Origin of the sequence: Streptomyces sp. NPDC005805 (assembly GCF_040630445.1) — a bacterium.
In the GTDB taxonomy this organism is placed as follows: domain Bacteria; phylum Actinomycetota; class Actinomycetes; order Streptomycetales; family Streptomycetaceae; genus Streptomyces.
Genome location: NZ_JBEXXN010000011.1, coordinates 57,672 through 114,646, shown reverse-complemented (window position 1 = coordinate 114,646; position 56,975 = coordinate 57,672). Strand labels below are relative to the sequence as shown.

At 71.7% G+C, this 56,975-nt stretch carries 51 protein-coding genes, 1 pseudogene and 1 riboswitch (2 of these 53 cut by a window edge); of the genes and pseudogenes, 21 read left to right on the top strand and 31 right to left on the bottom strand.

Going from position 1 to position 56,975, the window contains the following annotated elements:
* On the bottom strand, positions 1-613 hold the 5' portion of the coding sequence (locus ABZ457_RS09160; protein ID WP_359155566.1) for a hypothetical protein. The gene continues 137 nt to the left of window position 1, outside the view; the window shows 613 of its 750 coding nt (coding positions 1-613); it begins with the start codon at positions 611-613; its stop codon lies beyond the left edge, outside the window.
* A gap of 224 nt (positions 614-837) precedes the next feature.
* On the opposite strand from ABZ457_RS09160, the gene ABZ457_RS09155 reads away from it, so the two are divergent.
* The 5 genes from ABZ457_RS09155 to ABZ457_RS09135 all read left to right on the top strand — a co-directional run bounded on the left by ABZ457_RS09155 (position 838) and on the right by ABZ457_RS09135 (position 7,952).
* A complete protein-coding gene (locus ABZ457_RS09155) occupies positions 838-2,193 on the top strand; it encodes a helix-turn-helix transcriptional regulator (protein ID WP_359155564.1) in 1,356 nt (451 codons plus the stop codon).
* 1 nt (position 2,194) lies between these two features.
* The gene (locus tag ABZ457_RS09150; RefSeq protein ID WP_359155562.1) at positions 2,195-2,725 is read left to right on the top strand and encodes an NUDIX domain-containing protein; all 531 of its coding nucleotides are present in this window, start codon (positions 2,195-2,197) and stop codon (positions 2,723-2,725) included.
* Positions 2,726-2,926: 201 nt separating this feature from the next.
* Complete coding sequence (locus ABZ457_RS09145) at positions 2,927-3,904, top strand: hypothetical protein (RefSeq protein ID WP_359155560.1); 978 nt, start codon at positions 2,927-2,929, stop codon at positions 3,902-3,904.
* 105 nt (positions 3,905-4,009) lie between these two features.
* The gene (locus ABZ457_RS09140; RefSeq protein ID WP_359155558.1) at positions 4,010-4,225 is read left to right on the top strand and encodes an ASCH domain-containing protein; all 216 of its coding nucleotides are present in this window, start codon (positions 4,010-4,012) and stop codon (positions 4,223-4,225) included.
* Positions 4,226-4,292: 67 nt separating this feature from the next.
* On the top strand, positions 4,293-7,952 hold the full coding sequence (locus ABZ457_RS09135; protein WP_359155556.1) for a hypothetical protein: 3,660 nt from the start codon (positions 4,293-4,295) through the stop codon (positions 7,950-7,952).
* 321 nt (positions 7,953-8,273) lie between these two features.
* On the opposite strand, the gene ABZ457_RS09130 is transcribed toward ABZ457_RS09135, so the two are convergent.
* Both ABZ457_RS09130 and ABZ457_RS09125 read right to left on the bottom strand, forming a co-directional pair.
* Positions 8,274-8,756, bottom strand: a complete 483-nt coding sequence (locus ABZ457_RS09130) for a hypothetical protein (RefSeq protein ID WP_359155554.1) — start codon at positions 8,754-8,756, stop codon at positions 8,274-8,276.
* A gap of 83 nt (positions 8,757-8,839) precedes the next feature.
* On the bottom strand, positions 8,840-9,838 hold the full coding sequence (locus ABZ457_RS09125; protein ID WP_359155552.1) for a LysR family transcriptional regulator: 999 nt from the start codon (positions 9,836-9,838) through the stop codon (positions 8,840-8,842).
* 226 nt (positions 9,839-10,064) lie between these two features.
* On the opposite strand from ABZ457_RS09125, the gene snpA reads away from it, so the two are divergent.
* The gene (gene snpA, locus ABZ457_RS09120) at positions 10,065-10,739 is read left to right on the top strand and encodes a snapalysin (RefSeq protein ID WP_359155550.1); all 675 of its coding nucleotides are present in this window, start codon (positions 10,065-10,067) and stop codon (positions 10,737-10,739) included.
* 133 nt (positions 10,740-10,872) lie between these two features.
* Here the strand turns inward: snpA and ABZ457_RS09115 are convergent, their stop codons facing one another.
* The 3 genes from ABZ457_RS09115 to ABZ457_RS09105 form a co-directional block, all read right to left on the bottom strand.
* Positions 10,873-11,334, bottom strand: coding sequence for a DUF6304 family protein (locus tag ABZ457_RS09115; protein ID WP_359155548.1), 462 nt, complete (start codon positions 11,332-11,334; stop codon positions 10,873-10,875).
* Between the two features lie 123 nt (positions 11,335-11,457).
* The gene (locus ABZ457_RS09110; RefSeq protein WP_359155546.1) at positions 11,458-12,495 is read right to left on the bottom strand and encodes a family 2 encapsulin nanocompartment cargo protein polyprenyl transferase; all 1,038 of its coding nucleotides are present in this window, start codon (positions 12,493-12,495) and stop codon (positions 11,458-11,460) included.
* Positions 12,496-12,666: 171 nt separating this feature from the next.
* Complete coding sequence (locus tag ABZ457_RS09105) at positions 12,667-14,088, bottom strand: family 2B encapsulin nanocompartment shell protein (protein WP_359155544.1); 1,422 nt, start codon at positions 14,086-14,088, stop codon at positions 12,667-12,669.
* A 150-nt stretch (positions 14,089-14,238) separates the two neighbouring features.
* Here ABZ457_RS09105 and ABZ457_RS09100 point away from each other — a divergent pair, with 150 nt between their 5' ends.
* The 3 genes from ABZ457_RS09100 (at position 14,239) to ABZ457_RS09090 (ending at position 16,932) form a co-directional block, all read left to right on the top strand.
* Positions 14,239-15,195, top strand: a complete 957-nt coding sequence (locus ABZ457_RS09100) for a pyridoxal-phosphate dependent enzyme (protein ID WP_359155542.1) — start codon at positions 14,239-14,241, stop codon at positions 15,193-15,195.
* Between the two features lie 310 nt (positions 15,196-15,505).
* Positions 15,506-15,919 carry an anti-sigma regulatory factor gene (locus ABZ457_RS09095; RefSeq protein WP_018845530.1) on the top strand — a complete coding sequence of 138 codons (414 nt, stop codon included), beginning with the start codon at positions 15,506-15,508 and terminating at the stop codon, positions 15,917-15,919.
* Between the two features lie 23 nt (positions 15,920-15,942).
* Positions 15,943-16,932 (top strand): RNA polymerase sigma factor SigF, encoded by a 990-nt coding sequence (locus ABZ457_RS09090; protein ID WP_359155540.1) that lies wholly within the window; start codon positions 15,943-15,945, stop codon positions 16,930-16,932.
* 65 nt (positions 16,933-16,997) lie between these two features.
* On the opposite strand, the gene ABZ457_RS09085 is transcribed toward ABZ457_RS09090, so the two are convergent.
* Complete coding sequence (locus tag ABZ457_RS09085; RefSeq protein ID WP_359155538.1) at positions 16,998-17,414, bottom strand: hypothetical protein; 417 nt, start codon at positions 17,412-17,414, stop codon at positions 16,998-17,000.
* A 72-nt stretch (positions 17,415-17,486) separates the two neighbouring features.
* Between ABZ457_RS09085 and ABZ457_RS09080 the strand changes: the two genes are divergently transcribed.
* Both ABZ457_RS09080 and ABZ457_RS09075 read left to right on the top strand, forming a co-directional pair.
* Complete coding sequence (locus tag ABZ457_RS09080; RefSeq protein ID WP_359155535.1) at positions 17,487-18,455, top strand: diacylglycerol kinase family protein; 969 nt, start codon at positions 17,487-17,489, stop codon at positions 18,453-18,455.
* Between the two features lie 319 nt (positions 18,456-18,774).
* Entirely contained in the window at positions 18,775-19,032 is a 258-nt protein-coding gene (locus ABZ457_RS09075; protein WP_003953983.1) for a WhiB family transcriptional regulator, read from the top strand.
* 201 nt (positions 19,033-19,233) lie between these two features.
* Here ABZ457_RS09075 and ABZ457_RS09070 read toward each other — a convergent pair whose 3' ends face one another.
* From ABZ457_RS09070 to ABZ457_RS09045, 6 genes are all read right to left on the bottom strand, one after another.
* Complete coding sequence (locus tag ABZ457_RS09070) at positions 19,234-20,709, bottom strand: PAS domain-containing sensor histidine kinase (protein ID WP_359155616.1); 1,476 nt, start codon at positions 20,707-20,709, stop codon at positions 19,234-19,236.
* Positions 20,710-21,074: 365 nt separating this feature from the next.
* Entirely contained in the window at positions 21,075-22,172 is a 1,098-nt protein-coding gene (locus tag ABZ457_RS09065; protein ID WP_359155533.1) for an SIS domain-containing protein, read from the bottom strand.
* 82 nt (positions 22,173-22,254) lie between these two features.
* Positions 22,255-23,796 carry a glycoside hydrolase family 3 protein gene (locus ABZ457_RS09060; RefSeq protein WP_359155530.1) on the bottom strand — a complete coding sequence of 514 codons (1,542 nt, stop codon included), beginning with the start codon at positions 23,794-23,796 and terminating at the stop codon, positions 22,255-22,257.
* 8 nt (positions 23,797-23,804) lie between these two features.
* Positions 23,805-24,641, bottom strand: a complete 837-nt coding sequence (locus ABZ457_RS09055; protein ID WP_359155614.1) for a carbohydrate ABC transporter permease — start codon at positions 24,639-24,641, stop codon at positions 23,805-23,807.
* Positions 24,642-24,664: 23 nt separating this feature from the next.
* Positions 24,665-25,681, bottom strand: coding sequence for a sugar ABC transporter permease (locus ABZ457_RS09050; protein WP_359155528.1), 1,017 nt, complete (start codon positions 25,679-25,681; stop codon positions 24,665-24,667).
* A gap of 155 nt (positions 25,682-25,836) precedes the next feature.
* Complete coding sequence (locus ABZ457_RS09045) at positions 25,837-27,120, bottom strand: extracellular solute-binding protein (RefSeq protein ID WP_359155526.1); 1,284 nt, start codon at positions 27,118-27,120, stop codon at positions 25,837-25,839.
* A gap of 286 nt (positions 27,121-27,406) precedes the next feature.
* Between ABZ457_RS09045 and ABZ457_RS09040 the strand changes: the two genes are divergently transcribed.
* The 4 genes from ABZ457_RS09040 (at position 27,407) to ABZ457_RS09025 (ending at position 29,916) form a co-directional block, all read left to right on the top strand.
* Positions 27,407-28,171 (top strand): GntR family transcriptional regulator, encoded by a 765-nt coding sequence (locus ABZ457_RS09040; protein ID WP_359155523.1) that lies wholly within the window; start codon positions 27,407-27,409, stop codon positions 28,169-28,171.
* Positions 28,172-28,528: 357 nt separating this feature from the next.
* Positions 28,529-28,729, top strand: coding sequence for a hypothetical protein (locus ABZ457_RS09035; protein WP_359155521.1), 201 nt, complete (start codon positions 28,529-28,531; stop codon positions 28,727-28,729).
* A gap of 100 nt (positions 28,730-28,829) precedes the next feature.
* Positions 28,830-29,042 carry a hypothetical protein gene (locus tag ABZ457_RS09030; RefSeq protein ID WP_359155519.1) on the top strand — a complete coding sequence of 71 codons (213 nt, stop codon included), beginning with the start codon at positions 28,830-28,832 and terminating at the stop codon, positions 29,040-29,042.
* Between the two features lie 70 nt (positions 29,043-29,112).
* Positions 29,113-29,916: an AfsR/SARP family transcriptional regulator gene (locus ABZ457_RS09025; RefSeq protein WP_359155518.1), complete on the top strand. Its 804-nt coding sequence runs from the start codon at positions 29,113-29,115 to the stop codon at positions 29,914-29,916.
* A 90-nt stretch (positions 29,917-30,006) separates the two neighbouring features.
* On the opposite strand, the gene ABZ457_RS09020 is transcribed toward ABZ457_RS09025, so the two are convergent.
* The 7 genes from ABZ457_RS09020 to ABZ457_RS08990 are packed head-to-tail and all read right to left on the bottom strand — an operon-like array spanning position 30,007 to position 37,959.
* On the bottom strand, positions 30,007-31,323 hold the full coding sequence (locus tag ABZ457_RS09020; protein ID WP_359155516.1) for an endonuclease/exonuclease/phosphatase family protein: 1,317 nt from the start codon (positions 31,321-31,323) through the stop codon (positions 30,007-30,009).
* Positions 31,320-32,327, bottom strand: a complete 1,008-nt coding sequence (locus ABZ457_RS09015; RefSeq protein WP_359155514.1) for a glycosyltransferase family A protein — start codon at positions 32,325-32,327, stop codon at positions 31,320-31,322. The genes ABZ457_RS09020 and ABZ457_RS09015 overlap by 4 nt, the downstream gene beginning before the upstream one ends.
* A 38-nt stretch (positions 32,328-32,365) precedes the next feature.
* Positions 32,366-33,307 carry a UbiA prenyltransferase family protein gene (locus ABZ457_RS09010; RefSeq protein WP_359155512.1) on the bottom strand — a complete coding sequence of 314 codons (942 nt, stop codon included), beginning with the start codon at positions 33,305-33,307 and terminating at the stop codon, positions 32,366-32,368.
* 9 nt (positions 33,308-33,316) lie between these two features.
* Positions 33,317-34,354 (bottom strand): NAD-dependent epimerase/dehydratase family protein, encoded by a 1,038-nt coding sequence (locus ABZ457_RS09005; protein WP_359155510.1) that lies wholly within the window; start codon positions 34,352-34,354, stop codon positions 33,317-33,319.
* Positions 34,348-35,748, bottom strand: coding sequence for an aminotransferase class III-fold pyridoxal phosphate-dependent enzyme (locus ABZ457_RS09000; protein WP_359155508.1), 1,401 nt, complete (start codon positions 35,746-35,748; stop codon positions 34,348-34,350). The genes ABZ457_RS09005 and ABZ457_RS09000 overlap by 7 nt, the downstream gene beginning before the upstream one ends.
* Positions 35,735-36,778 (bottom strand): lysylphosphatidylglycerol synthase domain-containing protein, encoded by a 1,044-nt coding sequence (locus ABZ457_RS08995; protein ID WP_359155506.1) that lies wholly within the window; start codon positions 36,776-36,778, stop codon positions 35,735-35,737. The genes ABZ457_RS09000 and ABZ457_RS08995 overlap by 14 nt, the downstream gene beginning before the upstream one ends.
* Positions 36,775-37,959 carry a glycosyltransferase family A protein gene (locus ABZ457_RS08990; protein WP_359155504.1) on the bottom strand — a complete coding sequence of 395 codons (1,185 nt, stop codon included), beginning with the start codon at positions 37,957-37,959 and terminating at the stop codon, positions 36,775-36,777. The genes ABZ457_RS08995 and ABZ457_RS08990 overlap by 4 nt, the downstream gene beginning before the upstream one ends.
* A gap of 168 nt (positions 37,960-38,127) precedes the next feature.
* Here ABZ457_RS08990 and ABZ457_RS08985 point away from each other — a divergent pair, with 168 nt between their 5' ends.
* Positions 38,128-39,321, top strand: coding sequence for an endonuclease/exonuclease/phosphatase family protein (locus ABZ457_RS08985; RefSeq protein ID WP_359155502.1), 1,194 nt, complete (start codon positions 38,128-38,130; stop codon positions 39,319-39,321).
* A 118-nt stretch (positions 39,322-39,439) separates the two neighbouring features.
* Here ABZ457_RS08985 and ABZ457_RS08980 read toward each other — a convergent pair whose 3' ends face one another.
* Complete coding sequence (locus ABZ457_RS08980) at positions 39,440-40,378, bottom strand: aldo/keto reductase (protein WP_359155500.1); 939 nt, start codon at positions 40,376-40,378, stop codon at positions 39,440-39,442.
* Between the two features lie 221 nt (positions 40,379-40,599).
* Here ABZ457_RS08980 and ABZ457_RS08975 point away from each other — a divergent pair, with 221 nt between their 5' ends.
* The 3 genes from ABZ457_RS08975 (at position 40,600) to ABZ457_RS08965 (ending at position 44,205) form a co-directional block, all read left to right on the top strand.
* Positions 40,600-41,583, top strand: a complete 984-nt coding sequence (locus ABZ457_RS08975) for a helix-turn-helix transcriptional regulator (RefSeq protein ID WP_359155498.1) — start codon at positions 40,600-40,602, stop codon at positions 41,581-41,583.
* A 181-nt stretch (positions 41,584-41,764) separates the two neighbouring features.
* A complete protein-coding gene (locus tag ABZ457_RS08970; RefSeq protein WP_359155496.1) occupies positions 41,765-43,978 on the top strand; it encodes a carbon starvation CstA family protein in 2,214 nt (737 codons plus the stop codon).
* A 38-nt stretch (positions 43,979-44,016) separates the two neighbouring features.
* Positions 44,017-44,205: a YbdD/YjiX family protein gene (locus ABZ457_RS08965; RefSeq protein WP_359155612.1), complete on the top strand. Its 189-nt coding sequence runs from the start codon at positions 44,017-44,019 to the stop codon at positions 44,203-44,205.
* Positions 44,206-44,278: 73 nt separating this feature from the next.
* Here ABZ457_RS08965 and ABZ457_RS08960 read toward each other — a convergent pair.
* Positions 44,279-44,602 (bottom strand): annotated as a pseudogene (locus ABZ457_RS08960) (Uma2 family endonuclease); the annotation flags it as partial.
* 157 nt (positions 44,603-44,759) lie between these two features.
* Positions 44,760-44,898: riboswitch (cobalamin riboswitch) on the top strand.
* A 135-nt stretch (positions 44,899-45,033) separates the two neighbouring features.
* Here ABZ457_RS08960 and ABZ457_RS08955 point away from each other — a divergent pair.
* Positions 45,034-47,403 (top strand): ribonucleoside-diphosphate reductase subunit alpha, encoded by a 2,370-nt coding sequence (locus tag ABZ457_RS08955; protein WP_359155494.1) that lies wholly within the window; start codon positions 45,034-45,036, stop codon positions 47,401-47,403.
* Between the two features lie 98 nt (positions 47,404-47,501).
* On the top strand, positions 47,502-48,512 hold the full coding sequence (locus tag ABZ457_RS08950; RefSeq protein ID WP_359155491.1) for a ribonucleotide-diphosphate reductase subunit beta: 1,011 nt from the start codon (positions 47,502-47,504) through the stop codon (positions 48,510-48,512).
* 101 nt (positions 48,513-48,613) lie between these two features.
* Here ABZ457_RS08950 and ABZ457_RS08945 read toward each other — a convergent pair whose 3' ends face one another.
* The 9 genes from ABZ457_RS08945 to ABZ457_RS08905 all read right to left on the bottom strand — a co-directional run.
* A complete protein-coding gene (locus tag ABZ457_RS08945) occupies positions 48,614-49,351 on the bottom strand; it encodes a D-Ala-D-Ala carboxypeptidase family metallohydrolase (protein WP_359155489.1) in 738 nt (245 codons plus the stop codon).
* 186 nt (positions 49,352-49,537) lie between these two features.
* On the bottom strand, positions 49,538-50,173 hold the full coding sequence (gene def / locus ABZ457_RS08940) for a peptide deformylase (protein WP_359155487.1): 636 nt from the start codon (positions 50,171-50,173) through the stop codon (positions 49,538-49,540).
* 119 nt (positions 50,174-50,292) lie between these two features.
* Complete coding sequence (locus tag ABZ457_RS08935; RefSeq protein WP_359155485.1) at positions 50,293-51,294, bottom strand: hypothetical protein; 1,002 nt, start codon at positions 51,292-51,294, stop codon at positions 50,293-50,295.
* A 116-nt stretch (positions 51,295-51,410) separates the two neighbouring features.
* Positions 51,411-52,844 (bottom strand): metal-dependent phosphohydrolase, encoded by a 1,434-nt coding sequence (locus tag ABZ457_RS08930; protein ID WP_359155483.1) that lies wholly within the window; start codon positions 52,842-52,844, stop codon positions 51,411-51,413.
* Entirely contained in the window at positions 52,841-54,145 is a 1,305-nt protein-coding gene (locus tag ABZ457_RS08925; RefSeq protein ID WP_359155610.1) for an HD-GYP domain-containing protein, read from the bottom strand. The genes ABZ457_RS08930 and ABZ457_RS08925 overlap by 4 nt, the downstream gene beginning before the upstream one ends.
* Before the next feature lie 294 nt (positions 54,146-54,439).
* Positions 54,440-54,736 carry a mycothiol system anti-sigma-R factor gene (rsrA, locus tag ABZ457_RS08920; protein ID WP_359155480.1) on the bottom strand — a complete coding sequence of 99 codons (297 nt, stop codon included), beginning with the start codon at positions 54,734-54,736 and terminating at the stop codon, positions 54,440-54,442.
* Positions 54,733-55,398 (bottom strand): sigma-70 family RNA polymerase sigma factor, encoded by a 666-nt coding sequence (locus ABZ457_RS08915; protein WP_359155608.1) that lies wholly within the window; start codon positions 55,396-55,398, stop codon positions 54,733-54,735. The genes rsrA and ABZ457_RS08915 overlap by 4 nt, the downstream gene beginning before the upstream one ends.
* Positions 55,399-55,680: 282 nt before the next feature.
* A complete protein-coding gene (locus ABZ457_RS08910) occupies positions 55,681-56,322 on the bottom strand; it encodes an alpha/beta family hydrolase (protein ID WP_359155478.1) in 642 nt (213 codons plus the stop codon).
* Between the two features lie 183 nt (positions 56,323-56,505).
* On the bottom strand, positions 56,506-56,975 hold the 3' portion of the coding sequence (locus tag ABZ457_RS08905) for an SOS response-associated peptidase (RefSeq protein WP_359155476.1). 346 nt of this gene lie beyond the right edge of the window; the window shows 470 of its 816 coding nt (coding positions 347-816); its start codon lies beyond the right edge, outside the window; it ends in the stop codon at positions 56,506-56,508.

Here is a 56,975-nt window from a genome sequence, read left to right as displayed (position 1 = left end):
GGCAGCCGTGCACGAGCCGGCCGCCGAGCGCGGCGTGGGCCTTGATGGACTCGATGCGGCGGTGCTCGTTGAACCAGCCACCGTGGTAGACCTCGTCGAGCATCCCGCCCATCTCGTCGTCCAGGTCGAAGACGACGGAGGTGGCGGCGGGGAAGAACCAGCACGGGCCGACGTTGGAGATGTGCCCGTCCAGCTCGACCTTGTTGAGCGCCATGAGCGTGGCGGCCTCGCGGAGCATCCGCAGGTGGTCGGCGGTGATCTGCGGGATGCCGAGGCCGGCCAGGTGCTCGTCGCGGAAGAGGTAGGCGTACACCTCGTACGCGGTGGCCAGGACGCGGGCCACATCGGACGTGGACTCGCTGTGCTGCTTGATGAAGTCGAGCGCGAGCTGCTCGACCGCGCTCTCGGTCGTCTCGTCCACGTCCAGGAGCTGGGACTTGACCAGCTCCCAGTCGGCGACGAGCCAGGTGCTCGACTCGAAGCGGAAGAAGTACGCGGCCGGGTCGATGGTGATGCGCCGGCCGTCGACGTGGATGCCGGGCAGGCGGCTCCAGCGCGGGTCGAACGCCTCGGGCAGCTCGACCGTGATGGCCGTGGTGTCGATGGTGGTCACCGTGTCTCCGTCTCTGATTGGCCGGGTTCGGGCACAGGAATGCCCGAGCCCGGTGTGGGCGTACGGAACTTCGGGGTGCCGCCCGGACCAAGGGGGGAGCCTGGATCACGGTTGCGCCGTTCCGGGCGGCTGCTGATAAGTGAACCGGTGGTCACGCTCAGTGGGTACGGTGGTGGGCAGTTGAAGCGGTATACGCGGTTTACAGCTCCGGGGTGGAGGCGATCGTGGCGGCGCAGCGAGAACCCAACTCCCGTCTGCGCGACGCCATCGACGCGGCTGGCGGCACTTACGAGGCCCTCGCCAGAGACGTGCGGCGCATCGCGGCCGAGAACGGCGAGATCCTCCAGACCAACAAGTCGGCCATCTCGCACTGGGTGAACGGCACCCGTGCCCCTTCGGGTCGGGTGGGCCAGTACCTGGCCGAGGCGCTGTCCCGCCGAGCGGGGCGCACGATCACCCGTACCGAGATCGGCCTCCACTCCGGCGGTGACGAAGAGCCGACGGAAGCTGACCCCGTCCTCGCCGTCACCGACCTGGGCCGCGCCGACGTCGAGCGCCGCCGCTTCCTCGCCATCGCGGCCTTCACCACCGCCGGCGTCGCCATGCCGCTCGGATACGACCACGAAGCCACCACCCGCATGCTCCGCGCCCGCACGGGCACGTCCCTGGTCGGCGCGGAGGACGTGGACGTCGTACGCCAGATCACCGCGGCCTTCAGCGCCGCCGACGAGCGCCTCGGCGGCGGGCACGGCCTGACCACCGTCACCGCGTACCTCGCCGACACCGCCGCCCCCATACTGCGCGGACGCTTCCCCAGCGAAGCCTTACGCCGGGCCGCCTTCGGCGCGGTCGCCGAACTTGCCTACCTCGCAGGGTGGAAGCACCACGACCTCGGCCAGGAAGGCGCCGCCCAGCGCTACTACCAGGTCGGCTACCAACTCGCCTGCGAAGCCGACCCCCACGGCCACGCCGCCTGGATGATGCGCGCCCTCGCCCATCAGGCCCTGAGCCTCAAGCAGCCGCACCACTGCGTCGACCTCGTCGAGGGTGCTCTCCGCCGGGGCCTCGGCCACGTCGACGGCCAGACGGAAGCCCTCCTCCACATCACCCACGCCCGCGCCTACGCAGCCACAGGGGAGAGTTCGTCAGCAGCACGCGCCCTGCTCGCCGCCGAGGACGCACTCCGTCGCGACGACGTCCCCCAGCCCAGCTACTCCCGCGTGAGCGGTCCCGCCGCCGGCACCGTCGCCAGCCACACCGCACGCACCCTGACCGACCTCGCCGACCACATCGGCACCGAGCAGCAGCACCGCGACGCCCTCACCCGCTGGGACCCCCAGAAGTACAAGCGCGTCCACGCCCTCACCCACGCCGACCTCGGCGACAGCCTCGCCGCCCAAGCCCGCGCCGACGAAGCCGTCGCCGCCTGGACCCAGGCCCTGGTCCTCATGGAGGGCATGACCTCCGACCGGACCCGCAAGGCCATCTCCTCGATCCGCTCCACCCTCGCGGTCTATCAACGCCGCCGCGTCCCCGGCGCGGCCGATCTCGCACGCCGAGCCCGCGAAGCGCTCGCCTAGCATGCCCAACAACCCGCCCGACGAAGGGAACCCCGTGGCCCAGCAGACCGACGCCCAACTGAAGGCACTCAAGCCGGCCCTCGAATCCATGACCCTGCTGGTCGCCGCCGTCATCGTCCACGACAAGGCCACCAATCGTGTCGTCCTCCTCCAACGCAGCGAAAACGCCAAGTTCGCCCAGGGCATGTGGGACCTCCCCGTCGGCAAGAGCGAACCGGGCGAACCCATCACAGAGACCGCGGTCCGCGAGCTCTACGAGGAGACGGGCCTCACGGTGAAGCCCGAGTCCCTCAAAGTCGCCCACGTCATCCACGGCGCCTGGGGTGTCGAGGCCCCCAACGGCTTCCTCACGGTCGTCTTCGCCGCCCACGAATGGACCGGCGAACCCGAAAACCGCGAACCCCGCAAGCACTCCCAGGTCCGCTGGGTCGACGCCGACGCCATCCCGGAGCCCTTCGTGGACACCACTTCAAGCGCCCTCCACCGGTACCTCGCGGGAGGCCCGGAGGTTTCCCTCAACGGCTGGAGGTAGAGGAGGGCCCATACCCCGTAGGGACTGAAGGGAGCGGTGTTGAATCTCCTCATTCATTTCTATGCAGCCGTGTCGGCTCTAACCACTCTCGTGACCCCCACCGCGGTTCTGTCCGGTTTCGTATTTGTCGCCCGCCCCGTCAGAAAGCCAGGACGCGTACTCAACCGAGCTTCCTTCCTGCGGAACCGGACGCATACACGGGTGCGGACTCTGATTCACGAAGCCGAAGGCGCGCTGAACGGACTGGGGATCCAACATCCAGAGCAGTGGGGGGAGGCCGAGCTGAAGACCTGGGACCTGGCTGGGCGAGGGCGTCGAGTGGTTTCCCTCTCTCTTCTCCTCCTGTGCCTCATCGCTATCGGCACGGGCGCGTTGCTCACCATGCTCACGGAGCACCGGTGGGCCATGGCCATGGAGATGTGGCTGCCGTCGTATGCGTTCCTCCTGCTCACGGCGCTTTACGTCCAACTAGACCTGATAGCCGTCAAACGAGGACGATCCCCTGCCTACGCCCAGTGGGCTGCCGTGAGCACTCTCGTGGCCTGCCAGACCCAGGCAGACGAGAACCAAGCCACCTCCGTGACCACGGCACAGCTCAGTAGGAACGTAGACAGACTTAGCGACGCACTCCTCATGTACGCCCAGTTCGGTGTCTCCCGCAAGCCAGGAACGCGCGCAGCCTTGCTGACGCAGTGCGCCGCCATGTCCCAGCAGCTGGAGAGCGCATTCGAGACCAGCCTTCGTGATCGTTCCCAGGTCAGGGTGCTCGCGGAGCACATCGTGCACTTGATCGACGCCCTTGGGCGTCAGGAGCCCCTGAATATGGTCCCTGCGGCAGAATCCGCTCCCACAGAGTCCGTGCCCGTAGGAGGATCACTCTCGTGGCGTATGGTTCTGGGCCACCTCCTGGCCTTCCTGACCGGAGTCGGGCTAATTGCGGGGTTCAAGGCCCTTGGGGTCAGCGCCGAGTACCTGCTTCTCCTCGCTCCGCTGATCTACCTCGTAGTGCAGATTCCCTACTTGGCAACAGGCAGAATCCCCATCGCCTTGCGGCACCTTCCACGCCTCGAAGCACCCATGCCCGAGCCCGCGCCGGACAGTGAAGTCCGCACGTCCGATTCCGACGCTTCAGCCGATGTTCCACGCCTGCTCGTGCCGACGCCTCAGAGGCACAACTGAGCCAGCGGATCGCCTCCCAAGAAAGCCTGATTCGGATCAACCACCTCTCGAGTTCATAGGCGACTGCCTGATAGCCGCACCGTCCTCCAGGAGCGTTTCCTCCCGATGACCGAGCCCACCTCCCGCGTCCGCGAGCTCAACCTCCACCGCCAGTACTTCGAGCTCGTCGCCGCAGGCACCAAAACCATCGAGGTGCGGGTCAAGTACCCACCTCGCCGGCCTCACCGCCGGCGACCAAGACGCACCGAGCGGGAGGGCGCAGGAGATTCTTCGCCAGCCAGCCGTAGTGCCCTCCTTTCGTCTGACGGGCTCTGTCAGTGAAGGCCGGTAACGTCACCCGTGTGGCCTCGGCAACAGGAGCGTGCCGGGTACTGGAAGAGGAGCGGCCGTGACAAAGTTTGTTTCTGACGCAAAGCCGTGGAATACGGTGGACGGTCCTTCTCTGGTGCGATCGGCCGCCGCATTGCAGCTGATTTCCGAGAACATCCCTTGCCTGGTCAGGCTGCAGAGGCTTGCTGCTGTCGGCGCCTGCCTGCCAAGCCGTCCTGAAGCCCCTCGCCTGTCACCGAGCAGGATCCGGTCACTGCTGAAGGATCCGGTGATCGGCAGTGCGGCGGTCCGATCTCAGGAAGATCCATACAACGACCTGTACACAGCAGAAGTGCCGTTTCACGGCGGTCCCTACCTAGTCGCCCAGGGGCTGACGGAAAGGTCGGCGTACACACTCGGCCTGATCCTGCGCAGCGTCTTCGGACCGGAGGGCAAGACGCTTCCCGCCACCTTCCGGCGCGAGGCAAGCCAACTGGTCCAGGTAGTACTGCGCATGAGCCACACGGCGCTTCTCCGCGCAGGGCTCGCTCGTGGTGTCATCCCGCCTACAGCGACCAGGGAGGAGGTATTCGTACCAGGAGAGCATGCGCTGAGCGCACTATGCGAAGCCGTCACCTTCGACGAGGCCGCCTTGTCCCGGATCGCGCCGCCGCAGGCGTTGCAGGTTTTGGACAGCCTGAGTATCCGACCAGGCACGCACACTTTCACAGCGGAGCTCGGCCCTGACGACGGAATGATTCTCACGCCGCTGCTGACCGTCGGTCCGACCGTGGTCATCGCGAATCCAGGTGAACTGTCCGCAACCCTGCGTCATCGTCTCCTCGTCCTCGCCACAGAACATGGCTGCGACCCTCAGCTCATCCAGCTCGTACGCGCATGCGTCCTGAACGAAGCCACCGAAATCCTGATCGGCTGCGGGGCAACGCCGCTACCCTCGGCGGCACAAGTCGATGATGATCCGCAGATCAGCCGCCGCCAGTTCACCTTCGCCGATGACAAGCACCTCGACCTGGCAGTCGTGACCGATGACCTGTCTGACTACGATGCCCAGACCCCCTACGGGCACTGGGATGCTGCCAGAGTCATGCAACAGCTGCATGAACTGCACGAAACACCAGTCCATCCTCTACAGGGTGACGCGCATTGCCTGCGGCTCATCATCAATCAAGGTCTGGGCCGCTCCTCGTTCTTCGGCCTGCGCAAGTCGTCACGAGTCGGCCCTCGTCTCGCCACCACCGTCGATGACCTCCGCGTTATGGCGGAGCTCGACGGCACGGACCCACTGTTTCTGTGGCGCTTCGCTCAAGCGGACGAAAAGCTGCACACCGACGCCATGGTCCACTCCTTCGGCACGCTCGACAACTACGGCATGTACCGTGACAACGAGTACAGCTACTACCTGTCGGATCAGCGCAGGCCGAACGTCGTTATGGTCAACTCCGACTTCAGCCAGGCGTTGCGAGTCGAGGCCCACCAGCGGTACGACCATCACGTGGTTGCCAGCCCTCACCGCCCTGCTCTCGTTCCAGTTCTCGCCCTATACGGCGTGGACACCGCACCGATCTACCGGACACATCCCACTGTCCCGGAAGACGAACTGCTTGTGGAAACCGCAGGCCTTCAGGTCTGGATCGGACCTAGTCAGGACACAGCAGGTGCCCTGGAATCCTTCCAAGAGATGGTCATTGAAGCTGTCGCCTACTGGGCCTGGCAGGTCTCGCTCGCGGCGCCCAACGAACTACTCGCAATGGCCGACGACCTGGGGCGTGTGCGGATCACGGTGTCCTTCGACAACGCGGACGCCTGGTTGAAGGCTCTGGCAGGACATGTCACCCAGCCCGGTGATAAGGCCCCGGCCCCCTGGATCGCGCGGCAAGCGCGTAGCGCAGGGCTCATTCACCTTGAGCTGCTGGCCGCAGGCGTAGCTTCCCTCCTGGTGGAGGACAACAGCGCCGACCGCGTGATCGTCCAGGTCCTGGCTGAAGCCATGGTTGGCAACGACAGCGACCTCGTGGTCAGCGACCTTGTCGAACGTCTCGCTCCTGTCGGTCACAAGAAGATGCTGCACGCACAAGCCCGACCGATGCTGTTGCGCCCAGGGCGGCTACCTGCCGCCCGACTTGTGCAGCCAGCTGCCTCCGCAGTCGTGTTGGACAAACTGGGTGAATGGCTCGCCGCTAAGGGAATCCCGCAGGGGATCGTCTCGGAGGAGAAACGCCTTGATGTGCTCAACAAGACAGTCCAGCACTACTTCCAGCGCATTCAGGACCTGATCGCCAGCTTGGCCCCCGAGGGCCTGATGAACCAGCTCATGGCGCGGCACGAGGCGCTCATCCGCGCAGAGGCTCACGATGATCAGGTCCTGCGGTCCAGACTCGCCTGCTTCGGAACATCCAGCCAGCCCGCCACACAGATCGCCAAGGACAGCAGAAAACGAGTGGCCGCCGCACAGGCAAGCCGTTTCCTCATCGAGTACGCGGCCGCTACCCCACCTTCAGGTGATCAGCCCCTGACCCTAGACACCTACGACACACTCTTGGCGATCGCAGCTGACCTGATCTCTCGAGCCACGCTGTCCGATGCCATCCGGCACGACTTCTCCACCGCACAGCTGTCCCTACTGGAGTCGGGCCGACTCGGCGTCTCTCGCGGTGATCAGTACGAAACGGGAACCGATGCCTTGGCATTGGACCGAGCCCGCGCAGCCATGGCAACAGCTGACCAGATTTCCGCCCCCTCGGCGCCCCGCACGGCCGCAGCCCCTTCTACGAAGGTTGAAGAAGCCATGCTCGCCGAATTCGGGTTCACCCTAACCGAACTCGCACACGGCATGGGCGAAATCATCGCTTTGGGCGATGAAGCGTGCGATGACGAACCATTCACCCTCCCTGCCACCCGCGTCCAACAGCACCTTGGTTCTACCCTGGGTTGGGCCGACGACAAAGCACATGCCTTCCTCGATCGCCTTAGCCTGCGCCCACGCGCCAAGTTCCTGTCCGTGGGCGCCGACGCGTGGCCCTGGCGCTATAACCGTGAGTGGTCCTACACACGACGTCCGCTGGTCCGCTTGACTGGCGTGGACGGCGATGTGCTGACATGGGCGCCCAGGCACGTATGGAGCACGGGCCCCTACTGGGTCGACCTCGTGTATTCCGGCAGGCTCAAAGCCACCTCGGCGACGATGAAGAAGCTCATGGGGTCCATCCGGCAGGACCACAACAAGGAGTTTGAGAAGGAATCAGAAAGAGCCCTGGCTGACGCAGGCTGTTCCATCACGGCCCACAGCGTAGGCAAGGTCGCAGGGCGACGCCTCATGTCGCCCCAGGGGGACGACCTCGGCGACATCGACGCCCTGGGAATCAACCTTGATCAAAGGATCATCTTCATCGTGGAATCCAAGGACTTCGAGATGGCCCGGAACCCCTCTGAGCTGGCCAACGAAGCTGATGCACTCTTGCGAGGAGACAAGAGCGCCGTCTTCAAGATCGCAAGACGAGCTCAATGGATCCGCACCCACCTGGCCCCCACACTGAACCACTTCACCAACAGCGCCGACACCCGAGGTTGGACTGTCGCCCCCGTCGTGGTCACCAGCCGCGACCTGATTTCGTCACGCGTCCTGACATCGGACGTACCAGTCATGGCCATCCACCAGCTGACGGCATGGGCTGCAGCACAGACTCGGCACGGCAAAAGATCCAAGCGCCGCGCTCGCTAGTGCTCCAGCAGGATCTCGCTTTCTGGCCCCTCAGCGTCTAGCGACAGGAAGCCTCATCCGGAGCGGGTCTTCGACTGTCCGAGCAGTCCGCACACAGTCCGCAGGACACCCGATCAGGACCGTCGTACCCCATCGCCAGCCAACAGCAAAAGGCCAGGTCAGCGACCCGCAGCATCCATCACCGCAGGTCACCGACCCACCCCATTACTAGGAGACGAAGAAGGCCTGATCTCCCGTCCCTGCTCCGAAGGGGCACGACCGTTCGCCGGTCGTGCCCCTTCGGGCGTTCCGGGAGACGGATGGGAGATCGTCCGTGCGGGCTCACGCCCGGTCGCCGGCCTCCGGGCGGGCGCGGACGCGGGTGCCGGACGCCGCGAAGGCCGCGCCCGTCGTCAGGGCGGTGCAGGCCGCGGAGACCGCCGCCGTCACCCTGACCGGACGCGGGACGTCCGGGACCTCGCGCAGGGAGCCGTCCGGCATCACGCAGTGGGTGCTCAGGGTGACGAAGCCGATCTCGTAGTCCACCGCGCCCGTCTGGTGCAGCCGGCAGGGGTGGTTGTACGGGAACGGGGCCGAGTCCGCGCCGCCGTCCTGGGCCGAGGCGACCGTCATCATCAGGTTGAGCGCGCCGAGCGACCAGGACCCCTCGGTCACCGCCGCGCAGAGATAGGCGAGGGACACGGCCGCGCGCCTCGGGCCGGGCACGGCGAGGTCGTCCGGCAGGGCCGCCCGCAGGGACCGCACCAGCAGGAACAGCACGGCCACGACGGCGGCGGCGAACACCGCCGGGACGAACAGGATCACGACGGCCCCTCCCCCGCCCGGCCGTTCCGGGCTCCCCGCTGCGGGGCCACCCTAATCCAGGGTGTGGGCGGCTCGGTCCGGTCCTATGCGGGGAGCGGGGCCGACGGGGGCTCGTGCACGGTCGGGGACTCGCGTAACAGCGGGCTCCCGTGGTGCAGCAGCCACTGCCGGTACGGCACCGCGCGCAGCGCGGCCTCGCGGTAGGCCGCGGCCAGGGTCTCGTACGCGGCGGTGAACAGCTCCGGGCTGCGCGGCAGGGCGCAGAGCAGCAGCCGTACCGCCAGCGGGTCGCCCTTCAGCGGGCGGATCGCCATGTCCTCGCGCGGCACCGAGGTCGGCTGGCAGGGGGCGACCGCCTCGCCGACCGCGATCAGGGAGGAGGCCGTGTGGTAATCCCCGTGCAGGACCGTGGGGTTGACCCCGGCCGCGGCCAGGACCCGGCGCAGGCCGTCCCATTCGCCGTCCACCGTCGGGTCGACCATCCAGCGGTCGCGGGCCAGGTCCGCGAGGTCCACCACCGGCGCGGCGGCCGCGGGGTGGTCGTAGGCCATCGACACGAACTGCGGTTCCCGGTCCACCAGGACGCGTACTTCGAGACCGGACGGGACCTGGAGCGGGCAGCCCTCCACCTCGTGGACGAAGGCGACGTCGATCTGGCCCGCCGCGACCATGCGCAGCAGGGCGTTGGCGGAGACGTCCATATGGAGCGAGAGGTCCCGGCCGGGGAAGCGGCCGCGCAGCCGGCGCAGCCAGCCGGCGAGGGCCCGGCTCGCGGTGGAGCCGATCCGCAGCACGGGCCCGTCCTGGCGGGCCGCCGCGGCCGCCGCCTGGGTCTCGGCGACCAGCGAGTTCATCTCGGAGACCAGCGGGCGGGCCCGGGCCAGCACGGTGCGGCCGAGCGGGGTCGGCCGGCAGCCGGTGCGCTCGCGTGAGAAGAGAGGGGCGCCGAGGTAGGTCTCGATCCTGCGGAGCTGGGTGGTCAGTGACGGCTGGCTGACACCGAGCCGCCGGGCCGCTTTGTGCAGGCTGCCGGTGTCGGCGATGGCGCACAGCGCACGCAGGTGCCTCACCTCGAGCTCCATGACACCGAGAGTAGAGCCGCCCCAACCGTCCCACCAGACTCCCTAGTCGGGGCAGTACGGGCACGAGGGGCAGGGCGGGCACCAAGGGCACGGCGGGCACGAGGGGCAGGGCGGACGGATCGGGTGATGCGCTCGTGCTATCGGCCGCCGGAATCATTCCGGCACGGCCGGGGGCTCCCCGAGACTCGGGCTACCGCAACGTCAACCCGACGAGCAGGAGCCCCCCATGCGTCACCCCAGAGCGTTACTGTCCGCCCTTCTCGGCGTCGGCCTCGCCGCCGTCCTCGGTGCCGTCCCCGCCGGTGCCGCCACCGCCCTTCCGGCCAACTCCCCTGCGGCCGGCGCGGAGACGGCGGCCACGGCCGCGTACGCCGCCTACGAAGGGTCCAAGGAGGACGAGAAGGCGACCCGGGCCTTCTACGAGGCGGTCATGGAGTCCGTCGCCGAGAAGCGCGCCGCCAACCCGGGCGCGCAGGCCGTGACGGTCGTCTACAACGCCTCCCGCGCCCCGAGCTTCCGCAGCCAGATAGCCAGCAGCACCAGCATCTGGAACAGCTCGGTCTCCAATGTGCGCCTGGTGGAGGGCTCCAACGCGGACTTCTCCTACTACGAGGGCAATGACTCGCGCGGCTCGTACGCGAGCACCGACGGCCACGGCCGGGGGTACATCTTCCTCGACTACCGCCAGAACCAGATCTACAACTCGACCCGGGTGACGGCCCATGAGACGGGCCATGTCCTCGGACTGCCGGACCGCTACTCCGGCCCGTGCAGCGAGCTGATGTCGGGCGGCGGCCCCGGCCCCTCGTGCACCAACGCGTACCCGAACGCGCAGGAGCGGGCCCGGGTCAACCAGTTGTGGGCGAACGGGCTGGCCGCCGCGATCGCCCGCGTCTCCTGAGACCGGCCCTCGCACGACGGGCCGGCACCGCACGAGCGACCCGGCCCCCGCACGACGACCGGCCCCGCACCACCGCACCGCAACCGACGGCGTTCCGCCGGGCTTTGGGGCCCGGCGGAACGCCGTCGTGTGTTCACGCCCGTGCCGCTGGCTCCCGGTGCCCCGGCGCCGCCGCCGCGAGTTCCACGGTGGGCGGGAGCTGCCGGCGGATACGGGCCAGCGCCTCGTCGAAGTCGCCGTCGGCGACGTTCACCTCGTAGGCCGTGCCCCCGCAGTGGAGGATCAGGCTGAGGTCCGTCCGGGAGGGGCCGCTCCCCTCGGGCCCGGGGTCGCCCAGTGTCAGCAGACAGCTCAGGGTGGCCCGTTGCACGGTCCCGTCCGTCCGCACGGGAAGCGGCATGTCCCATTCCAGAACGCAGGCGGAGAGGGCGGCTCCCGTCCCCTCGGCCCGCAGCGCGGCGAAGGTCCCGCCGCCGTACTCGACACCTCTGATGCGCGTGCTCACACGGCCGTCGGCAGCGGTTATCGCGACCGCCTCGGCCCCTGCCCGGTCGCGGTACCAGCCCGCCCAGACCTCAGTCGACTCCGATGACATGCGCGGACTGTAGCGGTAGACGGGCCGCTTCCGCTTCCCGGTGCGGCGGTGGGTCGGAACCCCGCCGCAGAACCGGGCCGGCAGGGGCACCGGGCCGGGGCAGGGCGCCGTCACCGGCCCGGTTCAGCAGGTGCGCCGGGTGACGAACTCGGCGAGGGCCAGCAGGTCTCCGGCCGCGTCGAGATCGGGCACCGCGCGGGCCAGTTCACCGACCGCGCGCGACATCCGGTCCGCGGCCTGGAGTTGGGCCCAGTCGCGGCCGCCGGCCCGTTCCACCGCCTCGGCCGCCCGGGCGACGGCCGCCGCGCCCATGGGCCCGTGGTACAGAGCGGCGAGCTCCGCCCCGGCGGGCGTGCCGGAGGCGAGGGCGGCGACCACCGGCAGGGACTTCTTGCGCGCCGCGAGGTCCGCCCCGGCGGGCTTGCCGGTGTGGGCCGGGTCGCCCCAGATGCCGATCAGGTCGTCGATGAGCTGGAAGGCGAGACCGGCCTCCCGCCCGAACGCGTCCAGGGCGCGGACCTCCTCGTCGCCCGCTCCCGCGTACAGCGCGCCGAGCGCGCAGGCGGCCCCGAGCAGGGCGCCGGTCTTGGCCGTGGCCATGCCGAGGCACTCCTCCAGGGTGACCTCCTCGGGCGCCCGCTCCTCGAAGGCGCAGTCGGCCTGCTGGCCGGCGCACAGTTCGATGACACAGGCGGCGAGGCGGGCGGAGGCCGCGACCGAGCAGGGCGCGCGGTCCTCGGCGAGCAGGCGCAGGGCGAGCGCGAACATCGCGTCGCCCGCGACGATCGCGTCCGCCGTACCGAACACCGTCCAGGCGGTGGGGCGGTGCCGGCGGGTGGCGTCCTCGTCGATGACGTCGTCGTGGAGGAGGGTGAAGTTGTGGGCGAGCTCCACCGCGGCGGCGGCCCGCACGGCGTGGGCCGGGTCGCCGCCGAGGGCCCGGCAGGCGGCCAGGACCAGGGCGGGCCGGACGGACTTGCCCGCCCCGGCGGCGGCCGGGCTGCCGTCGGCGTGCTCCCAGCCGAAGTGGTACATCGCCACCCGGCGCATGGAGCCGGGCAGGCTGTCGAGGGCGGCGCGCAGCTCGGGCTGGACGGCACCACGGGTGCGTTCCAGCAGACCGGCGGCCCGGCGGCCCTCGGCGGTGTCCTGAATGGTCAACGGGGCCTGTGCCTTTCGCAGGGGCGTTCGCGCACGTTCGCCGGGACGTTCGCGGAGGCGTCCGCGCCCGTCCGCAGGGACGTCCGCAGGGGATGGAAGACCTTCCGGGGGACGGCGGCGGTGCGTCCGCCGGGGCGCGGCAGGGAACGCGCCCCCGGCGGACGGCCGGTGTCAGCGCCAGCGGCTCACCTCCACGTTCTCCAGGACGCCGAGGGCGTCGGGGACGAGGACGGCGGCCGAGTAGTAGGCCGTGACGAGATAGGAGATGATCGCCTGCTCGTCGATGCCCATGAAGCGCACCGAGAGGCTGGGCTCGATCTCGTCCGGGATGCCGGTCTGGTGGAGGCCGATGACCCCCTGCTCCTCCTCGCCGGTACGCATGCAGATGATCGAGGTGGTCCGGGCCTCCGAGATCGGGATCTTGTTGCACGGGAAGATCGGGACACCGCGCCAGGACGGGACCTGGTGGCCGCCGATCTCCACGCTGCCGGGCACCAGACCGCGCTTGTTGCACTCGCGCCCGAAGGCGGCGATGGCCCTCGGGTGGGCGAGGAACATCTTCGATCCGCGGCGCCGGGAGAGCAGTTCGTCCATGTCGTCCGGGCTGGGCACGCCGTCGTGCGGCTGGAGGCGCTGCCCGTAGTCGCAGTTGTTGAGGAGGCCGAACTCGCGGTTGTTGACCAGCTCGTGCTCCTGGCGCTCGCGCAGTGCCTCGACGGTGAGCCGCAACTGCTGCTCGGTCTGGTTCATCGGCTGGTTGTAGAGGTCGGCGACCCTGCTGTGGACCTTCAGCACGGTCTGGGCGACGCTCAGCTCGTACTCGCGCGGGGCCGCGTCGTAGTCGACATAGGTGTGCGGGACGAGCGCCTCGCCGACATGGCCGGCGGAGAGGTCGATCGCCGCCTCGCCGTACTTGTTGGTGCGCTGCTGGGGCAGGGCGGCCAGGCCGGCGAGGTGGGTGCGCAGCGACTCGGCCCGGTCCGCGAGGTTGATCACGTCGTCCCGGGTGAGCACGAGGACCGTGCAGGCGGTGGCGGCGCGGGCGGTGTGCGGCCAGACCGCCTCGCGGTCGACGAGGGCGTGGTCGCCGAAGTGGGCGCCGTCGGCGAGGACCTCCACCACCGCCTCGTCGCCGTAGGGGCCCTGGCCGATCTGCTCGACCCTGCCGTGCGCCAGGAGGAAGACCCGGTCCGCCGCCTCCCCGCCGACGGCCAGCACCTCCCCCGCCGCGAACTCGCGCTGCTCGCACCGGTTCGCCAGCTCGGTGAGCGCCGCCTCGTCCTCGAAGTCGCGCAGGGCCGGCAGCTCGCCCAGCTCGGCCGGGATCACCGCCACCCGGTCGCCGGTCTGTACGAACGTCACCCGGCCGTCGCCGACCGAATAGCTCAGGCGGCGGTTCACCCGGTACGTACCGCCCTGCACCTGCACCCACGGCAGCATCCGCAGCAGCCACCGGGAGGTGATCTCCTGCATCTGCGGGGCGGACTTGGTGGTGGTCGCGAGATTCCGCGCGGCAGCAGTGCCGAGGCTCTGCTGTGACTGGGACGTCTGTTCGCGGACGTCCTCTGCGGAACCAACCGAACCAACCGTCATGTGAGTATCCCTCTCGATCATGTTTCTGACCTGCGAGGAACAGCCTTTCAGTACAATCCGTCATCGCACCATTACACAAATGAGTGGGACTGGATCACCGCGGACCGGGGAAGCGGCCGAAAGTGCTCGCACACCGGCGACAATGCGCTGGTGAACAAGGAGACGCGGGACCCCGGGGAGCCGCCGGATGCGGCCGCCGCGCTGCGCCCCCGGCTGCCGTCCCCCCTCGTGCCGGTGGCGGACGAGCGCTTCGAACGGCACGGGGTGCGGCTGCTGCTCAAGCGGGAGGACCTGATCCACCCGGACGTCCCGGGCAACAAGTGGCGCAAACTCGTCCCGAACCTGCGGGCCGCCGCCGGCCGCCCGGTGCTCACCTTCGGCGGCGCCTGGTCCAACCATCTCCGGGCCACCGCCGCGGCCGGCCGGCTGCTCGGCTTCCCGACGATCGGGGTGGTGCGCGGCCACGAGCTGGCCGACCGCCCCCTGAACCCCTCCCTCGCCCGGTGCGCCGCCGACGGTATGCGCCTCCACTTCACCGACCGCTCCTCCTACCGCGCCAAGAACGAGCCCGGGACCCTGGCGCGGCTGCTGGCCGAGGCAGGCGCCGAGGACGCCCATGTGGTCCCCGAGGGCGGCAGCAACGCCCTCGCCGCCCGGGGCTGCGCCGAGCTGGGCCGGGAGCTGCGCGAGGCGGACGAGGAGATCGCCGTCGCGGCCGTCGCCTGCGGCACCGGCGGGACCCTCGCCGGTCTGGCGGCCGGTCTCGGCCCGGGGCGGCGGGCCCTGGGCGTCCCGGTACTGCGCGGCGGCTTCCTGGGGGACGCCGTCCGGGGCCTCCAGTACGAGGCGTTCGGCGGCCCGGCCGGGAACTGGAGCCTGGCGGAACGTTTCCACTGCGGCGGCTACGCCCGCACCGGCCCCGAGGTGGAGGCGTTCGCGGCCGGTTTCGAGGACCGCCACGGCCTGCCCGTGGAGCGGGTGTACGTGGCCAAGCTGCTGTACGGGCTGAGCGTGCTGGCCGCCGAAGGGGCGTTCCCCCGGGGCTCCGCGGTGGCCGCGGTGATCACCGGCCGCCCCTGGCCCGCCCCCGCGGCCGACGGCCCGTGAACCGGCCGCCACCCGGGGGTCCCGCGGCGCAAGTCCCCAAGGCGCTTTGTCGACGGTTCGGCACCCTGACGCATGGGTACGTCAACCATCCGCCGGTTCCGCGCAATTGGGCCCTGCAGACCACTAGCCACTGTGCGTACTCGTTGGCTTACCATGAGTGACAGTCATCGGCTCAGGGGGCCACGGCGACAGGGAACCGGGGATCGCGATAGCGTCGCCGGGCCAGTACCGGCTACGTCATCACGTACCGCACGGCCGCGGGGGTGTTTCCCACGGCCCAGAGAGAGCTTGTGCCACCTTGGAGGTGAGGGTGTCCCAGATCGCAGGCGAGCCCGGGACCCAGGACTTCGTGGAAGTCCGGCTGCCGGCCGCGGGTGCCTACCTGTCCGTCTTGCGTACGGCCACCGCCGGACTCGCAGCCCGCTTGGACTTCACCCTCGACGAGATCGAGGATCTGCGGATCGCGGTCGACGAGGCGTGCGCGATCCTGTTGCAGCAGGCCGTCCCCGGATCGGTCCTGAGCTGCGTGTTCCGGCTGGTCGACGACTCCCTCGAAGTGACGGTGTCGGCGCCCACGACCGACGGCCGCGCGCCCGAGCGCGACACCTTCGCCTGGACGGTGCTCTCGGCACTGGCCGGGAAGGTCGACTCCTCGGTCGCCGATGACCGTACTGTCTCCATCAGCCTGTACAAACAGCGCGGCGCGGGACCCGGGCCGGCGTGAGCAACGGAAACGGGGATGGTCCGATGCGGGAGGACGAGGAGCGTGGCCCGAGGGTGCTGAGCGCGTCGGCCGGCATCCCGGAGCAGCAGGCCCGGCCGCACCCGATGGTGGACGATCCGGCGGAGCAGGCGCCGGTCGGGGGTGCTCCCCCGGATCCCGCCGGCACCAGCACCGCGCAGGCGAGGGCCCGGGAGAAGGCGGCGGACCGGATGAGCGAGAACGAGCAGCAGGAGCACGAGCCCCGGCACCGGCACGACGCGGGCGACCGCAGCGGGGCCCGGGCGATGTTCATAGAGCTGCGCGCGCTGCCGGAGCAGTCGCCCGAGCGCGCGGAGCTGCGCAACCAGCTGGTGCGGATGCACCTGCCGCTCGTCGAGCACCTGGCCCGCCGGTTCCGCAACCGCGGCGAGCCGCTGGACGACCTCACCCAGGTCGCCACCATCGGGCTGATCAAGTCCGTGGACCGCTTCGACCCGGACCGCGGTGTGGAGTTCTCGACCTACGCCACGCCGACGGTCGTGGGTGAGATCAAGCGCCACTTCCGCGACAAGGGCTGGGCGGTCCGGGTGCCGCGCCGGCTGCAGGAGCTGCGGCTCGCCCTGACCACGGCGACCGCCGAGCTCTCCCAGCAGCACGGCCGCTCCCCCACGGTGCACGAGCTGGCCGAGCGGCTGGGCATCTCGGAGGAGGAGGTCCTGGAGGGCCTGGAGTCGGCGAACGCCTACTCCACGCTGTCCCTGGACGTCCCCGACACGGACGACGAGTCGCCGGCGGTGGCCGACACGCTGGGCGCGGAGGACGAGGCGCTGGAGGGCGTCGAGTACCGGGAGTCGCTGAAGCCGCTGCTGGAGGATCTGCCGCCGCGGGAGAAGCGCATCCTGCTGCTCCGGTTCTTCGGGAACATGACCCAGTCCCAGATCGCCCAGGAGGTCGGCATCTCCCAGATGCACGTCTCCCGGCTGCTGGCGCGGACCCTGGCCCAGCTCCGGGAGAAGCTCCTCGTCGAGGAGTAGGAGCGGTCAACGGGGCGGGCGGGCCCCGCCGGGAAGCGGGGCCGTCGCGGGGGGGGCGCGGCCGGTCAGTCCCGCGAGACGGCGCCGATGCCCAGGGCCTGGGCGGTGGTCGGGTTCACCAGCAGCACGAGCCCCGTCACCGCCACCGCCGCCAGGGCCATGCCGAGCGGGATCAGCGAGCCCTCGGCCCGCAGCAGGGTCCAGGCCGGGATCAGCGCGATGAGCTGAGTGATGATCGCGGGCCCGCGGCTCCAGCTCCGGCGCAGCAGCAGACCGCGCGCGGCGGCGAGCGGGATGAGGCCGAGGACGATCAGGGTCACCCCGCCCGTCTCCGCCGCAGTGGGACTGTCGGGCCCGCCGACGAGGCCCATCACCAGCATCCAGACGCCGCCCGCGAACAGCGCCAGCGCCTCGGCGGCGCAGACGGCCGCGGCGGCGGTCAGGCGGGTGGGGCGGGGGGTGGTGGTCTCGTCGCTGCTCACTCCTGCAGGGTAGCGGGGCGCCCGCGGGCCCCGGACTGGGCCGGGTACCGCGCGGTAGGTACGCTGCATCGCATGCGCGCACTCCTCGTGGTCAACCCGGCAGCAACCACCACCAGTGCCCGCACCCGTGACGTCCTGATCCACGCGCTCGCCAGCGAGATGAAGCTGGAGGCGGTGTCGACCGAGTACCGGGGCCATGCCCGCGACCTCGGCAGACGGGCCGCCGACGCGGACGACATCGACCTCGTGGTGGCCCTCGGCGGCGACGGCACCGTCAACGAGGTCGTCAACGGACTGCTGCACAACGGCCCCGACCCGGAGCGGCTGCCGCGCCTCGCCGTGGTCCCGGGCGGTTCCACCAATGTCTTCGCCCGCGCGCTCGGTCTGCCGAACGACGCCGTGGAGGCGACCGGCGCCATTCTGGACGCGCTCCGTGACCGGACCGAGCGGACGGTCGGCCTGGGCCTCGCGGCGGGGACCCCGGACACCGAGGACGCGGAGGTGCCGGCCCGCTGGTTCACCTTCTGCGCGGGCCTCGGTTTCGACGCGGGGGTCGTCGGCCGGGTCGAACAGCACCGCGAACAGGGCCGGCGTTCCACGCACGCCCTCTACGTCCGCCAGGTGATGCGCCAGTTCCTCGACGACCCGCACCGGCGGCACGGGACGATCACCCTGGAGCGGCCGGGCCAGGACCCGGTCGAGGACCTGGTGCTGTCGATAGTCTGCAACACCTCCCCCTGGACCTACCTGGGCAATCGCCCGGTCTACGCGTCCCCGAAGGCGTCCTTCGACACCGCCCTCGACGTGCTGGGACTGTCGAAGCTGTCCACCCCGGCCGTGGCCCGTTACGCGACCCAGCTGCTGCGGTCGAGCCCCGATCGCGGCCCGCACGGCAAGCACGCGGTGACCCTGCACGACCAGACCGACTTCACCTTGCATTCCAAGGTCCCGCTCCCGTTCCAGATGGACGGTGACCACCTCGGGCTGCGCACGAGCGTGACGTTCACAGGCGTTCGCCGTGCACTGCGTGTGATTGTGTGAGCGGAAGGACCGAAAGTCCTTTATCTCGAACGTATGGGCGCGGCTCCACCCCATAGAAGTACGGCTGTGACCTAGTCGACACCGAGGAATCAAAAAAAACTTTCCGGAAGGGGTTGTATCCGCCGCCGAGGTTTGCGAATCTCTACATGGCGATCGGGACGGCCCGCAACAACGGCCCCACAGAACGCCGGAACCCCTTCCACGAATCCAGGACCCTACGCCGGGCAACTGGCGATCGGCCCTTCCCTTGTCAAGGGATTCGTGAAAGCGTTCACATTCACAAGCAACCTGCATGAAACACCAAGGAGAGGTAGCAGCCATGGACTGGCGTCACAACGCCGTTTGTCGCGAGGAAGACCCCGAGCTGTTCTTCCCCATCGGCAACACCGGTCCCGCGCTGCTGCAGATCGAGGAAGCCAAGGCCGTCTGCCGCCGCTGCCCCGTCATGGAGCAGTGCCTGCAGTGGGCGCTCGAGTCCGGTCAGGACTCCGGCGTCTGGGGTGGCCTCAGCGAGGACGAGCGCCGCGCAATGAAGCGCCGCGCCGCTCGCAACCGGGCGCGCAACGCCAGCGCCTGACGCCCCCGCTACCGGCCTCCGCCGGCGGTCGCGTGCACCGCGTACGCATTCACCGCCATCGAGCCGCAGCGCGCAGTACCCCGCATCGCATACGCGAGCAACGAGCTTCGAGCCCCGGACCGCCGACGGTCCGGGGCTCTTCGCTGTGCACAGCAGGTGCGGCCCGGACGCCCCGGGGCGCGGAGTTGCGGGGAGGCGCGGTCAGCGGGGGTCCGGGACGGGCACGTCGAGGACCACCCGCGTCCCCCGGCCCGGCGCGGCGACCGGCAGCATGTCGAAGGTCCCGCCCAACTCGCCCTCCACCAGGGTCCGGACGATCTGGAGCCCGAGGTTCCCCGCCTGCTGGGCGTCGAAGCCCTCCGGCAGGCCCTTGCCGTCGTCCTGGACGGTGATGAGCAGCCGGGCGCTGCCGGGGCGGCTGTCGCCCCGGACGGCGGAGACGTCCACCGAGCCCTGCTCCCCCGGTGCGAAGGCGTGCTCCAGGGCGTTCTGCAGCACCTCGGTGAGGACCATCGACAGCGGTGTGGCGATCTCCGCGTCGAGAATCCCGAAGCGACCGGTACGCCGGCAGTCGACCTTGCCCGGGGAGATCTCGGCGACCATCGCGATGACCCGGTCGGCGATCTCGTCGAACTCCACCCGCTCGTCCAGGTTCTGGGACAGCGTCTCATGGACGATGGCGATGGAACCGACCCGGCGGACCGCCTCGTTGAGGGCCTCCCGGCCGCGCACGGAGTCCATCCGCCGGGCCTGGAGGCGCAACAGGGCGGCCACGGTCTGGAGGTTGTTCTTCACCCGGTGGTGGATCTCCCGGATGGTGGCGTCCTTGGTGATCAACTCCCGTTCCCGCCGCCGGAGTTCGGTGACGTCCCGGAGGAGGACCAGGGAGCCGATGCGCACCCCCTTGGGCTTCAGCGGGATGGCGCGGAGCTGGATGACCCCGCCGTTGCCCTCCACCTCGAACTCGCGCGGGGCGTAGCCGCTGGCCAGTTTGACCAGGGCCTCGTCGACCGGGCCCCGGGAGGGCGCCAGTTCGGCGGTGATCTGGCCCAGGTGGTGGCCGACGAGGTCGGAGGCGAGGCCGAGGCGGTGGTACGCGGAGAGGCCGTTGGGACTGGCGTACTGGACCACGCCGTCGGCGTCCAGGCGGATCAGCCCGTCACCGGCGCGCGGGGATGCGTCCATCTCGACCTGCTCGCCGGGGTACGGGAAGGTGCCGGCGGCGATCATCTGGGCGAGGTCGGAGGCGGACTGGAGGTAGGTGAGCTCCAGCCGGGACGGCGTGCGGACGGTCAGCAGGTTGGTGTTGCGGGCGATGACGCCCAGCACCCGGCCCTCGCGCCGTACGGGGATGGACTCGACCCGTACGGGCACCTCCTCGCGCCACTCGGGGTCGCCCTCGCGCACGATGCGGCCCTCGTCGAGCGCCGCGTCGAGCAGGGGCCGGCGGCCGCGCGGGACGAGGTGGCCGACCATGTCGTCCTGGTAGGAGGTGGGGCCGGTGTTGGGGCGCATCTGCGCGACCGAGACATAGCGGGTGCCGTCCCGGGTCGGGACCCACAGCACCAGGTCGGCGAAGGAGAGGTCGGAGAGGAGCTGCCACTCCGAGACCAGCAGATGGAGCCAGTCGAGGTCGGACTCGCTCAGGGCGGTGTGCTGGCGGACCAGATCGTTCATGGAGGGCACAGCAGCGAGGGTACCCGCGGGCCGCGGCGCCACGACGGGACCCTCAGCCCGTCGGGCACCGCAGCCCGGAGTTGCCCGGCCCACGGGTGTGCGGTTCCCGTCGGCCGTTTCAGAGGTCTCGGCGCAGTCAGGGCAGAGAGCGTCGGGGACCTCGTTCCACCCTCCTGTGCGGGGAGGGCGGAGGCTTGTGTCTGCAATTGTGGACTAGACCATTCGGGACTGTCCATGCATCTGCCGAGTTTAGTTCCCCGGCCATACTTATGCACGGGGCAAAAGGGACCGACTGCCGGTTCGTCCCGCCGACCGGAGTTCCGTGCGTCACGGTCCGGGCCCCCGGCACTCCGCCGCGTCACGGATCAGCGCGTCTCGGTGACCTTCGCCAGCGCCCGGGGCGCGTCCGGGTCCTGCCCCCGCGCGATGGTCACCTCGTACGCCAGGAGCTGGAGCGGCAGGATCTCCAGGATCGGCTGGAGCTCTTCGGGCACCCCCTCGGCGGGCAGCACGAAGCCCGCCGACGCGGCCTCCACCTGGGCGGCGGGCCCGATCACGACGAGGTCGGCGCCGCGCCCGCGCAGCCGGTCCAGGACGGGCTGGAGTGCCTCCCCTCCCCGGCCGCCGGTGACCACGGCGATCACCGGCGAGACGTTGTCGACCATGGCGAGCGGGCCGTGCAGCAGATCGGCGCCGGAGTAGGCGAGGGCCGGGATGTAGCTGGTCTCCATCAGCTTCAGGGCCGCCTCCTTCGCCGTGGGGTAGCCGTAGCCCCGGGAGGTGATCACCATGCGCTCGGCGAAGCGGTAGCGGGCCGCCAGCGCCCGCACCTCGTCCCGGCGGGCCAGCACCCGGGCGGCCAGCTCCGGGAGGGCGTCCGCCGCCGAGGTGTCGCCGTCCCGGAGCCCTTCCACGAAGAGGTAGAGGGCGAGCAGGGAGGCGGTGTAGGTCTTGGTGGCCGGGAGGGCCTTCTCGGGCCCGGCCATGATGTCGATGTGGAACTCGGAGACCGCCGCCAGCGGGGAGTCCGGGTTGTTGGTCACCGCCAGGGTGACCGCCCCGGCCTCGCGGGCGGCCCTGGTGGAGGCCACCAGGTCGGGCGAGCCGCCGGACTGGCTGACGGTGATCACCAGCACGTCCCGCAGGTCGGGGCGGGCGCCGTACGCGGTGGTGGTGGACATGGAGGTCAGCCCGCAGGGCAGGCCGAGGCGGATCTCCAGCAGGTACTTGGCGTACAGGGCCGCGTTGTCGGAGGTGCCGCGGGCGGTCAGCAGGACGAAGCGCGGCCGGCGGGCGGCCACCCGGGCGGCCGTCTCACGGATGCGCGGCGCACCCTCGTCGAGGATGCGCCGCAGGACCGCGGGCTGCTGGGCCGTCTCGCCGGACATGATCCGGCCGGGGAGGTCGGCGTGGCCGGGGTCGTCGCCGGGGGCGCTGTGCTCGGCCGGGGTGGTGGCGGACATGGGTGGTGCCTCCAGGCGGTCCAGGTGCCCGGGGCGCCCGGCCAGGCCCGGCACCCCCCGGCACGGCACGGTCGCGCTCCGGTCAGACCCCGTCTCCCCCGCCGGTGACGACCTCGGCGGCGGCGCGTCCGCAGACGCGGGCGGCACCACGGGTCGCGATGTGCAGGGCACCCCTCGGTTCGGCCCGGTCGACGCCCATCTCGACCACGATCGTGTCGGGACGGGCCGCGACCAGGGCGTCCAGCGCCTCGGCCATCCAGGGGTGCCGGTGGACGTCGCGGACCACGGCGACGATCCTACGGTCCCCGCCCGCCCGCAGCACGTCCGCGACCACGGCGGCGGTGCCGGTCCCGGCCGCGTAGGAGCCGGTGGTGGTACCGGGCAGCAGGGCGGCCAGTTCGGCGGCCACGCCCCACGGGGTCTCGTCGCCGACCGCGATATTGGCCACGGGCGCCAGGGCGGCCACGTACACGGGTGAGGTGACGGGCTCGAAGGGGCGCTCGCCGGGGGTGAGGCGGACCGCGCGGCGGGCCGCGACGAGTCCGATGCCGGAGCCGGGCGCGGTCCCCTCCTGTGACGCCGCGCCCGGCTCTGCTGCAGCCCCCCTGGCCCGGCGCGTCCAGTCGGCGAGGGCGCGCACGCGCGCCGCCGCGTCGGCCAGCCGCTCCTCGGGCAGGTCGCCGTCCCGTACCGCGGCGACGATCGCGTCGCGCAGCCGCAGCACGGTGCCCTCGTCCGCGAGGCCGCCGCCGACGCAGATCGCGTCGGCGCCCGCGGCCAGGGCGAGGACCGAGCCGCGCTCGATGCCGTACGTCGACGAGATGGCCTGCATCTCCATCCCGTCCGTGACGATCAGGCCCTGGTAGCCCAGCTCTTCGCGCAGCAGACCGGTGAGGATCTGCGGGCTCAGGGTCGCGGGACGATTCGGGTCGAGCGCGGGCAGAAGGATATGCGCACTCATCACCGCTTTGGAACCCGCCGCGATGGCCGCGCGGAAGGGCACCAGCTCACGGGCGTGCAGTGTGTCCAGGTCCACATCGATGCGGGGCAGCGCGTGGTGCGAGTCCACATTGGTGTCGCCGTGTCCGGGGAAGTGCTTGGTGCACACCGCGACTCCGGCGGCCTGCATGCCCTCGACGTACGCGACGGTGTGCCGGGCCGTCAGCTGCGGGTCGGCGCCGAAGGACCGCACCCCGATGACCGGATTGTCCGGGTTCGAGTTGACGTCGGCGGAGGGCGCCCAGTTGAGGTCGACCCCGCACGCGGCCAGCCGGCGGCCGAGTTCGCGGGCGACGTCCCGGGTCAGGGCGGTGTCGTCGACGCAGCCCAGCGCGTAGTTGCCGGGGAAGGAGGAGCCGCCGCGGACTTCGAGGCGGGTGACGTCGCCGCCCTCCTCGTCGATGGCGACCAGGACGTCGTCCCGTTCCGCCCGCAGCCGCGCGGTGAGGGCGGTGAGCTGCTCGGGCGTGACGATGTTGCGGCCGAACAGGCCCACCGCCGAGAGCCCTTCGCCGATCTGCCGCAGCAGCCAGTCCGGTGCGGTGGTGCCGGTGAAGCCGGGCTGGAGGACGGTGAGCGCGTCACGGACGAGGGTGGCGGAGGCGCCGCTGAGGAGTGTCGTCATGGTGGGCGTCATCCCTTCACGGCGCCGGCGGTCATCCCGCCGACGGCGCGCCGCTGGAGGAACAGGAAGACGATGAGCACGGGGAGGGCGAAGAGGGTGGAGGCGGCCATGGTGGCGCCCCAGTCGTCGCCGAAGGCGGTCTGGAACTGGGTGAGCCAGAGCGTCAGGGTGTGGGCTTCCTTGTCCTTGTTCAGGACCAGGACCATCGCGAACTCGTTCCAGGCGGTGATGAAGCCGAAGAGCGAGGTGGCCATCAGACCGGGGGCGAGCAGCGGGAAGATCACCTTGCGGAAGGCCTGGCCGCGGGTGCAGCCGTCGATCTGGGCCGCCTCCTCCAGCTCCACCGGCACGGCGGCGATGAAGCCGCGCAGGGTCCAGATGGTGAACGGGAGGACCATCACGAAGTAGATGGCGGTGAGCAGCGGGATGCTGTTCAGCATGTCGCCGTCGCGGGCGATCATGTACATCGCGATGACCATGACCTCCCAGGGCGCCATCTGGGCCATCATCACGACGAGGACCACGGCCCGGCGGCCCTTGAACCGCATCCGGGCGATGGCGAAGCTCGCCGCGAGGGCGACCAGCAGGGCCAGCAGCACCGCGCCGAAGGTGACGATCAGGCTGTTGGTGACGAAGGTCCAGAACAGGTCGACGCCCGTCGCGGTGGGGTAGTTCTCGAAGGTCGGGGTGAAGACGAAGACCGGGTCCTTGGAGAGGATCTCGTGCTGCGGCTTCAGCGAGGACGAGAACATCCAGTAGACGGGGAAGATGAAGAGCGCCGCCAGGAGGAGCGCGGTCAGGTTCTTGAGGATCGCCGCGGGCTTCAGCGGCCGGCGCCGGCGCAGGACCTGCGGGGTGGTGGACGTGCTCACTGGTCGTCCTCCTGCTTCAGGATCAGGCGGAAGTAGAAGGACATGGCGGCGAGCAGCATCAGGATCGTGAGGATCGAGATGGCGGCGGCGAGGCCGTAGTGCTGCTGTCCGAGGCCCTCGATGTACGCGTAGACGGGCAGGGTCTCGGAGCCTCGGTCGGGGCCGCCGAGGTTCATGGCGTACACCTGGGCGAACGCCTTGAAGACCCAGATGATCTCCAGGAAGGTGGTGATCATGAAGAAGGGCTTGAGGTTGGGGAAGACCACCGACCAGAAGGTCCGCCAGCCGCCCGCGCCGTCCATCTTGGCCGCCTCGTACAGCTCGGACCCGATCGTGGTCAGGCCGGCGTACATGTTGAGGGCGACGAAGGGGACGGAGCCCCAGACCACCAGCAGGGTGACGATCACCAGGGTGGAGAAGCCGGTCTCGAACCAGTTGTGCTGGTCGTAGCCGGCGAAACCGAGCGTGCGCATCAGCCAGTTGACGACACCGAACTGCTCGTCGAAGAGCCAGCGGAAGATGGTCACGGAGGCGACGATCGGCATGGCCCAGGCGAACATCAGCGCCAGGGAGAGGGTGAGGCGCATCTTCTTGCCGAGGCGGTTGAGGAGCAGTCCGATCAGGGTGCCGAGACCCATGATCAGCAGCACATTGGCCGCGGTGAAGAAGACGCTGCGCAGGACGACGTTCCAGAAGTCGGAGTCGCCGAGCAGCTTGGTGTAGTTCTCGAAGCCGATCCAGACGGTCTCGCGGGTGATCATCTCCCGCCGGTTGACCTGCTGGAAGGAGAGCATCACGTTGCGGATCAGCGGGTACAGCAGGAGCGCGGCCATCGACAGCAGCGCGGGCGCGATCAGCAGATAGGGCAGGAGGCCGCTGGGCAGTACCCGTCTGCCGCGAGGAGGCGGCGTCGCCTCCACGGGGCCGGAAGCGGGTGGTGGAGTCTGCGGCGTCGCCCTCCCGGGCGAGCCGGCGGAGGCGGAGTCCACCGCCCCGTGGGAGTCCACGGTCATGGTTGTCTTCCTCGCGGTTCTGGGGCTGCCTCCCCGGCGGGGGCGGGCTCCCGCCGGGATGGGCCGCGCCCCTCGGCACAGGGACGCGGAGCACTGCGACGGCCCGGTGGTGCGGCCGCCTCACGGGCGCGGCCGCACCACCGGGTGCTGTGGACCTACTCCTGGTTGACGCGCTCGGTGATGACCTTGTCGGCCTCTTCACCGGCCTTCTTCGGGTCGGTGCCCTTCAGGACCTTGGTCATGTAGTCCTTGATCGGGTTCGGCGCGGTCTCGACGTTCGCCCAGCCCGGGGTCACCGGGGTGATCTTGCCGACGGGCGCGGCCTGAGCCATGGCCTCGGCGAAGGAGCCGGCCGGCGGCTTGAACTGGGCCGCGTCGTTGTTCGGGAGCAGACCGCCCTCGGTGGCCTGCGCGTACTTGGCCATGTGGTCCTTGCCGGCCGCGAGCGCCAGCCACTCCTTGGCCAGGTCCTTGTTCTTGGACCGCTCGGCGATGGCGAGGTTGGAGCCGCCGAAGAAGACGGAGCCCGGCTTGTCGGCCGTCTTGCCCGGGACCGGGAAGTAGCCGAAGTCGGCCTTGCCGCCGGCCTTGGTGATGGCGTCGATCGCGCCGCCGGCCTCCCAGCCGAGACCGATCCAGGACGCGACACCGCCCTTGGGCACGATGTCCGTGGACTGCTGCGGGGTCGCCTCGTCCTTGTCCTTCGGAGCGGTGGAGAAGGACTGCAGCTCCTTGTAGAAGTTGATCGCCGCCTCGGCCTCGGGGGTGGCGAGCGAGCCCTTCCACTTGTCGCCGTCCTTGACCGCGAGGTCGCCGCCCTCGTCCCACACGAAGCCGGCGTAGACGTACCAGCTCTGGCCTGGCAGGTAGATCGGCTGGATCTTGGAGTCGGACTTCTTGATCTTCTCCAGGCCGGCGATCCACTCGTCGCGGGTCTTCGGCGGCTGGACGCCGGCCTTGGCGTAGGCGGCCTTGTCGTAGATCACCACGCGGTTGGCCGCGTACCAGGGGGCGGAGTAGAGCTGGCCGTCCAGTTCGGCGGAGGCGACCATGCCCTTGTTCCAGCCGTCGTAGCCCAGGTCGGCCTTGCTGTCGGTCAGGTCGGCGAGGCCGCCGGTGACCGCGTAGCCGGCGGTCTGGGTGTTGCCGAGCTCCAGGACGTCCGGCGGGGTGTCCTCGGAGAGGGCCGTGGTGACCTTCTCCTGGATGCCGTTCCACTGCTGCGTCTCGACCTTGACCTTGACGCCCTTGTGCTTGGCCTCGAACTCCTTGTTGACCTCGGCTATCCAGGCCTCCGGAGCGGAGCCGTCCATGACCCAGACGGTCAGCGTCTTGTCCCCGCCGGACTTGCCGCTGTCACTGCCGCCGTCGTTGCCACACGCGGCGACGCCGACCATCATGCCCGCGACGCCGATCGTCGCGACGAGCTTGCGCTTCACGCAATCCTCCTCAGGGATGCCTGCAAACCCTGCCCACCGCGAAGCCTTACCTAAGGAGTAGTGCCTGTGGGGCTGGGACATGGTCTCTAGTGGTTTAGACCAGTAACCGGGAGCTTGGCCTAGACCTATAGGGGTGTCAAGGGTGTATAAGAAGGGCTGTCGTGTCCGTTATCGGACCGACACCTGAGGGAGGGCGACGACCCGCTACCGGTCCGTGCCACCATGTGAGCCGCGACAGACGGAGGAGCCGGTGACGGCACGAGCGCAGCAGTCGGAAAGGCGGGCCATGACCACGGACGGGGGTGGCACCGAGGCCGAGAGCGGAGCGGGCACGCGTATCGCGCGCGTCCCCAAGTACTACCGGCTCAAGCGGCACCTGTTGGACATGACGGAGACCCTGCCGCCCGGCACGCCGGTACCGCCGGAGCGCACCCTCGCCGCGGAGTTCGACACCTCGCGCACCACCGTGCGCCAGGCCCTCCAGGAGCTGGTCGTCGAGGGGCGGCTGGAGCGCATCCAGGGCAAGGGCACCTTCGTGGCCAAGCCCAAGGTCTCCCAGGCCCTGCAACTCACCTCGTACACCGAGGACATGCGCGCCCAGGGGCTGGAGCCCACCTCCCAGCTGCTGGACATCGGGTACGTCACGGCCGACGACACCCTGGCCGGGCTGCTGGACATCTCCGCCGGCGGCCGGGTGCTGCGCATCGAGCGGCTGCGGCTGGCCAGCGGCGAGCCCATGGCGATCGAGACCACGCACCTCTCGGCGAAGCGCTTCCCGGCCCTGCGGCGGTCCCTCGTCAAGTACACGTCCCTCTACACCGCCCTCGCCGAGGTGTACGACGTCCGGCTCGCCGAGGCCGAGGAGACGATCGAGACCTCCCTCGCCACTCCGCGCGAGGCAGGGCTGCTCGGCACGGACGTGGGCCTGCCGATGCTGATGCTCTCCCGGCACTCGCTGGACGCCCAGGGCGAACCGGTGGAGTGGGTGCGGTCCGTGTACCGGGGCGACCGCTACAAGTTCGTGGCCCGCCTCCAGCGGCCGCAGGACTGAGCCCGTCCAGACGCAAGGCCGGTGGCCGCACCCTCAGGGGTGCGGCCACCGGCCTTGCGCGTGCCCGGCCGGCCCGGACGCCGCCGGGCGCCTCGGCACCTTGTGTCCGGCAGCAACGTGACAGCACCCGTGAAGTGGCTGGTCGCCGGAGTGCGGACGGGGCCGGAGGCCATGACCCCAACCGGCCGGGGCAGTTGGTGCCACCCGTGAATTACTGACTCCGGACAGCGGATCGAGCATTCTGGAACACGTCGAAGGGAAACCCGGCAAGGGCCCCCGGCCGAGGACTGCCGAAGAAATTCGACGAATTCCTTTCGCGTCGCCGACGCGTTCCCGACCGCTCGAAGGAGTATTCCCGTGCGCGCTTCCACCGCCCTCACCGCCGCTCTCGCCACCGCCTCCGCCGCGACCGCCGCCGTCGCCCTGGCCGCCGGCCTCGCGCTCGGCACGGCCTCCGCCACGGCTCTCGCCGACGGCCCGGCCGTCACCCCCGCCGCCGCCCCGGTGACCACCGCCGCTCCCGGCGACGACACCGGCGACGGGTTCTCCTGGGGCTGAGCGAACCACTCGCACACCCCGGGAACCCGCGATCTACCTCATCGGCATCTCGCTGGCCGCGCCCCGCGCGGCGGCCCCCGAACCCCCCGCGCGGCTCCGTGTGCTGAAGGCCCTGGAACGGGCCGTCGGCCCCGCGGACCCGATCGAGACCGCCCGGGCCCTGGTCGTCGGACGGTCCGTCCGGATCGCCCTGTGCGTCGACGGGCCCTGCGAGATCGAAGCCATCGGGCACGCGCTGGACGTCTGCCGGCGCCTGCTCACCACAACACCGGAATTCGCGCACTACCGCATCGCCGACTGCAAACTCCTGTGAGACCTTTTTCAGTTCCGCCTGCGACGCACCGAAAGGTGACGCACCGAAAAGAGAACGGGGAATTCCAGCCGTGCTCGTGCACATTCTTGGCCCGCTGCGCGCCGAGGTCGACGGCGTGCCGGTCCCGCTCGGCGGCAGACGGACGCAGACGATCCTCGCCCTCCTCGCCCTGGAGGAGAACCGGGTCGTCCCGACCGACCGCCTGGTGGACGCCGTGTGGGGAGCCGCCCCGCCCGCCAGCGCCCGCACCCAGATCCGCATCTGCGTCTCCGCGATCCGGCGCGCCGTGGCCGAGGCGGCCACGACCGGGCCGGGCGGGGCGGGCGCCCCCGGACCGGGCGGGGCGGGCGCCCCGGCAGAGGACCCGATCGAGACCCACACCCTCGGCTACCGGCTCCGCCTGCCGCCCGGCGGACTCGACTCCGCGCTCTTCGACGCCCGGGTGGGCCGCGCCCGCCGACTGGCCCGGGAGGGGCGCAGGGCGGAGGCCGTCCTGGAGCTGCGCGGCGCGCTCGCCCTCTGGAACGGGCCGGCCCTCGCGGGTCTGACCAGTCCGGCGCTGGAGCCGGCGGTCCGCCGGCTGGAGGAGGAGCGGGTCCGGGCCACCGAGGAGCGGCTGCGGCTGGAGCTGGAACTCGGCCGGCACGAGGACGTGATCGGCGAGCTGATCGCGCTGACCGCGGAGCACCCGTTCCGGGAGCGGCTGCACGGCCAGTTGATGCTGGCCCTCCAGCGGTCCTGCCGCACGGCCGAGGCGCTGGCCGCCTACCGGCGCATCCGGCTGACACTGGTGGAGGAGCTGGGGATCGAACCCGGGCCCGAGCTCAGCGGTCTGGAGCAGGCGATCCTGACGGGCGAGCGCCTGAGCGCGTGAGCGCGTGAGCCGGCCCGGGCCGGCGGGGCAGACCTGGTGGGGCAGGGCAGGCCGGGCGGGGCAGGGGGCAGACCTGGCGGGGCGAGGGCTTCACAGGGTGATCCACAGGTCCTGGAGCCGGTGCTCCGAGATCCCGTCCGTGGGCCTCAGCTCGTAACGGTGTGCCCGCACGTCCCCGGCCGTGAACGCCCAGTCCACCCGCCAGAACGGCAGCGGCCGGTTGAAGACGCTGTCCCAGTCGAAGCCGACCGGGGCCGGGAACTTCCAGCTCAGGGGCAGCAGATCGGTGTTGGCCTCCAGGGCGTCCCGGGCCAGTGAGCGCACCCCGTCCAGATCGCGCATCGCGGCTGTCGAGTTGAAGTCGCCCGCGATCACCACCGGGTGGGGGTTGTCCCGCAGGTCCCGTTCGAGGCCCGCGACCTCCTCCCGCCGCCAGTCGAACTTGCGCTGGAAGTAGGCGTCGAAGTCGAAGTCCGCGAAGGGGTTGAGGTTGTCCGGCGCCAGCTGGACCGTGACATGCACGTTGTAGACGCTGAGCACCCGGTCGCCCACCTGGAGGTCGGTGCGCATGACCTTGTCCCGTTCGAAGATCCGCTTGAACGCGGGGGACGTCTCGCGGTCGAGTTCCTTGCCCGGACCGACCAGCGGCTTGGCCACCACGGGGAAGCGGGAGATCGTCAGCAGCTCGCCCCGGCGGGCGATATGGTAGCCGGGGAACTCCTCGCGCAGGCGGGCGTCGTCGTCGATCCGCCGGTAGCCCTCCTCCCCCAGGCCCGGCTGCCACAGGACGTGCTCCTGAAGGAGGTAGACGTCCGCCTCCTGGCGGTGCAGCAGTTCGTACAGCCGGTCCACGCCGGTGTCGGCGGCCCAGTACTGGGTGTTGAGGGAGACGATCCGCAGCGCGCCGGGCGGCACCGTGGGCTCGTCGCGCCAGAGGGCGGGCCAGTTGATCCCGGACCCGGTGAGCAGGGCGAGGACCAGGGCCGTCGCGGAGATTCCGGCGGCCCAGGGGCGCCGGCGGCCGCAGGCGGCGGCGCTCGCGGCGAGCAGCAGGGCGGGGACGGCCAGCAGGAGCAGCGGGGGCGCGGCGTCCAGCAGGATCGCCCAGTGCCAGCGTCCGCTGACCTGCCAGCGGACCACGGCGTACAGCAGCCAGAGGACGGCGAGGGCGCAGAGCAGCCGGCCGTACCAGAGCCGCAGGACGCGCGCGACGCGCCGGACCGGGCCGGGGCCCCCGCCGGGCACGCCCGGACCGCCCGGACCGGCGGCGGGGTCCCCGGGCCCGGTCGGGGCGGAACGGGGCTCCGGCGGCTCGGAATCGGACCGAGCCGGAGTGGAGCCGGGCTCCGCCGGGGCGGGGGACGCGCCCGGGGCGGTCCGGGCGGGCCGGGTCTCGTGGAGGGTCATGCCGCACCCGCCTGGAGCCGGTACATCCGCCGGAAGCGCCCGCTGACCGCGTACTGCGCGAGCCCGAGTGCCAGCCCGCCGACCACCGCCGTGTTGACGAGCAGATGCGCGGCGGTGAAGAAGGCGAGGAAGGCGAACCCCCGCTCCCGCCTCACGAAGCGGTACTGCCCGAGGTCCGCCAGGACCGTCCCCGCCAGCGCCGCGAGGAAGACCGCCGCCGCCCACGGGGTGAGGACGGCGAACGGCAGGGCCGCGACGGCCAGCCCGCCCAGGGCGGAGGCGGCCGCCCGGCCGCCGGTCTCCATCCCCTGCATCGCCCGCCCCCGGTCCAGATAGAACGGCACCCGCAGCCGGCTGCGCACGAACGCCTTGCGCAGCAGCGGACGCATCCGGCTCTCGTCCGAGAGCTGTCCCCGGATACGGGAGCTGAGCAGCATCGGCCAGCGCGCGGCCATCCGCTCGGCGTGGTCGATCTCCTCGGTCTGCCGCAGCGCGGGGTTGAACCAGCCGGCGTCCGTGAAGGCGGCCCGGCGGACCGCGCCCAGGGCGTAGAACCCGCCGCTGACCAGCCCTTCGGCACTCTTGCGCCAGTAGTAGTACTGGAGGATGCGGTACTGGCCGACCAGGGTCTCGGTGAACAGCGGCTCCTTGTCGGGGATGCCGAACACCGCGCCGTACGCGGGGTTCTCCTCGAACAGGGCGACCGCCTGGGCGACGGCCTCCGGGTGCATGGTCAGATCCGCGTCCAGGAAGAAGACGATCTCCCCCTGGGACGCACGGACCCCGAGGTTCCGGCTGGCCCCCGGGCCGCCGTTCTCCGGTGCGCGCACCAGGCGGACCGGGTGGGCGGCGGCCCGTTCCGCGCAGCCGTCGGTACTGGCGTCGTCGACGACGATCACTTCCAGGTTGGGGTAGGTCTGCGCGCGGATCGACTCCAGGCACAGGTCGATGGTGCGGCGGTCGTTGTACATGGGGACGACCACCGAGACGAGGGGTTCGGTCATGGGATGTCCTCGCAGGGTGCGGGCGGGGCGGGCGGGGGTCAGAGAAGGGTCGGCAGGAGCAGCAGGGCGCCCCAGACCGAGGAGTTGGCGAGCATGGTCCGGTCCCGGAGCAGGGTGCGCACCGGCTCGCCGCCCCCGCCGTCGACCACGACGACCTGGAGGTAGCGGAAGAGCGCGAAGAGGGCGCAGGGCACGGTGAGCAGGGCCAGGTCGCCGAAGCCGGACTCGGTGCGCAGATACATCAGGTAGCCGATCATCGTGAGGGCCGAGCAGAGGACCAGGACGAGATCGAGGAAGTGGGCCGAGTACCCGACCAGCGCGGGGCGGTGCCCGGTGCCGGAGACCCCCAGCTCGTGCCGGCGTTTGCCCAGGATCAGGACCAGGCAGACGACGAGGACGGTGAGGACCAGCCACACCTCCACCGGCCGGTGCGCCGCCTGGTAACCGCCGATCAGGCGCAGTACGAAGCCGGTCGCCACCACGAACACGTCCAGCAGCGGCAGATGCTTGAGCTTGAAGCTGTAGGCCCCGTTGACGGCGAGGTAGAGCAGCACCACGGCGGTCGTGCCGGTGCCCAGCACGGCCAGGGCCGGGGCCAGCAGGGCGGCGAGTACCACGGCCGTGATGACGGCGGACCCCATGCTCATCCGCCCGGAGGCGAGCGGCCGGCGGCGCTTGACCGGATGGCGTTTGTCGCGTTCCACGTCGGCGATGTCGTTGAGGACGTACACCAGCGAGGAGGCGAGGACGAAGGCGGCGGTGGCGAGCAGGACACGCAGTCCGGTGTCCGGGTGCCAGCCGGCGCCGAGCAGCGGCAGCGGCACCACCGCGAGGTTCTTGGGCCACTGGCCCGGCCGGACCAGGGCGAGCGGGGCGGGCAGCCGCCCGGTGCGGGCCGGTGCGGCGGCCGGGGGTCTTTCCGTGGTTTCCGTGGTTTCCGTCGCTTCCGTGGCTTCGGTCAGATCCTGGAGATCGGTCATGACGCCCTCTCAGAAGAAGATCTTCGCGGCGGACAGCAGCCCCTGCTTCCAGGGGTCCCGGCTGGTGCGGCCCGAGGTGGCCCGGCCGCCGGCGCTCTCCGGCGGGGCGGCGTGCCGCGCGGTGCGCCACCAGTCGTAGGTGCGCAGCACCGCGTCCGCGTTGGAGTGGCGGGGGGTGAAGCCGAGCCGGGCCTTGGCCTTGTCGATGCTGACGTAGGAGTCGTCCATCAGCTTGTGCAGCAGCCGCCCGTACACCGGGGAGAGCCGCAGCCGTTGCAGGGCGCTGAGGACCGCGAGGGCGGGGCGGGCGGGGAGGCCGACGACCCGCTTGCCGTGGCCGGCGGCGTCCAGCACGGCCTGGAAGTCCTCGCGCAGGGTGCCGAATTCGGCGGCGGCGAGATTGTAGGTGTCGTTCGCGATCTCGTCGGAGGCGGCGAGGACGGTGACCACGGCGTCGACCAGGTCGTCCACGGCGAACATCTGGATGCGGACGTTCCCCTTGCCCAGGACGGGGAAGTTGCGGCCCTCCTCGGCCCATTCGAAGAGCATGGAGAACAGGCCCATCCGGCCCGGCCCGACGAAGGTCTTGGGGCGCAGGATCGGTACGCAGAGGCCCGTGGCCCGGTACCGCTCCGCGACCTCCTCGGCCGCCGCCTTGGCGCGGCTGTAGGTGTCGACCGGTTCCCGGGGGTACTCCTCCGGGGTCGGGACCACGGTCGGCAGTCCGTAGACGGCGGTGGAGGAGATGTGCACCACGCGGCGGGTGCCGGCCGCCTCGGCGGCGGCGAAGACGTTCCCGGTGCCGCCGACGATGATGGAGCGGATCAGCTCGTCGGGGTAGCTGGGCAGGGCGGCGGCCGCGTGGATCATGACGTCCGCGCCGTCCAGGGCCCGGTCCATCAGGGCCCGGTCGCGGATGTCCCCGGTGAACTCCACCCCGGGGCCGGGGCGGAGGTCCACCCCGCGGACCTGGTGGCCCTCGGCGAGGAGCCGTTCGACGAGCCGGGAGCCGAGCATGCCGGCCGCGCCGGTGATCGTGATCACCACTGGGAGCTCACCTTCTGCTTGATGAAACGGGCGACCAGAGGGGTCAGCCCGCGGTCGAGGACCTCGCCCAGCGCGTCGACCGTGCGCTCGGCCTCCACCGGTTCGGTGACCAGGGAGGGGCCGATGATCAGCGGGTTGAGGCCGTTGAGGGTGTAGTAGGCGTAGATGCCGTGGTCCTCGTAGAGGGCGTTGATCACCGCGCAGGTGACCAGCTTGGTCTTGAAGCGGGGGTCACGGGCCATGCCGCCGGGGGCGAGCTTGGCGACCAGGTCGAGGACGCGCGGGCCGCCGTCGATGAAGACGCCCCACAGCGCGCCGGCGCCGGCGACCCGGCCGATCTCGTCGGGGAACTCCTTGGCCAGGCGCTCCAGGCCCGGTTCCAGGACGGCGCCCAGGGCCCGGGCGCGGGCCGGGTAGTCGTCCTCGATCGCGATGTTGACGGCCTCCAGGGCGGTGACGCACTCCTCGCCGAAGCCGTAGTAGGTGGTGGAGGTGGACTGGAGGAGGGCGTCGCCGAGGTTGTCGTACGCCTTGCGGAAGACCGGTTCACGGGCGACGAAGGCCGAGATGGAGGACTTGCCGCCGCCGAAGGACTTGGAAGTGGTGAGCACGTCCGGGATGAGGTCCGGGTAGCGCATGAAGTGGAAGAGGCTGCCGGTCTTGCCCCAGCCGGTGTAGATCTCGTCGAAGATCAGCACGATCTTCTCCCGGTCGCACAGCTCGCGCAGCCCGCGCAGGAACTCCTCGGAGCACCACTGGATGGTCGAGGCGCTGAACGGCTCGATGAGGATGGCGTACACGTCGTCCGGGTGGGCGGCGACGGCGCGCTTGACGGAGCCGAGGTCGCCGTAGCGGAAGGTGTCGATGCCCGGGATGGTGGGGAAGCCGAACTGCGCCTGGCCGGTGAGTCCGCCGGAGCCGAGGAGCTTGCCGTGGAAGGCGCAGTCCGCGCGGAGGACGGTGTTGCGCCGGCCCTTGTGGTACTTGTACGCGAGCTTGACGGCCCCTTCGACGGCCTCGGCGCCCGAGTTGGGCAGGAAGGACATGTTCAGGTCGCCGGGCAGGACCTCGGCGAGGTTGTGGCCGAGGGCGGCGAGGTAGGGCGAGAAGTAGGTCTTGTGGACCTCCATCCGCCGCTCACGGGCGAAGCGTTCGCGGGCGGCGAGGATGCGGGGGTGGTTGTGGCCGTGGTTGAGGACCCCGACCCCGCCGGTCATGTCGAGGACGCGGCGGCCGCTGTCGAGGGTGAGGTAGGCGCCCTCGGCGCTGGTGACCAGCTCGCGGCCGAAGCCGAAGGAGGTCATCAGGGAGACCTGGCTCTTGTTCACATAGCGGCGGTAGAGGTCGTGGACCTCGCCGACCTGGAGGTTCTCGGCGTCGTCAAGGGTGTACACGGGCTTCTCCCATCGAGAGGGCGTGGGTGTGCGGGGCGGGGACGGCAGGGGCGGTGGGGGTGGGGGCCGGCTCGGGGGCCGGGGTGACGGGGGCGGGCTCCGGGGCCGGCTCCCGGGTCGGGACGGGTACGGGGGCGGGGGTGCCGCGCAGCCGGGAGAGGACCAGCACCAGGCCCGCGCTGCCGAGTTCGGCGAGGACGCAGACCACCCGGCTGGCGATCGCGACCGCCGCGGCCAGCCCGCCGGGCAGCACGGTGGCGAGGGCGGCCGTGATGGTCAGCTCCCGCACCCCCCACCCGTCGGGCACGATCACGGCCAGGCTGCTGACCACGGTGGCCAGCGCGAACCCGCCGACCCCCGCGCCCAGTCCGGCCCAGGCGGGCGCGCCGACCGCCAGCGCCAGCAGCCACAGATGCAGTCCGGACGCGGTCCAGGAGGCGACCGCCAGCAGGACGGCCCGGCGGACCGCCGCGTCCGGCGGGGTCTCGACCGGCCGTTTGACCAGCCGGGCGACGGCCGCGACCGGCCGGGTGACCAGGGCGGGGCGCACGGTGGCGGCGAGGAAGAACAGCGCCGGCAGGCAGAGCCAGCCCCACTGGCCGGGCAGCGCGGCGGGCGCGGCGGCGAGACTGACGGCCGCGCCGGTCAGCAGGGTCAGGGCCAGGCTGAGGACGTAGGCGGAGGCCATCTGGGAGCCGGGCACCCCGACCGCGCGGCCGTGGGCGACATGGGTGATCACGCCCCAGACCCGGCCGGGCACGTACTTGCTGAGCTGCCCGAGGAAGTAGATCCGGGCCGCGTAGAGACCGCGGATCGGGTGCTCGCCGGGGACGAGGACCCGCCAGGCGTGCACCGCGAGGACCAGCCCGGCGATATTGGCGAGGAGGGAGGCGAGGAGCAGCGGGACCGCCTCCGCGCGGGCGAACGCCCGTGCCGCGGTGGGGCCTTCGCCGCGGACGACCACGTACACGCCGATCAGGGCGGCCACGACGATGACGGGGGTGAGGATCCTGCGGAGCCGTTCGGTCATCGCCCGGCCACCGCCCGCCGGTTCTGGTCCCGGTCCCGGTCCTGGTCTTGGTCTCGGTCCTGGTCTTGGTCCTGGTCTTGGTCTTGGGCCTGCTCTTGGTCTTGGGCCTGCTCTTGGGCCCTGACCTCGCCGCGGCGGGCGTCGCCCCGGGCATCGCCGCCCCGCTCCCCGCCGCGCGGGGCCGGGCCGCGCCGGGCCGCGCGCGGCGCGACGGCCCGTGCCGCCGCCCGGAGGCCGCCCACCGCCGCCCCGGCCAGCAGCGCGGCATGCGTGAGCAGATGGACGCCCGCGAAGAAGGGCACGAAGGCCGCGCCCCTGCGCCGCCCGGCGAACCGCAGCAGCCCCAGGTTGGCCAGCCCGAAGGCGAGCAGCCCGGCGGCCGGCAGCCCCGCGGCGAGGGCCGGCGGCAGCCAGGGCGCCACCGGCAGGGACCCGAGGAAGAGGGCCGCCGCGAGCACCGAGGCCGGGCTGTTGGCGGTCAGGTTGCTCCGACCGCCCCGGCGCGCCGAGAGCAGCGCGGGCACCAGGAGCAGCGCCCGGCGGTAGGTCTCGGCGAGCAGCGGTCCGAGCCGGTGCTCCTCGTCGTGCCGGGCCGTCACCCGCTCGGTGAGGACGATCCGGTAGTGCGGGGCGAGCCGGTCGCTGAACTCCAGGTCCTCGGAATCGCGCATGCTCTCGTCGAAGCCGCCGAGCCGGTCGAACACCGCGCGCGGCACGGCCGCCTGGGCGAAGAAGGCCGTCTCCACCTCGCCCGCGCCCCGCGCCCGCCACCAGTAGGCGTGCAGCACCTTGTAGTGCTCGACCGGCCCGTCGTCGAAGAGCGGCTCCGGGGCGATGACCCCGTGCACACAGCCCAGTCCGGGATCGGCGCGCAGGAGCTCCAGCGCGGCGGCCACCGAGTCCGGGGTCAGGGCCTCGTCGGAGTCGAGGAAGAAGAGCACCTCTCCGGTGGCGGCCGCGATGCCCGCGTTCCGGGCGGCGGAGACGCCCCGGTTGGCGCCGCCGCCGAGCAGGGTGCAGGGATGGCGGCGGGCGATCTCGGCGGTGGCGTCGGTGCTGCCGTCGTCCACGACGATGACCTCGTGGACGGGGTGGGTCTGCGCGTAGACGGACCGCAGGCAGGCGTCGAGGGTGCGGGCGGAGTTGTAGGCCGGTATGACGACCGACACGGTTTGCGTCATGGGCCCAGTCCACCGGGCTCGCGTATTGGCCGGATATCGGTTGCGTATCGCCGGACGGGATCGCCGTGACCAGCCAACTCCCCCGTCAAAAAGGTCAGTTGGAGCCTGCTAGCGTTCCCGGCCACAGCTCGGCGGGAGGGCCGCCGAGACCTTCCGCGAGGGGTGCCCATGTCCCGTTCCGGCGTCGCCGCCGAGCCCGTGTCCCCGGTGGCGGACGCGGCCCGCCCCGGACGCTCACGGTGGCCGCCCCCGGGGCTCCGGGGGCTCCGGGCCCGGTGGCGGGAGCTGCCGCGCACCGCACGTCTGCTGGTCGCGGCCACCGCCCTCTGGGCGGCGTTCAGCGCGGCCGGCCCGGTGCTCAGCGGCCGTTGGTGGGTGTGGCTGCTCCCGGATCTGGCGCCGCCGCCGCTGCTGCCCCTGGTCCCCCTGGTGCTGCTGGCCTGCTGCCTCGCCCGCCCGGCCCGGCGGGTGCGCCGGGCCCTGGTCCCGGTGCTGGCGCTGCTCCTGGTCGCGGCCGTCCCCCGGGCCGGGTTGAACTGGGCCGCCCTCACCCCCGGCGGCGGCCCCGACCGGGCCCCCGCCGGCGCCCTGACGGTCTACTCCTGGAACACGCTCTACTGGGACACCACCGACGACCCCGACGCCTTCCACCGCCATCTCGCGTCCCGGAACGCGGACGTCTACCTCCTCCAGGAGTACCTGGCATGGGAGGACGGCGGACCGGCTCCGATCGACCGGCTGGACCGGCTCCGCCGGGAGTTCCCCGCCCACCACATCGCCGTGCTGGGCGAGTTGGTGACCCTCTCCCGCTACCCGATCGTCGCCCGGCCGCCGGTGGGGCAGGCGCGCGGGCTGACGGCGCGGACGCCCTGGCGGGAGCGGTTCGAGCGGGGCAAGGTGCTGCGCACGGACATCGACGTCGGGGGCACGGTGGTCTCCTTCTACAACGTGCACGTCCCCGTGCAGCTCGACGTCCTGCGCAGCCCGCTGAGCCCGGACTTCTACCGGGTGATCCGGGACAGCGACCGCGAACGGCGGGACCACTACGCGGCGCTGCGGCGGGACGCGGCGGCCAACCCGCGTCCGGTGCTGATCTCCGGGGACTTCAACACCACCCCGGCGATGGGCGATCTGGACGGCCTGCGCGCCACCTTCCGGGACGCCCTCCCGGCCTCCGGCTCCTTCCTGCCGGGCACCTGGAAGGCGGGCGGGGCGGGGCTGTGGCGGCTGGACTGGACGTTCACCGACGAGCAACTGGCCGTTCACCGCTACGCGTTCACCTCGCCGGAGGGCCTGTCCGACCACCGCGGCCAGGAACTGACCGTCTCCCTCACGCGCCCGTCCGGACCCGCCCACGGCTGACACCCGTCCCGCCGCGTCCCCGGCCACCCCTCCTCGGCGGCCCGGGACGCGGCGGCCCCCGTACACCGGGCGCCCCGCGCGGAGCGCCCCCCTCAGGCGCCCGCGCGGGGCACCCGCCTCAGACGCCCGCCTCGTCCAGCCGGCGTCGCTGGTCCGCGTCGAGGCGCAGGTCGAGCGCCCCCATCGCCTCCTCGATCTGGGCGACCCGGCTGGCCCCGACCACGGGCAGCACCGCCGGGTCGTGGTCCAGCAGCCAGGCCAGCACCACCTGGTTGACCGTGGCGTCCAGCTCCCCGGCCACCTCCCGGAGCGCGGCGAGGCGCGGGGGCGTGCCCGGGTGGTCGTACGCCCCGGGGACCTCGACGTCCTCGCGGGTGTAGCCGCCGGCCAGCAGGGAGCTGTAGGCCCACAGCCGCAGCTCCCCCTCGGCCCGTACGTAGTCCAGGAGTTCGGGGGTGACGTGCACATGGGCGGAGGAGGGCAGCGCCATGTCCAGCCGGGGCTGGAGGTAGGAGTAGCGGTACTGGAGGTGGGTGAAGCGCGGCCGGTCGCCGGCGAGGGCGCGGGCCCGCTCGACCCGCCAGACGGCGTGGTTGCTGACGCCCAGCTCCCCGGCCTTGCCGCCGTCCACCAGGTCGGCCAGGGCCGCCACGGTCTCGGCGAGCGGGGTGGCCCGGTCCTCGATATGGGCCCAGTACAGCTCGACGCGGTCGGTGCCGAGCCGCCGCAGGCTCGCCTCCACGGCCGCGCGGACGGCCTTCTCGGACAGGCCCTCGGCGTTCTCCAGACCGGTGCCGGGGGTGGCGGGCCGGGCGCCGCCCTTGGTGGCGAGCACCACCTGGTCCCGGTTGCGGCGGTCCGCGAGCCAGCGGCCTATCACGTCCTCGCTCTCGTCACCGGTGCCGCCGTCGACCCAGAAGGCGTAGTTGTCGGCGGTGTCGATCACCGTGCCGCCGAGTTCCGTGAAGCGGTCGAGCACGGCGTACGAGGTCTTCTCGTCGACGGTGGTGCCGAACGGCAGGGCGCCGAGAGCGATGGTGCGCTGCGGGATCGCCATGGATGCAGTCCTTACTCACACAGACGGGCTTTGGACTAGACCATCTTGGATCAACAAGGCGGCCCACAGGGGTGTTTCACGGAATCGCACGGTGATGTCACATGCTGGACATGATTGGTCTAGTCCTGAAACCCGTACCCGGCATAGCATCACAGGGCCCGCACACCAGGGCACGGACGGTCACGGCAGAGCACGACGGAGTCGGCACTCGGGGGGACACGTTGCTGGAGGCGCTCGGGATACAGCAGTCGGCGGAGATCGCCTACCGACTGATGCTCGAACGGCCCGACTACGCGGTGGCGGACATGGCGCGCCACCTCGGCTGGACGGAGGCGGAGGTCCGCGCGGCCCTCACCGGTCTCGCGGACGCGAAGCTGGTGGCGATGGAGGACGAGTCGGGGGCCGTCTCCCCGGCCAACCCGGAGGTCGGGTTCTCCTTCCTGCTCGCCCGCGCCGAGGCCGAACTCAACCAGCGCAGACGGCAGGTGGAGCAGGCCGAACGGGCGGTGGAGGAGATCCTCGCCGGCTTCGCGGACGGCGGCGGGCGGGCCTTCCGCCACGACATCGTGGACCGCATCCACGGGGTGGACGCCGTCCGCGAACGGCTGGAGACCCTGGCGGCGACGGCCCGCTCCGAGTGCCTCTCCCTGCTGCCGGGTGGCGCCCAGCTGCCCGACACCATGGACGCCAGCCAGCCCCTGGACGAACTGGCCCTCGCCCGGGGCGTCCGCATCCGCTCCATCTACCAGGAGAGCTTCCGCAACGACCCGCCCACCCTCGAATACGTGCGCTGGTACTGCGATCTGGGCGGCGCGGCGCGCACGGTGCCGGTGGTCCCGATGCTGATGGTGATCATCGACCGCAAGGCGGCCCTGGTGCCCATGGACCCGGAGGACGGGCGGGCCGGGGCGCTGGAGGTGCGCAGCGGCGGCCTGGTCAACGCGCTGGTGGTCCTCTTCGACCAGCTCTGGGAGTCCGGCACCCCCTTCGGCGAGACCCCCCGCCGCGACGAGCACCAGCTCTCCCCGCAGGAGCGCGAACTGCTGCTCCTCCTGGGCATCGGCAGCACCGACGAGATCGCGGCCCGCCGGCTCGGGGTCTCCCTGCGCACGGTCCGCCGGATGAGCTCGGAACTGATGTCCCGGCTGGGCGCGCGCAGCCGCTTCGAGGCGGGCGTCCGGGCGGCCAAGGAGGGCTGGCTCTGAAAACCCGTCCGGAAGACCGCACGGCGCTGAGACGAACGGCCGCTCCGGAGCGACGAACGGTCGCCCGGGAGCGCCCGGCGGTCGTCACTTGTCCGTTATTCGAGCCGGGGTTCCGCCCAAGGGGCAGGTCGCCTAGATTTCCTGCGCGTTACGGGTGATCACACGGGACGGGAGCCACACCATGGCAGAGCCGGCACCAACGAAGACACCGCGGCGGAACCTGAATCCGCGGTCCATAGCGGTCTGGGTCCTCGTCGCTCTGGTGGGCGCGGTCGGCTGGAGCGTGCTGGCCCTGTCCCGGGGCGAGGAGATCTCCGCCGTCTGGATGCTGGCGGCCGCCCTCGGGTCCTACGCCATCGCCTACCGCTTCTACGCGCGCTTCATCCAGTACCGCGTACTGAAGGCGGACCGGACCAGAGCCACCCCGGCCGAACGCCTGGACAACGGTGTCGACTTCCACCCCACCGACCGCCGGGTGCTCTTCGGCCACCACTTCGCCGCCATCGCCGGCGCCGGACCGCTGGTCGGCCCGATCCTCGCGGCGCAGATGGGCTATCTGCCGGGGACCATCTGGATCGTCGTGGGCGTGATCTTCGCCGGCGCGGTCCAGGACATGGTCACCCTGTTCTTCTCCACCCGCCGGGACGGCCGTTCACTGGGCCAGATCGCGCGGGACGAGATCGGCCCGTTCGGCGGCGCCGCCGCCCTGCTCGCCGTGTTCATCATCATGATCATCCTGCTGGCGGTGCTGGCCCTGGTGATCGTGAACGCCCTGGCGCACTCCCCGTGGGGCGTGTTCTCCATCGGCATGACCATCCCGATCGCCCTGTTCATGGGTGTCTACCTGCGCACCCTGCGGCCGGGCAAGGTCTCCGAGGTCTCCGTCATCGGCGTCGCCCTGCTGCTGCTGGCGATCGTCGCGGGCGGCTGGGTCGCGGACTCCTCCCTCGCGGACTTCTTCACCCTGGAGCCGGGCACCCTGGTCATCTGGATGGTGGTCTACGGCTTCTTCGCGTCGGTGCTGCCGGTCTGGCTGCTGCTCGCGCCGCGCGACTACCTCTCCACCTTCATGAAGATCGGCACCATCGTGCTGCTCGCGGTGGGCGTGATCGTCGCGACGCCGGTGCTGAAGATGCCGTCGATCACCGACTTCGCGAGCAACGGGCAGGGGCCGGTCTTCTCCGGGTCGCTGTTCCCGTTCGTCTTCATCACCATCGCCTGCGGCGCGCTCTCCGGCTTCCACTCCCTGGTCTCCTCGGGCACCACCCCGAAGATGATCCAGAAGGAGACCCAGGTCCGGATGATCGGCTACGGCGCGATGCTGACGGAGTCCTTCGTCGCCATCATGGCCATGATCTGCGCGAGCATCCTGGACCCGGGGCTCTACTTCGCGATCAACTCCCCCGCCGGTGTCATCGGCACCACGGTGGACTCCGCCTCCCAGGCCGTCGCCAACTTCGGCTTCACCGTCTCACCGGATCTGCTGGCGCAGGCCGCCAAGGACGTCGAGGAGGCGAGCCTGCTCTCCCGCACGGGTGGCGCGCCGACCTTCGCACTCGGTATGTCGGAGATCTTCGCCGCGGTGATCGGCGGCGCGGGCATGAAGGCGTTCTGGTACCACTTCGCGATCATGTTCGAAGCCCTGTTCATCCTCACCACGGTCGACGCGGGCACCCGGGTGGGCCGGTTCATGCTCCAGGACATGCTGGGCAACGTCTACAAGCCGATGAAGCAGGTGAGCTGGAAGCCCGGCGTCTGGTTCGCCAGCGCGGTGGTGGTCGGCGGCTGGGGCTACTTCCTCTGGGTCGGCGTCCACGACCCGCTCGGCGGCATCAACCAGCTCTTCCCGCTGTTCGGCATCGCCAACCAGCTGCTGGCGGCGGTCGCCCTCGCGGTCTGCACCACCCTGCTGGTCAAGTCCGGCCGTCTGAAGTGGGCGTGGGTGACGGCGGTGCCGCTCGCCTGGGACGCGACGGTCACCCTCACCGCGAGCTGGCAGAAGATCTTCTCCAGCGACCCGAAGGTGGGCTTCTTCGCCCAGCGCGACAAGTACCAGGCCGGCATCGACTCCGGCGAGGTGCTCGCCCCGGCGAAGTCGATGGACGACATGCACACCATCGTCACCAACTCGACCGTGGACGGGGTGCTCTGCGCGCTGTTCGCCGTGCTCATCCTGATCGTGCTGGCCGACGCGGGCCGGGTCTGCTGGAAGGCCATCAGCGACCCGGACGGGGTGCGCCTCGCCGAGACCCCGTACGTCAAGTCGAAGATCGTCGCGCCGGACGGGCTGTTCCCGACCGCCGAGGAGAAGGCCGAACTGGCCGCGGTGGGCGCGGGCGTGCCGGCCCCCGCAAGCTCCTCGGAGAACGAGACCACCGGAAGCGGCCGGCCGTGACGGCCGCGGCGGGCACGAGCACGGACACCCGGGGCCGGCTGCGGCGCGCGGTGGCCTGGATCCGCTGGTACGTGCGCGAGGTGTCGGGCGAGACGGTCTACGACCGCTATGTCGCCCACACCCGCGCCCACGACCCCGCGGCCCCCGTGCTGTCCCGCCGCGCCTTCGAACGCGCCCGCATGGACGAACGCGAGGCGGACCCCCGCAACGGCTTCCGCTGCTGCTGACCTCCGCGCACCCGATCACGCCGAAGGGCCGCCGCTCCACCGGGGAGCGGCGGCCCTTCGCCGTCGGGTAGTGCACCCAGTCCTTGAGCTGCTCGGTGGCCAGGGTGATGTCCACCGGCGCGGGCAGTTCGAGGTCCTTGCCGAACGGCACCGTGCGGGCGTTCTCGTACCGCACGCCGTCGGGCCGGCTGTACACCGTGACCTCGCAGCTGTCGCGGTCGATCAGCAGGAAGAGCGGGATGCCGGTCTGGGCGTAGGCACGGGGCTTCTCCACCCGGTCGCGTCCGTCGGTGTCCGAGTCGTACATGGTGACCTCGACGACCATCAGCACCTGGTCCGGGTCCGCCCACTCGCCCTGACCGACGAAGGCTTCACTCGGCGCCAGGGAGCCGTCCGGGGTGCGGGCGGTCGGTGGTCACGGTCATGGACCCTCCCCTCAAGGGCCACGATAGCGGCGCCGGGTACCCTCCGCGGGGTCGTTCACGGGGCGGGCGGGGCCGTTCGTTTCCCGTCGCTCCCGACACGGAGACACAACATGTGGGGGGTGAGCCATCGAGCCGCCCCCACATGTATGCTCGTCTCGCTGTCGACGCAGGGGAATCCGGTGCGAATCCGGGACTGTCCCGCAACGGTGAGCGGTGTGCTGTGCGCTGCCCGCGAGTCCGAAGACCTGCCGACGGTCGCCCGGTCGACCGACCCGGGCGCCAGACGTCCGGGCCTCGCGGTTGGGCCGGTGGACGCCGTGCACGCGTGTGCCCGTTTCCGTGGGCCCGTGCGCGCGGCCGCCCCCTCCCGCCGGCCCCGAGCCGAGCGAGGGAGAGCACCACTGTGACCATCGCGCCCGCCGATCCGGTTTCAGCCGTCCAGCACGACGGCCCCGGTACCGCACTGCTGCGGACCCTGACCGAACTGACGGCCGACCTGCCCGACACCGACCCCGGCCGGGTCGCCGCCGCCGCCCTGCGCGGCCGGCACGCCGGGTCGGACGAGGCGGAGTTGCGCTCCCTCGCCACCGACGCGGCCGCCGGGCTGATCTCCGAGGACCCCGCGTACTCCCGGCTGGCGGCCCGCCTGCTCACGATCACCATCGCCCAGGAGGCCGCGGGTGAGGGCGCCGTGTCGTTCTCCGCCTCCGTCGCCGTGGGCCACCGCGAGGGCCTGATCGCCGACCGGACCGCCGCGTTCACCACCGCGCACGCCACCCGGCTCGACGCGCTGATCGACACCGAGGCCGACGACCGCTTCGGCTACTTCGGTCTGCGCACCCTCTACAGCCGCTACCTGCTGCGCCACCCGATCACCCGGAACGTGATCGAGACCCCCCAGCACTTCATGCTCCGCGTCGCCGCCGGCCTCGCCGAGGACGAGTCGGTGCGGGCCCTGGAGGAAGTGGCCTCGCTCTACCGCCTGATGAGCCGGCTCGACTACCTCCCCTCCTCCCCCACCCTCTTCAACTCCGGCACCCGGCACCCGCAGATGTCCTCCTGCTATCTGCTGGACTCCCCGCTGGACGAGCTGGACTCCATCTACGACCGCTACCACCAGGTCGCGCGGCTGTCGAAGCACGCGGGCGGCATCGGTCTGTCGTACTCCCGCATCCGCGCCCGCGGTTCGCTCATCCGGGGCACCAACGGCCACTCCAACGGCATCGTCCCGTTCCTGAAGACCCTGGACGCCTCGGTCGCCGCCGTGAACCAGGGCGGCCGACGCAAGGGCGCGGCCGCGATCTACCTGGAGACCTGGCACGCGGACATCGAGGAGTTCCTGGAGCTCCGCGACAACACCGGCGAGGACGCCCGCCGCACCCACAACCTCAACCTCGCGCACTGGATCCCGGACGAGTTCATGCGCCGGGTCGAGGCGGACGCCGACTGGTCGCTGTTCTCCCCCGCCGACACGCCCGAGCTGGTCGACCTGTGGGGCGCCGAGTTCGACGCCGCCTACCGCAAGGCCGAGGCCGCGGGCCTGGCCCGCAAGACCCTCCCGGCCCGGGAGCTGTACGGCCGTATGATGCGCACCCTCGCGCAGACCGGCAACGGCTGGATGACCTTCAAGGACGCCTCCAACCGCACCGCCAACCAGACCGCCGAGCCCGGCCGCGTCGTCCACTCCTCGAACCTCTGCACGGAGATCCTGGAGGTCACCAACGACGGCGAGACCGCCGTGTGCAACCTCGGTTCGGTGAACCTGGGCGCGTTCGTGGACACCGCCACCGGTGACATCGACTGGGAGCGCCTGGACGAGACCGTGCGCACCGCGGTGACCTTCCTGGACCGCGTGGTGGACATCAACTTCTACCCGACCGAGCAGGCGGGCCGCTCCAACTCCCGCTGGCGGCCGGTGGGTCTGGGCGCCATGGGCCTCCAGGACGTCTTCTTCAAGCTGCGCCTGCCGTTCGACTCGGCCGAGGCGAAGGCCCTCTCCACGAAGATCGCCGAGCGGATCATGCTCGCCGCGTACGAGGCGTCCTGCGACCTCGCCGAGCGCAACGGCGCGCTGCCCGCCTGGGCCGAGACCCGCACCGCCCGCGGTGTGCTGCACCCGGACCACTACGACGCGGAGCTGACCTGGCCCGAGCGCTGGGCGGCGCTGCGCACGCGGATCGCGGCGACCGGTATGCGCAACTCGCTGCTGCTGGCCATCGCGCCGACCGCGACGATCGCCTCCATCGCCGGTGTCTACGAGTGCATCGAGCCGCAGGTCTCCAACCTGTTCAAGCGCGAGACCCTCTCCGGCGAGTTCCTCCAGGTCAACTCCTACCTGGTGCAGGACCTGAAGAAGCTCGGCGTGTGGGACGCGCAGACCCGCGAGGCGCTGCGCGACTCCAACGGCTCGGTCCAGGGCTTCACCTGGGTCCCGGAGGACGTCCGCGCGCTGTACCGCACGGCGTGGGAGATCCCGCAGCGCGGTCTGATCGACATGGCGGCCGCCCGGACGCCGTTCCTGGACCAGAGCCAGTCGCTCAACCTGTTCCTGGAGACGCCGACCATCGGGAAGCTCTCCTCGATGTACGCGTACGCCTGGAAGCAGGGCCTGAAGACGACGTACTACCTGCGCTCCCGTCCGGCCACCCGGATCGCCCGCGCCGCGTCCGGCGCCCCGGCCGCCGCCCCGGTCCCGGTGCCCGTGCAGGCGACGCCGGAGGACGCCGTGGCCTGCTCCCTGGAGAACCCCGAGTCCTGCGAGGCGTGCCAGTAGGCACCCGACCGCCCCCCGGGGGTGTCCGGCCCCGAACCGCCGGACACCCCCTCCCGCACCACCCACCCGGAAGGACGGCGCGCCCGCGCCGGTACGCCATGACTGACCAGCAGAACCTGCTCGACCCCGGATTCGAGCTGACCCTCCGCCCGATGCGCTACCCCGACTTCTACGAGCGCTACCGGGACGCCATCAAGAACACCTGGACCGTGGAGGAGGTCGACCTCCACTCCGACGTGGCCGACCTCGCCAAGCTCACGCCCGCCGAGCAGCACCTCATCGGCCGGCTGGTCGCCTTCTTCGCCACCGGCGACTCGATCGTGGCCAACAACCTGGTCCTCACGCTCTACAAGCACATCAACTCCCCGGAGGCGCGCCTGTACCTGTCGCGCCAGCTCTTCGAGGAGGCCGTGCACGTCCAGTTCTATCTGACGCTGCTGGACACCTATCTGCCCGACCACGAGGACCGCAACGCGGCCTTCGCGGCGGTGGAGAACATCCCCTCCATCCGTGAGAAGGCGCAGTTCTGCTTCAAGTGGATGGACTCGGTCGAGAAGATCGACCGGCTGGAGACCAAGGCGGACCGCCGCCGCTTCCTGCTGAACCTGATCTGCTTCGCCGCCTGCATCGAGGGCCTGTTCTTCTACGGCGCCTTCGCCTACGTCTACTGGTTCCGCTCGCGCGGTCTGCTGCACGGCCTGGCCACCGGCACCAACTGGGTGTTCCGGGACGAGACGATGCACATGAACTTCGCCTTCGAGGTCGTGGACACCGTCCGCAAGGAGGAGCCGGAGCTCTTCGACGCGGAGCTGGAGCAGCAGGTCGTCGACATGCTGCGGGAGGCCGTCGAGGCGGAGCTCCAGTTCGGCCGTGACCTGTGCGGCGACGGTCTGCCGGGCATGAACACCGAGTCGATGCGCGAGTACCTGGAGTGCGTCGCGGACCAGCGCCTGACCCGGCTGGGCTTCAAGCCGGTCTACGGCTCGTCCAACCCGTTCTCCTTCATGGAGCTCCAGGGCGTCCAGGAGCTGACGAACTTCTTCGAGCGCCGGCCGTCCGCCTACCAGGTGGCGGTCGAGGGCTCGGTGGGCTTCGACGACGACTTCTGATCCGGCCCGCGCACCGGGCGGCGGCCCGCACCCCTTGTCACAGAGGGTGCGGGCCGCCGGCGTCTGCGCGGGGCCGCGCGGAGGTCAGATGCCGCAGGAGGTCAGATGCCGCAGGAGGGCGCGGACCAGTAGCGGCTGGGCCGGTGGTCGACATGGGCGTGGTCGTTGTGGCCCGGGTAGCCGGGGCCGAGGATGCCGTTGAAGCCGTGGTTGCGGGCCGCCTGGGCGAGCCGGCACAGGGTGTGCGGCCCGGCGCCGAGGTCGGCCGCGTCCCCGTAGAGATGGCGGCTGTTGGACGCCCCGCCGACCGCGTTGTTGCAGGCGGTGGAGCGGAAGCCGCTGGTCACCCGGATCGGCTGGTCGCCGAGGGCGTGCCGCAGGGCCTGGAGCTTCCACATGGTGCGCAGCGCGTTCGACTTGGCGGTGGCCGCGCTCACCGCACCGCCCGCCCAGGTGGAGTTGCAGGTGTTCAGCTCGGCGTAGCTGAAGTTGACCGGGGTGCAGTCGTCGTCCTGGAGGGCGTAGATCCTGTTGAAGGTGGCGGGCCCGGCGACGCCGTCGGCGGCGAGCCCGTAGGCCGACTGGAAGCGCTTGACGGCGGCGGCCGTGGCGGGCCCGTAGGAGCCGTCGATCGCGAGGACCGCGCCGGTGCCCGGGTAGCCGGCGACCCGGATCTGGAGCTGGGTGACGTCCGCGCCGCTCGCCCCCTGGGAGAGGGTGCGCGACCAGGTGTAGCAGCCGTCGGCCTGCGCGGAGCCGGCCGTGGCCACCACCCCGGTCAACGCGGCAACCGTGAGCATGACAACAGACAAGAGAAGGCGAGCCGTTCGTCTCAGCATTGCGTCTCCCTGCTGTGAAGGCGGTGTACGGGAGAGACTGACGGGACGGTCGACGCGCGTCAACAGCGCCCGGGCCACTGCCATTTGTCCGCCCAATGACGATCCGGTGACCGCCTTCGCCACGGGCCCGGACAGACCCGGGGGCCCCGCTCGGCGAGCGGAGCCCCGGCAACGGCGGTGCCCGGCTCAGTCGTTGGCGACGACCGGGTAGCGCGGGGTGCCCTCGGCCATCTGCTTCAGCGCGTCCTTGCGCTCCCGCTTGGAGAGCCGGTCGATGTAGAGGTACCCGTACAGGTGGTCCGTCTCGTGCTGGAGGCAGCGCGCGAAGTAGCCGGTGCCGCGGACCTTGATCGGGTTGCCCCGCAGGTCCTGGCCGCGCACCACCGCGTAGTCGGGGCGGGCCAGCGAGGCGTAGGCGGTCGGGACGGAGAGGCAGCCCTCGTTGGAGTCGTCGAGGCTGCGCTGCTCGGCCGGCAGCTCCTCCAGCACCGGGTTGCACACCACACCGGTGTGCCGCGCCCCGTCGTCGTCCGGGCAGTCGTAGACGAAGACCTTCAGGTCCACGCCGATCTGGTTGGCGGCCAGGCCCACGCCCTCCGCCGTCCGCTGGCTGGCGAACATGTCGTCGACGAGCGCGGCGAGCTTCTCGTCGAACTCGGTGACGTCCTTGCACTCCTTGTGGAGGACGGGGTTGCCCACGACCGTGATCGGGCGGGAGGTGCCGCGCTCGCGGTGGGCGAGCTCACGCTCCTCGCACTCCTCGGTGTCCACGACGAAGCCCTCTTCGTCGACCTTCAGGTCCGTCCCCTGCTGCGACGCCATGTCAGCCGTACGCCCTTCTCACTACCGCAAGTACCCGAGGTGCCCGGTGTACCCGATGCCCGACGCGCGCCCGGAACCGGTGCCGGTCACGCTGTGTCCGTACAGCCTACGGGCAGGCGTCAGCAGACTTCTTCGAGATCGCGCCACTCGCGGGTGTCCGGGCTGTCCGCGACCCAGCCGTCCAGCAGCCCGCGCACCAGACCGGCGGGGGCCGCTATCCCGCACTCGCGCTCCGGGGACCAGAGGTCGCCCGCCGTGCGGTGGCCGAGCGGCCCGGGGTGGCCCGGCTCGCTGTGGTCGTGCGGGTCCAGGTGCTCGCCCTCGCCTTCGGCGCTGGGCATGCTCCCCTCGGAACAGGACCGGCACAGCAGCCGCACCGAGGAGGACCAGTCCTCGGCGGCGAACCCGGCGTCCGCGGCCAGCTTCTCCAGCGCGTCCCGGTCCGCCTCGGTGGCCGCCTCCAGCAGCACCACCCAGGTGGGGACGGGTGAGGGGGCCCACAGCTCGATCTCGTCGAAGACGGGGAAGGACGGGCCGGCGCTGGTGGTGCGCTCCCCGTTGGGCACCCCGTCGTGCAGTACGACCTCGCCCCAGCGGCGGCCGGAGGACGGCAGCGGGATGGACAGGACCTCCATCCGGGCCGGGTCCAGCCGGCGGCCCCACACCACCTCGGCCTCGCCCTCGGGCGACAGCCGCACGGCCGCGCTGCCCAGCTCCATGCCGACCGGCTCGCCGTTGGAGCCGCCGGGGGCACCGGAGCGCGCGGGGCTGCCGGGCACCTTCAGCCCGTACGCCTGCCAGGCGCGGCGGGCCAGCGGCCAGTCCTGGAGGGCGGTGGCCGCGATACCGACGTTCCACCAGTCCGGGGCGCCGGTCTCCTTGTCGAGGAGGGCGACGGCCCGCAGCCCGGCGGCGCGGGCCTGCTCCCAGTCGTGGCGGAACTTGTGCAGCAGCGCCAGGTTGAACCAGGACTCCGACAGCCAGGGCTCCAGATCCGCGGCCCTGGTCAGCAGGGCGCCCGCGTCCTCGTACCGGCCGTCGCCGATCAGCGTGAACGCGCGGTCCGTGGCCTGCCGCCACGAGGCGGACGGCCGATGCCGTACCTTCCCGAAGATCCTCACGTTTCCCGCCTGCCGGTCGCTCGGGCCACTGCCCCGACGCATGCCTGTCTGCCTGCTTCCAAGCCTTCTTTCGCATCCAACCATGCCCGGTCGGGGGCTCGCTCATTACCCATGGGTTACCCCGGTGGGACCGGGCCCAGACCCGTTCCGGGGCCGGTCCCGGAGCCCTGCCCCACCGGGGACCGGGCGGGCCGGACCCTGCCCAGGACCCGGGCGAGGGACTCCACGACGGCCGGGGCGTAGTCGTGCCCGGTCCCCAGCCGCAGCCGTTCCAGCGCGGCCAGCGCCCCGTCCGCACTGCCTCCGCTTCCCTGGGTCAGGTCCTCGTATGCGTTCGCCGCCCGGACGATCCTGGCGGGCAGCGGCTGCTCACGGTACGGGTCGGCCTGCCGCTCCACCACGGCGGCGACGGCGGCGGACACCCCCGTGGTGCGGACCACGGCCCCGCCGAGCAGGGCGATGCGCCGCTGCTCCTCGGGCGCCAGCAGGGCGGTGGCGCCCCTGGGCACCGGGTCGACGAGGGAGAGCTGCCCGATGTCGTGCATCAGCGCGGCCTGCTCCAGCACCGCCAGCTCCCCGGCGGACAGCCGCAGTTCCCGCCCCACGGCGACGCTGAGTTCGGCCACCCGGTGGGCGTGACCGGGCGGGGTGTGACCGGCGATCTCGGTGGCCCGGGCGAGGGAGGAGATGGTCTGCCGGTAGGTGGTGCGCACGGCCGCGTACCGGCGGAAGGACACCTGGGTCAGCAGCAGCGGCAGACAGAGGACGGGCAGCGCCCACAGTCCCGCGACGGCGGTGGCGAGCGCGGTCACCGCCCCGGTGGCGCAGACGGCGCTCCCGGTGCCGCCGAGGGCCCGCAGCTCGTCGCGGAGGGCCGGGCCGAAGGGTCCGGCGGACCGGGCGGCGGCCAGGGCCGCGGCGAGCACGGCGTCGCAGAGGGCGGTGAGCCCCAGCAGCAGGACGAGGAACAGGACATAGGCCGGGCCGTGTCCGAGGACGCGGTCCAAGGCGCCCGTCTGGTGCAGGGGTTGGAAGCAGACGGCGGCGAAGGCGGTGGTCAGCACCCGCCGGGCGAGATGGTCCGCGACGGCCTCGTCCCCGCGCGCCACCCGGGGCACGGCCCCGACCAGCGCCCCCGCGAGGACCACGGCCACGGTCTGGAGGACACCGTGGGCGGTGGCGCGCCCGGCGCACTCACCGAGGAGGGCGTACGCGAGCGCGCCGGCGGCGCCCAGGGGCGCGGGTTCCCGGAGGGCCCCCGGGCCGCCGGTGCGCGCGCCACTGTCCGCCCCCCTGTCACCCCTGTCCCACCGGGCGAGTTCGCCGACGGCGACGAACGTGCCGAAGGCGAGGGCCAGGGCGGGCCGGTCGAGCCCGTCCCGGACAGTCCACACCAGGGCGAGCAGCGCGAGGGCCCAGGCGGCGGAGCGCACGGCGGCGGCGACGGCCCGGCCGGCCGGCCCGGCTCCCCCGCGGGCCGGGCCCCGTCGGCCGTGGCGGTGGCGGCCCGGCGCCCTGGTCCGCTCGCGCCCGGTCCGCTGCGGCCTCATCCGCTGCGCACCCCGCGCCGCGGGCGGGCCCGCGCCGCGTGCCGGGACCGGGCGGGCGGCACCGGCCCGGCGGGCAGCGCCTCGTCCGAGGTGACCGAGGTCTCCCAGCCGTCCCGCCGCACGGCGCGCACCAGGGCGTCCACCATCCGGGGGTCGAACTGCGTCCCGGCGCAGCGCCTCAGCTCCTCCAGCGCGACCGGGACCGGGCGGGCGCGCCGGTAGGAGCGGGTGGAGGTCATCGCGTCGAAGGCGTCGGCGACGGCCACGATCCGGGCCGGTTCGGGGATCCGGTCCCCGGCGAGCCCGTACGGGTAGCCGCTGCCGTCGAGGCGTTCGTGGTGGTGGAGGATCGCGGAACGGGCCTCGTCGAGGAAGGCGATACCGCGCACGATCTCGTGTCCGTACTCCGGGTGCAGCTCGATCACCCGGCGTTCCTCCGGGGTGAGCGGGCCGTCCTTGCGCAGGACCCGGGTGGGGACGCCGAGCTTGCCGACGTCGTGCAGGATGCCGGCGAAGCGGATGGTCTCCAGCCTCTCCTCGGCCATCCGCAGTTCCCGGGCGATGAGCACGGAGGCCCGGCCGACGCGTTCGCTGTGGCCCCGGGTGTAGCGGTCCTTGAGGTCGACGGCGTGGACCAGGGCGCGGATGGTCGCCCGGTGGGCGGCCCGTTCCCGGTGGTACTGGGCGAAGGCCCAGCAGGACAGGTGCATGGGCAGCAGGACGAGGAGCGCGGAGGGCGGCCCGTACGGCCCCTGCCACAGGACGGCCGTCATCAGCCCGGCGAGCCCGTGCACGCAGTGCGGCGCGGGTGCCAGGGGCGGAAGGAGGCGCCGGACCGGCCGGGGCGCGGGGTCGGCGGCCGCGCGGACCAACCCGTCGAGAAGGGCGAGGACCAGGCAGAACGCCAGGGAGGCGGCGAGCGCCGGCAGCAGCACCTGCGGGAAGTCCGGGGCGCCCGGCGCGTGCCGGGGGCCGGTCGCGCGGAAGACCCCGGCGGCCGCCCAGACCGCGAGGGCGAGCCGGGCGGCGCGCCAGGCGCGGCGGACGGTCAGCGCGGGCGGCTCGGCGGGCCCGAGGAGGGCCCCGGGCAGGGCGACGAGGGCGGCGGCGGCCGGGGGCAGCAGGAAGGCGGCGGCGAGCAGCACCGGGAAGAAGGACCCGGACCCGGCGGCCGGAATCCCGCCCCGGCGCAGCCGGGCGGGGAGTTCGCCCGCCGCGTGGACGGCGGCGAGCAGCCCGACCGCCGCCCAGGACACGGCCCGGTCGGCCGGGGCGGGCGCGGCGCAGGCGGCCGCGGTCAGGACGGCGGCCGCGACGACGGCGTACACCGCCCTGGGTATCGCCGTGACCACCGTGCCTCCTCGACTCCCGCGTCACGCTAGCCAGTTGCGGGAGCGGCCCGGGCCGGTACGGGAGTCGTTAGCACATACGGGTGACACGGGAGCGCGGGCCCCGGGTGTGCGCCCGGGCGCGACCGCGAGGCTCCGGACACAGCTCCGGACACAGCTCCGGGCACAGCTTTCCGGACACACACATGAGGCGCGGACCGACCGGTCCGCGCCTCCGCCCGCCGCCGTCCGGCGGCTGCTGCCGGGCTACTCCTGGGCCGCCGCCACGTCCTGGTCCGGGACCGCCTGGCCCGAACGGATCAGGTCGATGCGGCCCATCACCTTGGCGCGCAGGTCGGACGGCACGTCGTCCTGGCCGCAGCAGCGCTTGACCAGCTTCTTCACCGCCTGCTCCAGGCCGTACTTCTCCAGGCACGGGGAGCACTCCTCGAAGTGCACCTCGAACTTGGTGCAGTCTCTGTCGGGCATCTCCCGGTCGAGGAACTCGTAGAGATGGTCCAGGACCTCAGAGCAGTCCGTCTCGTGCGGCTCTCCGCAGCTCATGAGCCCGAGCCTTTCGCTTCGTTCGACTCCCCCGCACCGGCCGGGACGAGCCCGCGCTCACGGGCGTAGTCCTCCAGCATGCCGCGCAGCTGGCGGCGGCCGCGGTGCAGGCGGGACATCACCGTACCGATGGGTGTCCCCATGATGTCCGCGATCTCCTTGTACGCAAAGCCCTCGACGTCGGCGAGATAGACCGCGATCCGGAACTCCTCGGGGATCGCCTGGAGGGCCTGCTTGACGTCGGAGTCCGGGAGGTGGTCCAGCGCCTGCGACTCGGCGGAGCGCAGACCGGTGGACATGTGCGACTCCGCGCGCGCGAGCTGCCAGTCCTCGATCTCCTCGGCGGCACTGCGCTGCGGCTCCCGCTGCTTCTTGCGGTAGGAGTTGATGAAGGTGTTGGTGAGGATGCGGTACAGCCACGCCTTGAGGTTGGTGCCCTCACGGAACTGGTGGAACGAGCCGTACGCCTTGGCGTACGTCTCCTGCACGAGGTCCTCGGCGTCCGCCGGGTTGCGCGTCATACGCAGCGCCGCGGAGTACATCTGGTCGAGAAAACCGAGGGCGTCGCGCTCGAATCGGGCGTTCCGCTCGCCGGCCGTCTCCTCGGACTGCTCCGCCCGGCCGTCGTCGGTCCCTGCGTCGGTCCCAGTGACCGGACCCACCTCCTCCAACGCTGTGGCGGAGCCGAGACCGGACCCGCTCGAATCGGAGAATAGTCGACCTTGGTGCGCCGGGGCCTGTCCATTGCGACCGCCCACCGGGGCAACCGGACCGCTCTTGCCCTGCGACAGCACCGTCCAGTCCAGCCCGTCGGTGCGGTCGGCGGTCGGGCAGAAGGTCGTACCCATGCGGTGGACTCCCTACTCCATGCTCGTCTCTGACATCCGCCTCAACAGCACTGCGGGGCCCCGCATTCCCGGGCCGTGCGCCCCGGCGGCTTCCGGTCAGCGAACTGACGCGATCCAGCCGGTCACGGCCTCCGTGATGGTGCGCAGGGTGTCGGCCTCCGTGATGCCGGACCGCTTCGGCACGGCGAAGCCGTGGTCGGCGGCGGGCACCTCGACCAGCCGGTGGGAGCCCTCGGGGAACTCCGCCGGGCGACCGAAGGGGTCGGCCGCGCCCTGCACGACGAGGGTGGGCAGGCCCGCGCCGAGGAGTTCGTCCGCCCGGGACTTCTCGGGGCGGCCGGGCGGGTGGAGGGGAAAGCTCAGGGCGAGGACGCCGGCCGCGCCCAGTGGGGCGGCGGTGCGGCAGGCCACCCGGGCCCCCGCGCTGCGCCCGCCGGCCACCACCGGCAGCCCGGGTGCGGCGAGGCCCGGCCACACCCCTCGCCACCCGGTGTCGAGGGTCTTCGGGGCGGGCGCCACCTTCCGGCCGGCCACCCGCCAGGGCTGCTCCACGAGGGCGACGGTGACGCCGTGGGCGGGCAGCGCGGCGGCGAGGGCGGCCAGGTCCCGCGCCTCGATGCCGCCGCCTGCGCCGTGCCCGAGGGCGAGGACGAGGCGGGCGTCCCGCGCCGGGTGCCAGGTGACGCGGACGTCACCGGCGTCGGTCGCGAGGGTTTCCGTGCGAGTCACATGGGCCATCCTGCCGCGCCGGGGCCCGGGCCCTGCCCCCGGCACGCGCCCCGGGGCCGCGCCGCGCGCAGTGCCCGGCCCGCTCGGGGGGCGTGCGCCTCGCTACCGCCCGCCCGGAGCGGCCCGTGAACCGGCCACGCGCCCGGGCCGTCGCCCCGGGCTCGATCCGGTCCGCCCCGAGGTCCGGCCCGTTCAGAACAGGACCGGCTCCTCCGGCCCGGACAGCTCCTCCAGCAGCTCCGGCCCGTTGTTGCGGACATTGCTGACCGCCGTGGCCACCGGATACGCCCGCATCAGGCCCTCCGGCGGTGCCGCGAGCAGCGCCCGCACCTCGTCCATACCGGTGCGGGCGGGGTCGAGCCAGGCGTCCCAGCGGTCCTCGGTCAGCATCAGCGGCATCCGGGGGTGGATGTCGGAGAGCGAACGCGGCCCCTCGGCCGGGGCCACGCCCAGCGGTCCCTGCTCCGCCTCGGTGGTGATCACGGAGCAGGTGACCCACCACGCCTGCGGATGGTCGTCCGGCAGGGTGCGGTCGCGCCAGAACTCGTACAGCCCGGCCATCGCGAAGACGGACCCGTCGGCCGGGGTGACGAAGTACGGCTGCTTGCGGGGGCGCTTCTTCTTCCCCTCGACCTCCAGCTCCCGCTCACCGGTCCCGGTGA

Coding starts and splice junctions, on each gene's coding strand:
- ABZ457_RS09150 (WP_359155562.1), top strand. CDS start 2,195: ATGCCCAACAACCCGCCCGACGAAGGGAACCCCGTGGCCCAGCAGACC.
- ABZ457_RS09140 (WP_359155558.1), top strand. CDS start 4,010: ATGACCGAGCCCACCTCCCGCGTCCGCGAGCTCAACCTCCACCGCCAG.
- ABZ457_RS09125 (WP_359155552.1), bottom strand. CDS start 9,838: ATGGAGCTCGAGGTGAGGCACCTGCGTGCGCTGTGCGCCATCGCCGAC.
- snpA (WP_359155550.1), top strand. CDS start 10,065: ATGCGTCACCCCAGAGCGTTACTGTCCGCCCTTCTCGGCGTCGGCCTC.
- ABZ457_RS09115 (WP_359155548.1), bottom strand. CDS start 11,334: ATGTCATCGGAGTCGACTGAGGTCTGGGCGGGCTGGTACCGCGACCGG.
- ABZ457_RS09105 (WP_359155544.1), bottom strand. CDS start 14,088: ATGACGGTTGGTTCGGTTGGTTCCGCAGAGGACGTCCGCGAACAGACG.
- ABZ457_RS09090 (WP_359155540.1), top strand. CDS start 15,943: ATGCGGGAGGACGAGGAGCGTGGCCCGAGGGTGCTGAGCGCGTCGGCC.
- ABZ457_RS09080 (WP_359155535.1), top strand. CDS start 17,487: ATGCGCGCACTCCTCGTGGTCAACCCGGCAGCAACCACCACCAGTGCC.
- ABZ457_RS09075 (WP_003953983.1), top strand. CDS start 18,775: ATGGACTGGCGTCACAACGCCGTTTGTCGCGAGGAAGACCCCGAGCTG.
- ABZ457_RS09070 (WP_359155616.1), bottom strand. CDS start 20,709: ATGAACGATCTGGTCCGCCAGCACACCGCCCTGAGCGAGTCCGACCTC.
- ABZ457_RS09065 (WP_359155533.1), bottom strand. CDS start 22,172: ATGTCCGCCACCACCCCGGCCGAGCACAGCGCCCCCGGCGACGACCCC.
- ABZ457_RS09060 (WP_359155530.1), bottom strand. CDS start 23,796: ATGACGACACTCCTCAGCGGCGCCTCCGCCACCCTCGTCCGTGACGCG.
- ABZ457_RS09050 (WP_359155528.1), bottom strand. CDS start 25,681: ATGACCGTGGACTCCCACGGGGCGGTGGACTCCGCCTCCGCCGGCTCG.
- ABZ457_RS09040 (WP_359155523.1), top strand. CDS start 27,407: ATGACCACGGACGGGGGTGGCACCGAGGCCGAGAGCGGAGCGGGCACG.
- ABZ457_RS09020 (WP_359155516.1), bottom strand. CDS start 31,323: ATGACCCTCCACGAGACCCGGCCCGCCCGGACCGCCCCGGGCGCGTCC.
- ABZ457_RS09015 (WP_359155514.1), bottom strand. CDS start 32,327: ATGACCGAACCCCTCGTCTCGGTGGTCGTCCCCATGTACAACGACCGC.
- ABZ457_RS09010 (WP_359155512.1), bottom strand. CDS start 33,307: ATGACCGATCTCCAGGATCTGACCGAAGCCACGGAAGCGACGGAAACC.
- ABZ457_RS08995 (WP_359155506.1), bottom strand. CDS start 36,778: ATGACCGAACGGCTCCGCAGGATCCTCACCCCCGTCATCGTCGTGGCC.
- ABZ457_RS08990 (WP_359155504.1), bottom strand. CDS start 37,959: ATGACGCAAACCGTGTCGGTCGTCATACCGGCCTACAACTCCGCCCGC.
- ABZ457_RS08985 (WP_359155502.1), top strand. CDS start 38,128: ATGTCCCGTTCCGGCGTCGCCGCCGAGCCCGTGTCCCCGGTGGCGGAC.
- ABZ457_RS08980 (WP_359155500.1), bottom strand. CDS start 40,378: ATGGCGATCCCGCAGCGCACCATCGCTCTCGGCGCCCTGCCGTTCGGC.
- ABZ457_RS08970 (WP_359155496.1), top strand. CDS start 41,765: ATGGCAGAGCCGGCACCAACGAAGACACCGCGGCGGAACCTGAATCCG.
- ABZ457_RS08950 (WP_359155491.1), top strand. CDS start 47,502: ATGACTGACCAGCAGAACCTGCTCGACCCCGGATTCGAGCTGACCCTC.
- ABZ457_RS08945 (WP_359155489.1), bottom strand. CDS start 49,351: ATGCTGAGACGAACGGCTCGCCTTCTCTTGTCTGTTGTCATGCTCACG.
- def (WP_359155487.1), bottom strand. CDS start 50,173: ATGGCGTCGCAGCAGGGGACGGACCTGAAGGTCGACGAAGAGGGCTTC.
- ABZ457_RS08930 (WP_359155483.1), bottom strand. CDS start 52,844: ATGAGGCCGCAGCGGACCGGGCGCGAGCGGACCAGGGCGCCGGGCCGC.
- rsrA (WP_359155480.1), bottom strand. CDS start 54,736: ATGAGCTGCGGAGAGCCGCACGAGACGGACTGCTCTGAGGTCCTGGAC.
- ABZ457_RS08910 (WP_359155478.1), bottom strand. CDS start 56,322: ATGGCCCATGTGACTCGCACGGAAACCCTCGCGACCGACGCCGGTGAC.